Raw genomic sequence first — 57,671 nt, forward strand, 5'->3', positions numbered from 1 at the left:
GCATGATGAACACCTTCCGCAAATACCCCAAAATAGCCGGCTGGCTCTACACCGAACACCACGACGTGATCAACGAATGGAACGGCTACTGGAAATTTGACCGGACGAACAAATACACTGGCTTGGAAGAAATGGTGGAAGGCATGTCGATCAAAGACCTGCATTCGATGATCTACATTTCGACGGGCAACGAAATCAGCAAAACCGTGAAGCCGGGTGAAAGTGTCAAAATCCCGCTCTACGCTTCGTTTTATACCAACCGCAAGGACTTGGGCAGTACCCTCACCCTGCAAATCCAGCTTTATGGTTACGACGCCCTGGGCCAGAAAAAAACCTGGATGCGCACCCAGCGCAGCGTGCCTTACACGCCCTGGATGCAAAAGCAGTTGGACTCCCTGGAATTGATTTTGCCCAATGAAAAAGGAGTAGCCCATTTGTCATTGGTGTTGCAAGATGCCCTCGGCAACGACCTGCACCACAACGTAATGAGCTTTGTGATGGAAGGGCCGACGCCTGCTACCTTGACTTTGCCTAGTGGAAAAATTGCTCGGGTGCTGAGCGTTGCCCCTAAAGATTTTAGCGCTGCCAAATGGAGCAAAAAACAGTGGAATGTATTGGACGGGCTCAAGGTGAACGGCGCAGGCAGCGGCTTTTTTGAATACACCTTCAAAATGGCGGAAAGGCCCAATGGCAGCGAGTCAGCGACTTTTATTGCTGAGTTGGGGGCCAAACAATTGTTGGTCAAAGACATCGACAAAAGTACCAATGTCAATGTAGACTATATGTTGGGCGGCAAAGTAGACCCCAGCTTGAACCCGAATTCCTACCCCATGACGGACGAATACCTGGCCCCTAGCACGGTCAATGTTACGGTGAATGGTGTATTTGCGGGTAGGGTAGACCTCGCCGATGATCCTGCTGATCACCGAGGAGTACTGTCCTGGCACTATCAACCCAAAGTGCGCAAATTGCAAGAAGCGGGTTCATATGGCTACCGTGTAGCGGTCAACATCCCTCCACAAGCGCTGAACATCGCGAAGGTGAGTGGAGAATTGGTGGTGCGTTTGGAAGTACCTGAATCGATGCCGGGTGGATTGGCGGTGTACGGGGAAAAGTTTGGGAGGTACCCGCTGAATCCGACGGTGGTATTGGTGAAGGAGTAAAGTCCTGATTTCCAAAAAATCACTAAAGCGACATTTTTTTAGCACAAAGAAAACCTCAAGGCAGCACAAAGGACACAAAGTTAGACGTTGACGACGCTTCGCTTTGTGTCCTCAGTGTCCTCTTTTTTTTTTCCTTTGTGCTTAAAAAATATCGCTTTGGTGGTATGCCTAAAATCCAGGGTGACTCATGTTAAAACTCAACCCTACGATATACATCCCCCAACCTCAGCTCAATGCCCAATGATTGTAAAGGAACAACCCCTTCTATTCCAACAAACTCCTCCTCTTGCCACAAGTTGCTTTTGACCTTGTAAAAAGTAAGTACTTCAGGTTTGTCTTGCCTTACCAGCACATATTCTTTGAAAGAAGGTAAGCTCCGATACTCCAAGAACTGCTGTTTTCGGTCGTATTGTTCGGTTGTTTTGGATAAAATTTCAACCACCAGAATAGGGTTAGTGATGGCCTGAGCTTCTTCTTTGGCAACCAAAGGTGTTTCTGCGACTACTAAGGCATCTGCATATATGTAGAAGTTGAACTTGGGTAGGTAAATTTTTTGATCACTGCCAAATACCTGAAATTCGGGTTTATCCTCTAATGCATTGTCCAGTTATTTGCTCAAATTTTGGGCAATACGGTTGTGGTTGATGCTGCCTCCGGCCATCAGAATAATATTTCCGTTACGATATTCATACCTTTCTCCCTGTTGTTGCTCGTGGCTCAAATATTCGGCAACAGTCCATGTTTTTTTTGCTTCGGCAAATGCAGGCATAATACATTGAATTGTGTGGAAAGATAATAAAATAATGAGATTGTGGCAAGAGCGATGTAGCGAAATACATTTCGCCAAAATAACGCTGAAAAAGAGCCTGCCGAAATCAATTTCGGCAGGCTCTTTTTTTATTTATTGATTGTCAATTGATTGCATTTTTGGCATGCTTTTGCTCTATTTAATCCCCGAAAATTATTCTTTCACTAAAACCTAGTATGCCATGCACGATATTGATCGTACCCTACAGGAATTTGAGTTGGGCCACCAACAGGAATATGTAGGAGAAAGCAGTTTTGCCAACGAGGCTTATGAGTTCGGCCAAGAACTGATGCCTGAGTTGGGCATGGAGTCCGACCGGGAATGGGAGTCCCTTCAAGAATACGGCGAACTCAATCAGGAAGACGAACTCTTACAAGAATTACTCAGCTTGCAAAGTGAAGATGAACTCAATCACTTCATTGGAGGCTTGCTTAGCAAAGCAGCAGGAGCCGCAAGTTCATTGGTGCGTTCGCCCGTAGGGCAAGGCGTAGGGCGCTTTCTGGTCAACCTCGGCCAAAAAACCTTACCCCAGCTGGGGCGCAACCTCGGTGGAAAAGCCGGTGGCGCAGTTGGTGGCCGCCTAGGCTCAGCGCTGGGCCAGCGGGTTGGAGGAAGTGTTGGTGGTAAAGTAGGCAATTGGGCCGGAAATGCCCTGGGCACCAAAGCCGGGGGAGCCCTTGGTGGATGGGCTGGCCAAAAAGCTGGCAACTGGTTGTCTGGTGCAGCAAAGAACGTCTTCAATCTTGAATTGGGCGGTCTATCCCAGGAGCAAGCTGAATACGAACTCACCCGCGCCTACAATCGCTTTGCCTACAACACTGCCCGGAGGGCCAATGCGTACCAGCGGCGTTACCCCCGTGTGCCCGCTCGACAAATCATTCGGCGCAGCATTTATGACACCGCTCAAACCTACGCACCAGGTTTGGTTTACCGCAACAACGACTCGAATGATGGAGCTGATTTTTCGGAAGTCCCAACGGGCGGACGCTGGGAACGTAGGAACAACACCATCGTCATTTATCTTGATTAATCCTTATCACTCATCCTAAAATTTAATGCGATCATGAGCAATGTATTGAATCAAATAGGCCTGGAACTGGAAAACTTTGAACAGTACGAAGGCGAGAATTATGAGTTTGAAAACTATGAATACGAATCCTTTGGCAATGAATTCGAAGCATTGTTTGAAGGGAATTATGAAATGATGGAAATGGAAGGAGGACTCAGCGAAAATGAAGTGATGGAACTCACCCACGAGTTGCTTGCGATCTCCAACGAAATGGAATTGGATCGTTTTTTGGGCAAAATGTTTAAAAAAGTAGGTGGCGCAGTACGCACCTTTGCCCGTTCTCCAATTGGCAAAATGGTTGGTGGCGCGCTCAAGACAGTTGCTAAAAAAGCCCTCCCAATTGCCGGAAAGGCCCTGGGGACGATGGTTGGTGGCCCAATTGGAGGGATGATTGGGGGCAAACTGGCTGGAGTGGCCGGCAAAGCATTTGGCTTGGAGCTGGAGGGTTTGAGTGCCGAAGACCGCGAATTTGAAGTTGGTCAAGCCTTTGTCCGTTTTGCTGCGGATACTACCAAACGTGCTGCCAATCTGATGAGCACCAAACCCGGCATGCCCGCTGCACAAATTGCCCGCACGGCCCTGACCAATTCTGCTCGGCACTATGCCCCTGGATTGTTCCGAGCTCCCGGGGCTGTGGCTGCGGCTGCTCCTGCTGGTCGTGGTGCTTGCGCTTGCCGCAAACGTTCGGGAACCTGGCGGATGGAAGGTGGTCGCATCATTTTGATGTAAGCTTGGAGCAACAGCACCATGAAACATCCATCTGATCTTCGGTTTTTCAAAAACGAAGCGTACGCGCTCATCAGCCGCCTCAACAGCCTTAAACCGTTTTCACTCAATACTCCTATGGTACGTGCAGCAGCCATTTCAGATGCTGCTTATCTGGGAATTGAACGATTGTTGGCCAAAGTAAGTAGAGAGCTTCGGCAAAGCATCCAGGAGTTCCTGCTATGGCTGAAACAAGAAGGCGCAGAGGTCGATACTGATCAGGTTCAGCAACGTTACGCAGAATTGAAAATGAAATTCAATTTTTTGCTGGACAAGCTGGACATTTTCGGCGATGTGCTCACCCAAAGGGGCGAGCACGAAACTGGTGTTTGGTTGGCTGGTTTGGATGTTCTGGCAAGAGACGCTTTGCAGCTGAGTGCCCAACCTTTAGCGGCCCCACCCTTGATTTGTTTTGTGGAGCGGGGGCATGGCGCCGCGATTCGCCGGGCGCGTACTCGTTTGCCCGGAGGAGAAACCAATCCAGTGGCGGTCATTCAGGTACCACGGGAGCGGATGGTCGGAAGTGGCATTGGTAGTTCCTTGGTTCACGAAGTGGGACATCAAGGCGCGGCATTGCTGGATTTGGTCGAGAGTTTGCGGGCAGAAATTGCGCAGGTGCAACAATCTGCTGAACAGCCTTTACCCTGGCAATTGTTTCAACACTGGATTTCCGAGATCATCGCTGATTTTTGGGCCACAGCCCACCTTGGCATCAGTGCTACTACGGGACTGATGGGGGTGGTGAGTTTGCCCCGCTACTTCGTTTTTCGCATCGGCCTAGAAGGCCCTCATCCTTTTCCCTGGATTCGGGTCAAAACCAGTTGTGCCCTGGGTAATGCACTTTTCCCTCACCCGCAGTGGCAACACTGGGCGCAACGCTGGGAGCGCATGTACCCATTGGAAGGGCTCGATGAGCAAAAACTGCAGATCATCCAAGCCCTGGAACAAGCCCTACCCGCATTTGCTGAACTGGTGGTGAACCATCGACCAGCAGTACTCAATGGACAGGCCTTAGGCGAGATTTTTTACGCATCGGAACGAATGCCCGATCAATTGTTGGCCCTATACCGGGAATGGAACGGCCAGTTCGAAACCATCAAAAAAACTCGACCAACCCTGGCCTTCGCGGTCATCGGTCAAGCTAAAGCAGCTGGCTTGTTGTCAGCTAAAGATGAAACGGACTTGCTGCAACGATTGCTGACGCAGTGGGCCTGGGAAAGATCGGACGGGAAACATCAATTGAATCACAATTTGATCACGTTTTAAATGACCATGCTATGGCTGATATTGGAAAGTTTTTTATTGATCCTATTCAGACAAGTGACTCTTCCATAAAGTTTTTGTACCTGCTCGAAGCGTTTGAAAAGCCTTTGGATTTTGATGGTACATTGGTTTTTATGGCCGATGATAAAATCATTAAAGCCAGCAAAATCAAAGGTTATGAAAACCCGGAAACAGGTGCTTGGACTTATAGTGGTGACTTTAAACTGGATGCAGCAGTTAAGGAAGGACAAGCCATTTCCTTAGAGGTTGAATTCAACGGGGCGATCTTGTCTGCCGTTGAATTTATTCCAAAAAGAGTGCCCCCGCGTTCAGATTTCGGAAAATTTATGACTGCACCCGACGGAACCAGGAAAATCGTTCAATTTTGGTTTACCATCAGTGACGAAGAACTGACCAGGGCTGGTGTAGCTGATTTTGAGGAATTGGAATTTACGGTGCGTGACGAGATAGGGGAGGCTTTTTTTAATGAAAATAAAGAGTTAGTTGACATACCTATCCTGCTCAATTATGTGGAGGATGCTGAGGGTTATGTCGTCTATTCTGGTCAATTTTCATTTCCATTTGCTGAGCCAGCCCCTGAAAACTCCCGGGGGCTAATTGGGGCTAGTGGTGGGAAAATTCAGCTTCAAGCTCGCCTGGGATCAAGCATCATTAAAAGTTATCAATTAACCATCCCCGCCGACCAAACTCCTCTGGAACAAGGGCTATTGACCGCGCTTCCTCGCATCGAGAGTGACATTCGTCGCTTGGCCGCTCAGGATCGGGTACAACGCATTGAACTGAAGGAACCCGGCAACAAACCAACGGATGATCAGGCTTTATGGGGAGCGATCAGGAAAACGAAGATTGATTTTGAGGCGTATGCCGAGTTCATTGAAAAAATGTTTGACCCAGAATGTGGGGAAAACAAGTCTTCGAGGGATAGTCGGGCAAAAAATCAAATTAAAAACCACGTTTCTCCTTTCCAAAACGTCGCTTCGTATCAGTTTCTGAAGCAATCTACCGATTACTTTCTGCTGACCAAGTCGTTTTTCTTCGATGACACCGATGCTCGGTCTTCGACCATTTTTCTGGGAAGCAATTTTATGGGTAAATCAGCAAAACCCAGTTTGAAAAAACTGTACCGGGATGAGTTCTTTCTGGACTCTATTGCCAGAGCTGTTGAATCCAATTTCCCTTTGGATGTAGATTTCGAACAAGGGCTTCCAGGCCAAATCAAACAAGATGATCGGGGCAATTTTAAACCTGCGCTGTATCCTACTGGTGAAGACCTGGATTGTCTGATTGGTGGTCAGCGAGACCTTCCTGATTTTTCCTGGTACGCCAGTGCACAACCCATGCTTGAGTTGATCTGGTCTTATTGGATGGAAGAGGCGGGGTTGGTTCAAACCATGAATGCCATCTCTTTGCGTTTCCAAAACGTGAAAAGGCGTCAAGGTGCTGATCCATTGGCCAACCTGGCACTCGATTCTCTGCGGCCTTTGAGCAATTTGATGTGGGGCTTCATTGAAGATGAAAGGGATAGAACGTCTATCGTTCGGCGTTGCTATGAGTACGATTCTCAATATGGCATTAGTTTACGTGGCCGGGCTATTCCAACCTTATCCTCGGTAGAGAGTCGTTCCAAATTTCTGGGGGCTTTTCACCACCTGCTCAAGATGGCTTACGACTATTACCAGCAGTCAAACTTCCTGACTGTAAAGCCGGATGCGTTCCCATTGTTGAACCAACTTCGGGAAGTACACGTCATCCTGCGTGAAGGCCAACACAATCAATTCCGCGACTTAACCTGGTCTTCGCGGGTAGAAATATTGACCCAACAATGGATTCTCAATCGTGAGGAAGTTAAAGAATTCATTCGAGGCCGTTTTCTGGTGCCTTACGAAGAGGGTTGGATGGGGTCTGTTGACACCATGAAGCGACTGCAAAATTGGACCGATACTTCGGTTACCCATTTCTTCAATTTGGCTACCAATGGTGAGCAACTGCTCTTGAGTGTCCGGTATGGAGATTGGGCTAGTCCAGACATCACCTCAGACAATGCCGCAAATTGGGCTCAATTCTGGCGCAATGAGATCCAGCGCTACATTCATGCTTATCGGGCGGTTACTGGTGTAGACATGGCTGCGGATATGGTAGAAACACGCCCTGCGCCCACGGTGGAAGCAGACCGTTACTTGCCACCTGCGCACCACCTGGAACGTCGGGAAATGTACCAGCGCGATCGGCAGGATGACTTCCAGGGACAAATGAGCCCTCCGCCAGTTTTTTCCCGCAATAGCCGACGTTGATGCGTGCTCGTTGGAGATTAGGTTGTCACCCTGTTTTGGCAGGGTGACACCAAACTAAACATTGGATATCCGACTTCGAGTACCTTCTGTTCTTAAAATCCATTGAACGAGATCTTAATTTCAGGGCTATGGCCATTGACTTTCGCTCCAGCTTATATTTAGGTATGCGGCATCCAAGCGGGGAATTGCAATCGTGGCAGCGCTTGACAACCGGAGGGCCAGCTTTATTGGACGAACCTCCCATCAATCGGGAAATAGCCAGACAAGTAGCCTCATTACAGGGCTTGGAGCATGGCATCCTGGCACCTTCAACCCTACATTTGTGGTTGGATTTTTTTCAGGCTATTGACCGCAATACGGTATTGTTGATCGATGAACAAGCTTACCCTTTGATGGACTGGATCAGCCGTTTGGCCACTGGTAGAGGCATTAAGGTGTTGAATTTTCCGACGCAACAAATTGCCAAGTTGAGGCTGTTGTTACAAATGCATGTGCAGCCAGGCCAAATTCCGTTCATTCTATGCGATGGCTGGAATCCCATTAGTGGCAAAGCTTCTCCCTTGCGGCAATACCTTGAATTACTGCGGCCTTTTCGCGGATATTTGGTGGTAGATGACACCCAAGCCTTAGGTATTCTTGGGAAAAATGCCAATCCAGGCTGCCCTTTGGGATTGGGAGGTAGGGGATCCTTAGCCTGGCAGGGCATTTCCAGCCCTTACATTGTCAGCATTTGTTCTTTGGCGAAAGGATTTGGGGTCCCCGTTGCTGTGATGAGTGGGGCTAGTGCCTTTATCCAACCTTTTGAACAAAAGAGTTTAAGTAGGATTCATTGTAGTCAGGTATCCGCCCCCTTGGCAGCAGCAGCACTCAATGCCTTGCAATGCAATCGCTGGGAAGGAGACCGTAAACGGGCTTCTTTGTACGGATTGATTAATCGGTTTAAACAGGCTGTTCAGTCAGCCGGAATTGAACTAAAAGGGGGAATTTTTCCTGTTCAAACGCTCAAATTGCCCACTACTGAGCTAGCAATAAACTTGTTTGGGTTTTTGCAAAAACATGGTTTTTCTACATTGCTATTGCGTGGAGAGGGGAGTGATCAAAGGCCCTTGATCAGTTTTTGTATAACCATCGAGCAAAATCCGGGGCAATATGTACAATTGGGTCATTGTCTACAACGCTTTTGGGCAAATAACCGAATTTCATCGCATGCAAAACCTGAACCAGTATATCGCTTTCAAACATGCCATTGGTTGTAGTGCTCAATTTCTTCAACGTTAAAGCCAATTTTACCATGATCATCGATTGTCATTGTCACGCGGGTAAGGGAGATGGCTTGACCGGTCCCTGGGATACCGACGCCAGTTTGGGGCATTATTTGCGCTGGGCCAGCGAATACAACATTGAACGAAGTGTGGTATTCCCGGCTTTTCATAGCAATTATACAGAAGCCAATCGGGAAGTTGCTGGAATTGTAAAAGCCCATTCTCCTCGTTTGTTGGGTTTTGCCTTTGTTCATGCGGAACGGGATCGAGGTCATATTTTTTCCATGATCAATACTGCCGTGTTGGAATACGGATTTTGCGGCATCAAAGTACACCGGCACGATGCCCGGATTAGCCGAGAAATTTGTGAGACTGCTCGAGCTTTCAATATTCCTGTTTTATACGACGTTGTTGGTGAAGTCTCAGCCGTAGATTTATTGGCGAACGAGTACCCTGATGTAAAATTCATCATTCCACACCTGGGTAGTTTTGGGGATGATTGGCGGGCTCAAATCGCTTTAATCGACCCTTTGGTTCGCTACCCCAATGTCTTTTCCGATACTTCTGGTGTGCGCCGTTTTGATATTTTACAAAAAGCAGTTAAACGAGCGGGTCCCGCAAAGTTCTTATTTGGTTCTGACGGTCCCTGGTTGCATCCAGGGGTAGAATTAGAAAAAATCTACGCCTTACATTTGCCCGAGTCCGCTCAAAATGGGGTGTTGGGGGGTAATTTTTTGCGCTTGATTGCTGGTCGGCGCAGCAGACCAATGAGCCTGCCTACCACACTAAGCAATGGTTCTTTGAGCCAAAAAAATGCCATCCAAGCAGAAACCGGTGACCCCTGGCTTGCTGAAGGGGCTTTTCAATTCTAAGGGGCGATAAAAAAATAAGTGTTCATTTTGCCAAAGGATTAGATGAGTAAACGGTTCATTTTAAGTGTCTTATCTAATCCTTTGGCTCAACAAAAATGAACATTTATTTTTGCCCCACTACTAAAGTATTGACTAGTTGTTGAGGCGTGGTTTTTGTAAATACATTTGTAACAAACGATCGCTGCAACTTAAGCGCTCGGCTGCTTTTTGAAGGTTTCCATTTTCCAGGGATACGGCAATTTCTTTGGCGCTTTCAATCACTGAATTTTTAATGTCATTCAAATTGTACCCGTTTAATATCATTTTTTGTAAAAGACGATGCAACTCAGTTTGGATGGCTTGTTGTTCAGTGTCGGGGCTCAGTGGCCAATCTTCCATCGGCACATGGCTAAAAGACACCACCGCCTCACCGCAGTTGCGAAAGGCCATCTTGTTGACCAATTGTTGAAGTTCACGTACGTTACCAGGATATTCTTTTTGCAATAAAAAACTGTGGACTTCAGGTTCTAAAGAGGCATGTACATTGTTTAAATGAAGGAAATGTTGAGCCAATACGGGGATGTCTTCAATGCGGTCTTTTAAGGCAGGCACTTTAAATTGCCAACCTTTGATTCTAAAAAACAAATCCTGGCGGAAATTACCCCGATTGACTTCTTCTTCTAAATTGCGATTGGTAGCGCTAATCAAGCGGAACTGGGTTTTTTGCCAATGGTTGCTGCCGACCTTTCGGTAGGTTTTTTCTTGGATAACGCGCAACAACTCAGCTTGTAAATTCAGGGGTAATTCACCCAATTCATCAAGGAACAAAGAACCATTGTGCGCTTCGGCAAAAGCTCCTTCCCGGCTCTGGTAGGCATTGGTAAAGGCGCCTTTTTCGTGGCCAAAGAGTTCACTACCCGCCAGTTCTTTACTGATGCTGGTACAGTCGATCACCACCATTTTGTTTTTGTTGACGCGTTGATCAAGTTCATGAATGGCTTTGGCGATGAGCTCTTTGCCTGTTCCACTTTCGCCGTAAATTAGTACGGGCGCTTCAGAGGATGCTACTTCGACAATTTTGCGCAAACAATGTTTCCATAAAGGGCTTTTGCCCACCAGTTTTTTGCTTAAAAATTCGGCTTGTTGGGCAATGTTTTTCCAGCGCTGGATTCGGATAAGCAACATTTCGATGGAGTTGTTGGTCCAACTGGTAACTTCAGCAAGACCAGCTTGCAACAAGGGTATGGACCACCCGCTGGGAATAGGAGTGGTGCTAATGGCAAGTATGCTACTCGCCCCGCGCAATTTGAGGTGTTGAATCGATTCTATTAAGGCAGGTAGTTGGTTTTGGGCATCAAAAAAAAACAAGCCATCTCCAGCAGGAACTTCGTTGTAGTGTAAAGGGATCAATTCGATCTTTGCGTTGCCCAACGCGAATAGTACATCAGCCACTGTAGACATTAAAGTACTATGACTGAGGTACCATATCTCAACAGGAGCTTCTGTTCGCATGGTGACACTGGGTTTTAGTTTAGTTTATTACTTCCTTCTAAAAGTAGTCGATTATTCTTTTATTCAAAGAAAAAATAGACATTCGGCAGAAAAAAGCGTTATTCGTTATCATTAACAACCAGATCCACCACCATGACCTACGAAAACCTCCTCCTCACCTACGAAAACAACATCCTCCTCGTCACCTTCAACCGCGAGAAAGCCCTCAATGCCCTCAATACCCGCACCATGCAGGAATTGAATTACCTTTTTGCGGAGGATTTACCCACCCGTAAAGACCTGAAAGGCATCGTCCTAACCGGAGCAGGTGACCGCGCTTTTGTCGCAGGTGCCGACATTAAGGAGTTTTTGGATTTAGACAACAAAGGCCAAAACATGGCCCAATACGGCCAGGATACCTTCTTTTTGATCGAAAGATTTCCCAAACCCGTGATCGCCGCCGTAAATGGCTTCGCGCTAGGCGGCGGCTGTGAATTGGCGATGGCCTGCCATTTGCGGGTAGCAGGGGAGAAGGCGCGTTTTGGCCAACCCGAAGTCAACCTGGGCATCATCCCCGGCTACGGCGGCACCCAACGTTTGACCCAATTGATTGGCAAAAGTAAAGCCCTGGAGTTTTGTATGACCGCCGATATGATCGATGCCCCCGAGGCCTATCGCCTAGGCTTGGTCAATTATGTGGTGCCCGCAGGAGAAGAAGTGAACAGGGCCAAAAGCCTGATCGAAAAAATAGGCACCAAAGGCCCCATCGCCATCGCCAAAGTCATCGAATCCATCAACGCCTATTTTGAAGACGGGGTCGACGGCTTCGCTTACGAAATCAAAGCCTTCGGTGAAACCACCAATACGGCTGACTTCCGCGAGGGCGCGAGTGCTTTTGTGGAAAAGCGAGCGGCGGAGTTTAAGGGAGAGTGAAATAAAGATGAAAGATGAGAGATGAAAGATGAGAGATGAAAGATGAGAGATGAAAGATGAGAGATGAAAGATGAACATTCGCGTTACCGCTTTCATCTCTCATCTTTCATCTCTTATCTCTCACACCTCCGCTTTCTCCTTATGCTTCAACACCTGCTTCTTGATTTTTTCAGCGGCGCTAGCCAGGGCTTGCTCGAAAGTTTCCTCAGTAGATTCCGCGAAAAAAGTAGTTCCGGGCACCTCCAATTGTATTTCTACTACCCGACTGGGTTTGTGCAGAAAAGGGTTTACATCATCACGCAGAAATACTTTAGCACCAAGAATGTGCTCGTAAAAAGTACTCATTTTGTTGAGTTTGTCTTCGATCATTACTCGAATATGATCAAAAACTTGAAATGGAGCTTGGATATCAATTTTCATTTTTAGGGAATTTTATGTAAAAAAATCTGTTCTTGTCGTTAAGTAAGTGGTTGAACAGTATTAATCGACAGAATTTGACGCAGAGATTTTGGATTTCAGCGACTTATTTTTGAAGCGCAATGCAGCGCATTGTAATGAAAAAATAAGGAAGATGAAATTCAAAAGATCAAGTCAAAAATGTCGATTAATACTGTTCAACCACTTGTGTATTTAACGAGCATGTGTCAAAAATAAGTGGCGAAAATAGCCCTTACTTTGACTTTTGTTACAGCTATAACTGATTTTCATCAACCCCCAGTCTAAATACTTATGAAAAAGAATCTTACACTTTTTTTCGTCCTCGCTGTGCTAGGGCTTCAAGCACAAAATTTGAGTGGCTTTTGGGTAGGAACCGTCATGCAGAATGGCCGACCCAATGTTTTTTCCTACCAATTGGACCTCCAACAGGAAGGCACCACCCTGACCGGCAAAGCCATTTCCATCACCCAAGACGGTACTGCTTCGGCTGAATTCTCCATTGCGGGCACCTGGGAAGGCGGTGGCAAACTCGTCCTCCAAGAGCTAACACAAGTCACCCCCAAAGGCGGCGGCTGGTGCCTCAAATACGCCAGCCTGCGCCTGGGCACTACCGGCGACGGCATTTGGGTACTCCAGGGCGGCTGGCTGTCCGACAACTGCTCACCAGGCACCATGCGTTTGGTCAAAGAAGCAGACAGCAATCAATTGGACGTAGGTGCCGATACCTTTGTACCCGAAGGCATCTGGACAGGTGAGCTCTCTCAAACCGATCGTTCCTACGAGTTTTATTATGAATTGGAGTTAAAGGAAGGGGGCAAAGGTTTTGCCAAAATCATGTCGGAAGAAAATGGAGGTTTTGCCCGACAGTTGTTGAGTTGGAAACTCAACGAAAACCGCGACTCTCTGATCATCGAGGAACAAGGTGTGATTGAAAAAACCGACCCCAACTGGCGCTGGTGCATCAAAAAACTACAACTCCGCCTGGACGAAGACGTGAATCGTTTTGGCTTCCATGGCGTATGGGAGGGGCGCATGGATGCCACCGAAACCCAAAAAGCTGGTGCTTGTGCCCCTGGCAAAGTCTACCTGGAAAAACCCATTTTGGATAAAGATGTAAAGGCTAGCATTCGCAGCCTGCAAACCCAAACCGCGCTCAGCAATCAAGGCCGCAAGCTCAAGCTCCAACGCAGCATCGAAGTGAAGTCACCCGAGTTGACCATCAGCGTGTGGGACAATGGCACCGAAGACGGGGATGTGATTACGCTCTTTTTTAACGGCCATCAATTGGCCAAGCAGCACCGCATTTCCAAAAACAAGTCCAATTACCGGGTCAAATTGTCGGGCAATGAAAACTTTTTGATCCTGCAAGCAGACGACCTGGGCAGCATCAAACCCAATACCGTAGCCGTTTCGATCAATGATGGGCAACGGGAGCAAATAATAGTGATGAGCGCCGATTTGGAGGAGAATGGGGCGGTGTTGATTCGGAAGATACAGCAGTGAGGGGAATGTATCATTGCTTAGGTGATTTCTTGAGTGCCTTAGGTTTCTTAGGTGGTTAAAGAATACCCTGCTTCGCAGGCTTTTTTTCACCACCTAAGAAGCTTTAGAAACCAAAGAGTCACTTCAGGTTATCTGTTTAAGAAATTGGGCTAAAATTCGAGGTCACTTATGTTTATCCTAATCAGACTTGACAGTCCTTTTTAGCCACGTATAAACAGGGATGCCAAGTGCCAACAAAATCAATCCACTCCCAATCGTCACCCAGCCCGTCCCAATTATCGCCGCTAAAACCAAGCTAAATGTCACGATCGAGCGCAGCCCCAAAAGCCAATGCGCCCTCCAACTCAAGTTCCCTTCCCGCCACAAGCAGCCCAATTCAGCTACAGCGCTGAACAAATAAGGAATCAAATTGGCCAGTGTCGCCAGCAGGATCATTTTTTTGAATTGTTCTTGCAAGGAATCACTGTAATTCAATAACACCATCACCGACATCAACACACTTGATAGGATCAAGGCTTGAGCCGGTGCACCGCGACGATTTTCCCGACCAAAAAAAGCGGGAAACAACCCATCTTTAGCCACAGTATAAGGAATTTGGCCCTGCAATAATATCCAGCCATTCAAAGCACCCAGGCAGGCCAGGGCCGCCGCTGCCGCAATCGCATAATACCCAGGCATGCCCCACAAAGTTTTGGCGGCATCCGCAAAAGGAGCGGCGGAAGATTTCAACTCATCCTGGTTCAAAATGCCCATCACCGCAGAACAAGACGCTACAAAAACCAAGGCCGAAAAAACCGTACCCCACCAAGTAGCCCGACTGATGTTTTTCTCAGGATTGCGAATGGAGGCAGCGGGAATGGTCGCCGACTCAATACCCAAAAAAGACCAAAAGGTCAATGCTGCCCCTTGTAAGGCCATACTTCCCAGTGAAAATGGCTGGGGATCTACCGCCCAGTTGCTCCATTTAAAGTGACTAAAACCCAAAGTACCCAACAACAGAATCGGCAAAAGGCGCAAAATGGTGGTCAAAAGCTGAAACTGCGCAGCCTCGCGTACCCCCCGTAGATTGATGGCTGTAGCTACCCAAATGGAGGCCAAACAAGCCAGCAAAGAATAAAGGGAGTTGCTTCCAAGTGCCGGAAAAAATGGGGTAAGATTGGCCACAAAAGCAATGGCAATGGCCGCATTGCCCGTCCAAAGCGAAATCCAGTAGCCCCAGGCTACGGTAAATGCACTTAAATCGCCAAAAGCAACCCGGGTATAGGCATAAGGGCCGCCGTTCACCGGAATTTGACGGCTGAGCCGTGAAAAGGTGTAGGCCAACAGTAAAGCTCCTGTTCCCGACACCAACCAACCCAACAAACTAAAATAGCCAAACATGGCCAAAGTAGCTGGCAGCAAAAAAATACCCGAACCAATCATATTGCCCGCGACCAGGGCTATGGCCGACCAAAGGCCAATTTGTGGAGTTTTCAAACGTGGCCAGTTTTGAGAAAGATGGGAAAACGGATGTCTAAAACCTGCTCCTCTGGCCACCAGGCCCGCAGTTGGGGATAAAGCTGCGCTACGGGATCTTCACCCTTTTCACGGATGTATTTTTTGACACTCGACCAGGTACCCAAATACCCGCAGAACTGCTCCAGGCTCCAGCGCTTGTGGATGGAAAATTGAGCTTGTTCGACCGCTGCCAAGGGGAAAGGAATCCGGGCGTAAGCTTCATCAATGTGGTGCCGGTCTGCATCCCAGTAAGGGCCAATGGTGGCGCTGTAAAAATGTTGAATCCAAGGGTCAATTTCAGGATGGACACTCAATAGCCCATAACCCCAAACCGCTAGTAGGGCGCCAGGTTTAGCCACCCGCCTGAGCTCCTCATAAAATGCCGAAAAGTCGAACCAATGTATGGCTTGAGCTACCGTGATGAGGTCGAATTGTTGCTCGGAAAAAGGGCTTTGCTCTGCCCGACATACACTGTATTGAATGCGGGAATGTGGTACAGCTTGTTCGATTTGGGCTGCACTTAGGTCGCTGGCCTGCACTTGGTTAAATCGTTCAGCGAGGACGATTGCTACCTGTCCATTACCCGTTCCACAATCCCAGGCGCAGTCAAAATGTTTGACCCTGGCGTACAGGTAATGGTACAATTCGAGGGGATAGTCTGGCCGGAATTGGGCGTATTCCGCCGAGGCCGTGGAAAAATTATCGATGGATGCTTTCATGGCAATAGGATTAAGGGGCGATAAAAAAACGAACACTTATTTTTGCCCCACTACTAAGGGATGGAAAGTAGTACTTTTTGGGAAAAAACAGGGAAATTTCAGTACTGGGAACCATTTATCGTTCAAATTTGTACTGCCACCGTTTTTTAACCTAATATCCCTTTGATTATGAGTAAGCTGTATACCGAGTACGCCGAAGTATATCACTTGATGTACCAGGGCTTGATTGATTACGATGAAGAATTCGTGGACTACCAAAAAATCCTGGCCGATTTTAACTGTAAATCCCTGCTGGAAGTCGCCTGTGGTACCGGGCAATTGGGCCGTCGTTTAGTCGAAGCGGGGTATACTTACCAAGGGCTAGACATGAGCGCTGACATGTTGGATTTTGCCCGGGAAATGTTACCTGGAGGTCAATTCCACCAACAGGACATGCGCTACATTCAAGTCCCCGACACCTTTGATGCGGTGCTCATCACGGCGCGTAGTGTCTCTTACCTGCTGCAAAATTCCGATGCCTTGAGTACCTTCCAAAACATCAAAAAAGTGCTAAAACCCGGCGGTATTTTGACTTTTGATTTTATCGACGCCAATACCTACATCCCCCATATCCTGGCCAACCCAATGGCGATTCACGAAGTAGAAACCGCAAAAGGAAAATTCAAACGAGAGAACCATTACTACATCAATTTTACCGATGGCTGGTGCTTGACCTGGGATGCGAAGTATTTTAAACAAAAGGAAGAAGGTGGATACGAGTCCCTTGGCAATGACAAACACCAGTTACGTGCTTTCACTGAAGATGAGATGTGTTTGCTGTTGGAACTGTCCGGATTGAAAGTTCAAGCGGTGTTGCAACGGCCATCGTATGCATACAATACCAAAGTGGCGATTGCGCAAAACGTATAATTAAGCTTTCATCAAACGGATTGCCTCCCGGGCGGTCAAAGCAGGCAATTTATGGCTTTGTACAAAAGTCATTACCGCCTGAGGGTTCACTTTGGAGTATTCCCTCAAAGCCCAACCCGCACCCTTTTGTACAAAAAACTCCTTACTATCCGCCCGGCGCAATACGTTTTTGAACAAGCGCTGGGCGTCAGTTTTTTGCTTGTAGCCCAATTGAAAAATGATGGCGGCACGTTGGTACCAGAAATTTTCACTTTCGATCCAACGGTCTGTATACAACGCAATCTGCTCTGGGAAGCGTAAAAACAGCCCTCCGGCCAGTTTAGGGGCCAAAAAATCCACCGAATCCCACCAGGATTGAATGCCTATCAACTCCTCAAACACATCTAAAAAAGAAACATCCAGCGTTTTTAATCTTTTGCTCAGAGCATCGCCCACAAAGTAATGCATCTCGCGGTATTCTGACTCAAAACAAGCTCGGCACAAAGCTTTTAAGGTTTCTCCTTCCGGCAAACCTTGTTCGGCAATAAAAGCAGCAGCCAAAGCCCGTCGTTGTGGGGTTTTGATTCCGTAATAGGGGAATAGCTCCTTCATGTAACGCGACATCCCTACAGCATTAGTTGGGTTGCCATGCCGGAGATATATTTTTCCGAGCTCCCGGATGTATTGAGTTACTTCGTTCATTTTTAATGAATTATGTTTAGTTTCTGCAAATAGCAATTTCTTTTTTTGATTAAAAATACATTTTTTTAAAAAAAGACTTGACATGTTGCACAATCAATCGGTATATTGCGATGAATTTAATCGTAAAATACCGATCAATGCGTAACGAACAAGAACTAAAAGAACTGGTGCACAGCAAATACAGCGCCATTGCTCAATCCACCAACAAAGCCAGTGGCTGTTGCGACACCTCCTGTTGTGGCCCTAGTGAGGAGGTGTACACCCTGATGGCCGATGAATACACCAACCTGGAAGGCTACAACCAGGACGCCGATCTGGGTTTGGGCTGCGGCTTACCCACCCAATTTGCCAAAATTAAAGCTGGCGATACGGTACTTGACCTGGGCTCCGGAGCAGGCAATGATTGCTTTGTGGCTCGCCATGAAACCGGTGACAAAGGCCAGGTCATCGGTGTAGACTTTTCAGAAGCCATGATCGCCCGTGCTCGGGCAAATGTAGCCAAATTGGGTTTCCAAAACGTTGAGTTTCGTCATGGCGACATCGAAAACTTGCCCGTAGCCAGCAATTCCGTTGATGTGGTGGTCAGCAACTGTGTTTTGAATCTAGTGCCCAACAAAGCCAATGTCTTTACTGAAATTTACCGCGTACTCAAACCCGGCGCCCATTTCAGCATTTCCGACATCGTCATCGAAGGCGACTTACCCCCCTCCTTGCAAGAAGCAGCCGAAATGTACGCAGGCTGCGTATCCGGTGCCATCCAACGCCAAGACTACCTGCAACTGATCGAAAAGGCTGGCTTCAAAAATGTCACCTTACAAAAAGAAAAACCCATCCTGCTGCCCGAAGAGCTGCTGCAACAATACCTCTCTCCTGCCGATGTTGAATTGGCCAAGGAGAAAATGGGCGATATCATGAGCATTACGGTGTACGCGGAGAAGTGAAAAGGAGTGAAGAGTGAAGAGTGAAGAGTGAAAAGCTGTTATACCATATGGATTTCACCGTTTGGTATTTTTCATCACTCATCACTCATCACTCTTCACTCTTTACTTTATTCCTCCCATCCCATCGTCCGCTCCACCGCCTTCAACCAGCCTTTGTACAACTTTTCCCGTTGTTCAACCGACATGTTAGGGTGGAAAGCGCGATCAAGGTGCCATTTGGATTGTAGGTCGGCCATGGTCCAAAAGCCACAGGCCAGGCCTGCCAGGTAGGCCGCGCCGAGGGCCGTGGTTTCAATGATTTTGGGGCGTTCAACACTCACTCCTAAAATATCGGATTGGAATTGCATGAGCAGGTTGTTGGCGCAGGCGCCACCGTCCACGCGTAAGACAGCCAAGGGTGTGCCCGCGTCTTTCTCCATGGCCCCCAAAACGTCCTTGGTTTGGTAGGCCAAGGATTCCAGGGTTGCCCGGATCAGGTGTGATTTGGAAGTGCCCCGGGTCAATCCAAAAATGGCTCCTCGGGCATACATGTCCCAATATGGCGCGCCCAAGCCCGCAAAAGCAGGCACTACGTACACCCCTTCGGTACTGGGCGCTTTCATGGCAAAAAACTCTGAATCGGGGGACTCATCAATGATTTTTAGTCCATCGCGCAGCCATTGAATAGCAGCCCCGGCGATGAATACACTGCCTTCCAGGGCATAATGCACTTCGCCATTCAAGCCCCAGGCAATGGTCGTCAACAGCCCGGCATTGGACTCAATGCGTTCTTTGCCCGTATTCATCAGCATAAAACAGCCTGTACCGTAAGTATTTTTGGCTGCGCCAGGTTGAAAACAGCCCTGACCAAAGAGGGCAGCCTGTTGATCACCCGCAATGCCTCCGATGGGGATTTCAGCGCCGAATAAGTCCGCTGCGGTTTTGCCATAAATTTGGCTCGATGGGCAGACCTGAGGCAGCATATTAGCGGGCACATCCAACACATCCAACAAATGCTGATCCCATTCCAGCTTCTGGATGTTGTACATCAAGGTTCGGGAAGCATTAGAATAGTCGGTGATGTGCACCTTACCTGCAGTCAATTTCCAAACCAGCCAGGTATCAATCGTTCCAAAAAGCAATTCACCTTTGGCGGCTTTTTCCCTTGCGCCTTCCACATTGTCCAAAATCCATTTTACCTTGGTGCCCGAGAAGTAGGCGTCTACCACCAAACCCGTTTGGGCTTTGATGTAGGCTTCTTCACCCTGAGCTTTTAGGGCATCGCAAATGGCGGCGGTACGGCGATCTTGCCAAACAATCGCATTAAAAATGGGTTGCCCGGTCGTTTTGTCCCACACTACCGTCGTTTCACGCTGGTTGGTAATGCCGATACCAGCTATTTGGCTGGGACTCACGTTGTGTGCCCTGAGCACCTCGCGGGCCACAGCAAGCTGGGTGTTCCAGATTTCCAAGGGATTGTGCTCCACCCAACCAGGTTGTGGGTAGTATTGAGTGAACTCCTGTTGGCGTACGCCAGCCACATTGCCATCCTGGTCAAAAAGAATGGCGCGGGAACTGGTGGTACCTTGATCGAGGGCAAGAATGTATTGTTGCATGGTTGAAAAAGGAGAATTTGAATGATGGGTTAAACTAATTTGGCGTTTATCTCATTTAGGATGTTGAGTGTCTCGGCTACGCTCGACAACCGGTGCTGTGACCAGCACTTCGGCTCCGCTCAGTGACCAGTCTCAGCACCGGTTGTCGAGCGTAGCCGAGACACTCAACTTCAAATATAAAATTTTATTCGTCCAAAATGCTTTTACACCAAAAAAACGCTACACTAACCGACACACCCGACATGGACGTAACCATCCTCCCTTATGCTTCGGTGTCGCAGTTGGCACCCAAAGATGTAGCTTATGCTACGCAAAACGCGGCATTAAAGCCGTTTTTCAAGTACAGCCCTACCCCGGAATCCTTTCGGCAAGTGATCGATGACAAGGCCAAACAGCCCATTGATCGCCAATTGCTGGTGGAAGTGCTGCGCGAGCAATACGCCAAACTGGAAACCAGCCGCGAGGTAAAACTGAACATTGAATTGTTGGCCGAAGAGAATACTTATGTGGTGGTGACTGCGCATCAGCCCAGTTTGTTTACCGGGCCACTGTTCTACTGGTACAAAATTTTTACCGCCATCAATTTGGCTAAAGAATTGAGCACGGGTTATCCAGATTATAGTTTTGTTCCAGTACTGGTCAATGGCGCAGAAGACCACGATTTTGATGAAATCAACCACGCCAATATTTTTGGAAAAACCATCCGTTGGGAACACGAAGCAGTAGGAGGCTCTTGTGGCGACATGTCCACTGAAACCTTGGCGCCTGTGCTGGCTCAGTTGAAGGACGTGTTGGGTGAAAGTGAAAATGCTGTTTCCATCTATCAACACATCGAAGCGGCGTATACCAGCCACGCCAAATACGCCGATGCCACCATTGACTTGGTGAATCGACTGTTTGGGAGCTATGGATTAGTCGCCTTGAATATGAACGTTCCGGCCTTCAAGCGCCGTTTTATCCCGATCATGCGGGAGGAGTTGTTCCAACAAAGTTCTCAAGGGCTCATCGCCGCTACCCAGGATGCGCTTACTGCTGCTGGTTTTTCTGGCCAGGCGCATGCCCGTGACATCAACCTGTTTTACCTGCAAGACAATCGCCGCGACCGCATTGTACGGGAAGGGGAGGGGTTTGCGATTTTGAATACCGAACTGCGTTTTACGGCTGCCGAAATGGAAGCCGAGCTGGAAGCGCACCCGGAGCGTTTCAGCCCTAATGTGGTGCTGCGGCCTTTGTTCCAGGAGCTCATTTTGCCCAACCTCGCCTACGTAGGCGGTGGCGGCGAGATCGCGTATTGGCTGGAGCGGAAAGCCCAATTTGCGCATTTTGGCATCAATTATCCGCTGCTTTTGCGGCGGAATTCACTCTTGTGGATCGATAAAGCTACCTCTGGCCGGATTGAAAAACTGGGCTTGCGGGTACACGATTTGTTTGTGGATACTGAATTTCTGATCAAACAATACGTGGCGCTCAATTCAGAAGGTGAACTGAGCTTGCAGGCCGAAATGACCCAATTGAAGGCACTTTTTGAACAAATTCGCCTCAAAGCCCTGGAAGTTGACGCCACGCTGGAAAAAGCAGTATTGGCCGAAGGCGTAAAGCAGGAAAAAGTCATCGAGCAATTGGAAGGCCGCCTGGTGCGTGCAGAAAAACAAAAACACGAAACCGCCATCAATCAAATCCGCAGCCTCAAGGAAAAATTGTTCCCGGGTAATGGTTTGCAAGAACGTACGGATAACTTCCTGAATTTCTACATGAAGTACGGCCCTCAGTTCGGCGAAGTACTGAAGGAAGTTGTGGACCCATTTGCAGAAGGGTTTTTGGTGGTGCGGGATGAGGGGTAATGTTTTCTACCCACATTTTTGCCATACAAATCCTATCTTTGCGGAACTCAAATCGCCAAAAATTGTTTCTTTGGCAAACACCCATTGAACTACAGGATTTATGAGATTGGAACCGAAAGATCTTTTTGAAAAGCTCGAGTTTGACAAAGTGATTGAGCTGTTGGTTAGGGAATGCCTGGGCGAACAAGGCATCGAGCGCATCAAGGAGTTGCGGCCCCAAACCAATCGCGAACAGATTGAGGAGCGGCTCAAGGAGGTCATGGAAATGAAAAGATCGATCGAGCACAACGATCGGATTCCCCTGGTAGCTTACCAAAACATCGATAGCGATTTGCAATTGTTGGCCATCATCGATTCGGTATTGCCCGAAGATGGCTTACGGCGCATCAATACCATTCTGGTGACGGTTGGCGCGATTTACAAGTTTTTTAGCCCCTCGCGTCGCGATGTGTACAAGACCCTTTACGAAGTCATCCGTCCAGTCAATTTTGACCCAGCTTTGGTCAAGGAAATTGAACGGGTAATCGATGCCGAAGGCAACATTCGCCCGGATGCCTCCCCTGAATTGGCCCGCATTTACAAGGCCATCCAATCCAAAATGAAGGAATTGGATCGGGTTTTCCGCGACGTCATCAATGATTACCGGGCCAAAGGTTGGTTGAGTGATTCGGTGGAAAGTTTTCGCAACGGTCGGCGGGTACTCAGTGTCCCTGCTGAGCACAAGCGTAAAATCCGTGGCATCATCCACGACGAATCCGCAACGGGTAGAACGTCTTTTATCGAACCCGAACCCGTCATCGACATCAACAACGATATCTTTGACCTCGAGCAACAGGAGCGCCGCGAAATTTACCGCATCCTCAAAGAATTGAGCACCGTCCTGCGCCCCTACGTACCCCAAATGCACCAATATCAGGAGATCATGGTGTATTTTGATGTGGTACAAGCCAAAGCGCGCCTGGCGGTACGGATGAAAGCGGAATTGCCACAAATGTTGGATCAGCCGAGTTTCGAAATTTACGAAGGCTACCACCCCTTGCTTTTGCTGAAAAATAGCCAGTCGGGTAAAAAAACGATCCCTTTTGATTTGCGTCTGGACAATAACAACCGCATTTTGGTGCTCAGTGGGCCCAACGCCGGGGGGAAATCCATCACCATGAAATCGATGGGTTTATTGCAGTTGATGGCACAATCCGGTCTGTTGATCCCGGTCAATAAACGCACCCAACTGGGGATTTTCAACAATTTTTTTGCGGACATCGGCGACCAGCAATCCATCGAAGATGACTTGAGTACCTATAGCTCTCGTTTGGCCAACATGCGCATGTTCCTGGAGCACGCCGACGAGCGGACCTTGGTGGTCATCGACGAATTTGGTTCAGGTACCGACCCCCAAATTGGTGGAGCCATTGCCGAGGCCATTTTGTGGGAGCTGAATTACCGCAAGGTTTTTGGGGTCATCACTACGCACTACTCCAACCTCAAGATATTTGCATTTAAAAGCAAGGGCATCCTCAACGGTTCGATGGTTTTTGACAAAGAAAATCTGGCCCCAACTTATGAATTGAAGGTAGGTCGCCCGGGTAGTTCCTATGCTTTTGAAATTGCAGAAAAAAGTGGTCTGGGTGGAAAAGTCCTTGACTATGCCAAAAACCGCGTAGGCAAAAACGAAAAGGCCGTTGACCAACTATTGATCGACTTGCAACGCGAAAAACAGGAAGTAGAAGAAGAACTCAAAGGACTCAAGGATCGCCAGGAAAAACTGGACAAACTCATGAAGTCCTACGAAAGTATGCAACGCGACCTGGATTTCCGCCGCAAACGTATGAAGTTGGAAGCCAAGGAACAAGACCTGCAAAAAACTTCACAGGACAACAAAGACCTGGAAAAGCTGGTCCGAGAACTGCGCGAAGCCCGCAACCTGGAACAGGCCATGGAGGCTGCCGCTAAAGCCCGGGAATCCAAAAAACAACTGGCCGAACAGGTTACCCAGCTTCGCGAGGAAGTATATTATTCCCCGGAAAGCCGCCCTAAAAACGAGCGCCCCGTCAAAAAAGGTGATTTCGTTAAATTGGTGGCGGGTGGTGCAAACGGAAAAGTGGAATCCATCAAAGGGGATAAAGTCATCGTGGAAGTTGGCCTCATGCGCATGACGCTCAATATTCGCGACGTCATCTTTTCCAATCCCACCATCGACCTGCGCCAAAGCAAAAGTGTACAGTCGGATGTAGTGCAAAGAAGCGCTGCATTCTACCCGCGCATCGATATCCGTGGCGTGCGTTACGAAGAAGCCCTGAAAATGGTGGAGGATTTTATGGATCAGGCCCTCATCACCAGTTCAAACCATTTGCAAATTGTACATGGTAAGGGCAATGGAACGCTGCGTAACGCAGTGCGCTCCAAACTCAGGGAATATCAGAATGTAGAGATGGAAATTCGTCACCCAGAACCGGAAGGTGGGGGAGATGGGGTGACGCTGATCGAATTTAAATAGACTTCTGACTAATTATCGGGTGTTTGACAAAATGTCTAATCATTTTGTTAAAAGGTTCTTTTGAGTTTCGAGTTAAGAATACATGACTTAAGAGTTTAGAAGTGGCTACCACAGCGACTTAGACATGCAACGCTGAACAAGTCGCTGCGGTAGCTCACTTCTAAACTCAAAAGTCATGTACTCGTAACTCGTCACTCAAAAAAGCAATAAAACTATCAATTGCTTGATAATCAACTTGCCATTAAACATGTTTTAGAACTGCTCCGTTCCAGCAAAATGGAACGCCCCCTCAATGGCGGCATTCTCATCAGAATCAGAACCGTGTACCGCGTTTTCGCCAATACTTTTGGCAAATCTGGCGCGGATGGTACCTGGCTCAGCCTTGGAAGGATCAGTTGCACCAATCAAGGTACGGAAATCCGCTACTGCGTTCTCTTTTTCCAGAATCGCCGCAACGATGACCCCTGAAGACATAAAGTCTACCAGCTCACCGTAAAAAGGGCGTTCCTTGTGCACAGCGTAAAACTCGCCTGCTTTTTCCTGAGAAAGTTTAGTCAATTTCATGGCAACGATGCGAAATCCTGCTTCGTTGATTTGCGCCAAAATGGCACCGATGTGGCCTGAAGCTACTGCGTCGGGCTTAATCATCGTAAAAGTTCTATTTCCAGCCATATGCTCGGTTTTGCAAAATTTGGCGCAAAAGTAAGGAAAAAGCGGAAAGAGAAGGGGCGAAGCACAATTTTTTTTTGTTAAATCCATAATTTTTGGCACCTTCGCACTCTGAATTTTGAATGAACAGGAATGGGTGGACTAAGCCCGTGCACAGCCTCCTTCAAAGTCTTTGTTTCCCCTTGATTTGATGATAGCATGGAAAATAGCCAATCGTTAAAAAATTATCTTGCGGAACCCCGTAAAGCAGTGATTCTAACCCACCGAAACCCTGATGGGGATGCAATCGGTTCCTCGCTGGCTTTGTACCATCTGCTCAGAAAGATGGGGCATCAGCCCGTAGTGGTTTGTCCTTCCGAATATCCTAGTTTTTTGGAATGGATGGACGGGGTACACGAAATGGTGATTTACGACGCCGATATAGATCGTGCCAAAGAGGAAGTGGAATCTGGTGATATTTTTTTCTGCCTGGATTTCAATGCCTTGGATCGTATTGACAAAGTAGGGGAGATGATCCTGCCCTTGGACAAACCCAAGGTGATGATTGATCACCACCTGGAGCCGGAAGCTTTCCCCAATTATTTGTTGTCCGATACGACGGCCAGTTCAACTTGTGAACTCATTTACGATTTCATCGGGCTGATGGATTGGCATGCCCATCTCGACATCAAAATTGGAGAATGTATTTTCACAGGCATTGTGACCGATACAGGTTCTTTCAAATACAGCACTTCACCCAAGTTGTACCGCACGGTGGCAGAATTGGTTGAACTGGGGGTAAATGATTATTTGCTCCAAGACCTGATCACCAATAGCCAGGAAGAAAAACACTTGCGGCTCTTGGGGCACTGCTTGTACAACCGCATGGAGATTCTGGAAGAATACCGCACCGGGATCATCACCTTGACCAAAGAAGACTACGCCCGTTTCGACATCCAGCGGGGTGATACCGAAGGCATCGTGAACTATGTTCTGCGCATTCGGGGCATCATCATGGCTGTTTTTATCACGGAGCAACCTACAATTGTCAAAATATCTTTGCGTTCTAAAGGTGATTTTTCGGTACAAGAAATTGCCCAAAAACACTTCAAAGGAGGTGGGCATAAAAATGCCTCGGGCGGTGCGTCTTTTATCGGCTTAAAAGCAACGATTAAAAAGTTTCGGGAGTTATTACCAGAGTATCGGGAATCCCTGAATCGTGTGAATGAATTTACTGTGTAACCAAATTTGGGTTTTCCGTTTTGGGTTCTGACCTAAAGCCAGGAGCCTCTCAACATCAATAACAAACATGAGAATTTTGTCATGCTTATTCCTGGCGCTGGTTTTGCTGTCAGGATGCAAAAAGGAGCAGAAGTTGCCGAGTGGGTACACGTACGTACAACACACCAAATCTACTGGCAGTGCACTCAAAGCCGGTGATTTTGCATATTACCGCTTTCAATTGCGGAATGGAGACAGTGTAGTTGCCTCCAATTTTCAATTGATTCAAGTACCCGATTCAGCTCAGCTGAAGCAAATGCCCCAAAACCCAATTTTTGAGGCACTCTTGCGCATGAAGGAAAAAGACAGCATCACGATCTTTGTTCCCTTGGATACCCTCAAAGAAGAGCAAAAGCCGGAAGGGTTCAAAGGTGCAAAAATGATGTACTACGATATGGTAGTAAAGGATGTACTGACTAGTGCCGAAATGCAGAAGGTGTTCACCGATTTCCAGAAAGACGCCGAATCCAAAGGCAAGAAGCGGACACCAGAACAAATGAAGTCTGAACTGGCTCGTGCTAAAGCTTTTACCGAAAATATCGCCAAAGAATACAAAGCAGGCAATTTGAAAGGCATCAAAACCACCAAGTCTGGTTTGAAGTACCTCGTACATGAGCCAGGTAGTGGTCCAGTTTTCAAAAACGACGACATCGTTTACCTGGATTACTACGGTGCACTGACCGATGGAACCATGTTTGACAACTCTTTCGAGCGCGATGCCGATTTCTCTTTCCCACTGGGCCGTCAGCCTCTGATCCCTGGTTGGATGGAAGGTTTGCAACTGGTGAAAAAAGGCATGAAAGTATCTTTCTTCATTCCTAGCAATTTGGGTTATGGTGAGCAAGGTTCTCCGCCCAAAATTCCTGGCAATGCAGAATTGGTTTTCTACATCGAAGGTAACAACTTCTTTACACCATCACCTTATGTCCTTGCTGGACAGCCGGGGATGTAATCTTGTAGAGACGCACAACCGTGCGTCTCTACTTATTTGTTTCACAGTTTAAAAAGGAGCATCATGACGACAGAACAACTCCGCGATTTGCGCGAGCGTCTGATGAGTTTGGGGAGGTATCTTTGACGTCGATAACCGATTGATTCAAATTGAAGAAAAAGAGCAGTTATCGCTCGATCCTACCTTTTGGAACGACCCTAAACGGGCCGAGACCATTCTCAAAGAACTCAAAACCCACAAAAACTGGGTAGAACAATACCGCAATGCTGAAGCTCAGGTAGATGATGCCGAAGTACTCCTCGAATTCCAAAAAGAAGGGGAGGCTACGGAAGAAGAAGTGGATCAAAAGTACGCCGAAGCACTGGCTGTATTGGAGGACATGGAATTCCACAACACCCTGAATCAGCCCGAGGATGAACTCAACGTTGTACTCGAAATCAACGCTGGAGCAGGCGGTACCGAAGCTTGTGATTGGGCCGAAATGTTGTACCGCATGTACATGATGTGGGCACAGCGCAAGGGCTTTAAATTCAGTGAGCTCAACCGCCAGGATGGTGATGTAGCCGGCCTCAAATCGGCCTCCATTGAAATCCAGGGCGAATATGTCTACGGTTTGCTCAAAGGCGAAAACGGGGTGCACCGTCTGGTACGGGTCAGCCCTTACAACTCCCAAGGCAAACGGATGACCTCATTCTCGTCGGTATTTGTACACCCTATGATCGACGATACCATCGAAATCGACATCAATCCAGCCGATCTGGAATGGGATACTTTCCGGGCAAGTGGAGCGGGTGGACAGCACGTCAACAAAACCGAATCCGCCGTACGGGTGCGCCATTTACCCTCAGGCATCGTGGCCGAATGCCAGCAAGAGCGCTCTCAGCACATGAACCGCGACAAAGCCATCCAGCTGCTCAAATCAAGATTGTACGAACGAGAACTTGAAAAGCAAAGAGCTGAAAAACAGGCGATCGAATCGGGCAAAATGAAAAACGAGTGGGGCTCTCAAATCCGCAGTTACGTTTTGGACGACCGCCGGGTGAAAGATCACCGCACCGGGCACCAAACCAGCCAAACGGATGCCGTACTCGATGGCGATCTCGATGAATTTTTGAAAGCGTATTTAATGCACCACGAAAACTAAAGGGTTGAGAGAGTTTAGGGAGGTTGAGAAAGGTTGAGGCTACCGCGGGCGATTTTGACAAAGTCCTTGTCCAATTCGCTCGCGGTAGCCTCAACCTCCCTCAACTTTCTCAACCTCCCTCAATCCTCTCAATTCCTCAACCATATGTCTCTCTCTCCTTCTTCCCGCGTATGGATTTACGCTAGTGATAAACCCTTTGCCGATGCCGACGTGTCAGCTATCCGCACCAAGCTACAGTATTTTGCCCAGCTGTGGGTGAGTCACAATCGTCAACTGATGGCCGATGCCGATGTGTTGCACAACCGCTTTGTCGTGCTCATGGTCGACGAATCACAAGCAGATGCCAGTGGCTGTTCAATAGACAAATCAGTGGCATTTCTTAAAGGCCTCCAAGCCGAATATGGAGTTGACTTGTTCAATCGGATGATTTTTTCTTATCAGGATGCCAATGGAGTGGTAAATTCAGTAGATCGGGAGACTTTTGCCCGCTTGTACGCTACCGAACAAATCAACGAAAACACCTTGGTTTTTGACCCTCTAGTGGCGACTAAGGCGGATTTAGATCAGAGTTTTGTGAAAAAATTGGGCCAAAGCTGGCACAAGCGTATGATATAATTTTGCAAATTGAGGCACTGAAATGTAGATTTTTATCCCATCAAACTTCATTTTTATCCAATATCCCAGATTGGCTTATGAAAAAATTGCAAATTGTAGTGTAAAATTTATAGACAATGATCGGAACAGTAAAAAAGTGGCTGGGTATTGAAGGCGTGAAATTGGAACTCATTTTGGATGAAGATGCCACCATTCAACCCGGTATGGTGAGTGGCCTGATTCGGTTTACCAGCATGCATTCACAGGTAGTGACCAAAGTTAAAGTGGTATTGATCGAAAAATATTCCCGAGGCCGAGGTAAAGAAAAGAGAGTGGATGAATACGAACTGGGTAATCTCGAATTGCAGGAAGATATTCAAGTAATTGCAGGGGAAGAAGTGGATGTTGAATTTACCCTCAAATACAAACTGGTGCGCTCGGAAATGGATGATCTGGAAAAATCCAATTTCCTGTTGTCGCCCTTTGTTAAAGCGGCCAAAAAATTGAGTGCCGTAAAATCAGATTACCGCATCGAAGCCGAGGCCAAAGTAAAAGGTACTGCCTTGAATCCTTTCGACAGGAAAGAGGTCATCATCAAATGAACCATTCCCAGATCAGCCTGTTTCTTCACCAGTGTATCAACTTACGAGTTAATGCACTAGTTAAACAGGCTTTATTTTATGCAAGCACTTACCCTATTTTGGTTTCGGCGCGACCTGCGACTCCAGGACAACGCAGGATTGTACCATGCCTTAAAAAGTAAATTCCCTGTCCTTCCCCTTTTCATTTTTGATACCGATATCCTGGATGAACTGGATGACCCACAGGATGCCAGGGTGAGTTTTTTGCATCAAAGTATACTGGACTTGCAGGAACAACTTCAAGCGCTCGGCAGCAGCATCCTGGTGCGTTATGGCAAACCCAACGAGGTATGGGCACAAGTCCTGGAGGAATTTGCCATTACTGAGGTCTACACCAACCACGATTACGAGCCCAGGGCCATCCAACGCGACGAACAAGTCAAGGCAATGCTCGCTGAGCGTCAGATTCCCTTTCATGGGTTTAAGGATCAGGTGATTTTTGAAAAACTGGAGGTGACCAAGGCCGATGGCAAGCCTTATACGGTATTCACCCCCTATAGCCGAATGTGGAAAAACAAGTTGAATTCCCGGATGGAGATGCCGGATGGGGCAGGAGAGGAGGAACCCATTTCCTTTTACCTCAAGCCCTATCCTTGCGAAAAATACTATGCCAATTTTCACCAAATAGAACCCCTACCTATCCCTGCGCTCAGCGCCATGGGTTTCCATCCTTCCGCAGTTGAAATTCCTCCAACCAGTGTCAGCAGAGGGCTGATCAAACAATACGACAAAACCCGCGATTTCCCTTATCTAAACGGTACCTCCCGCCTGGGCATCCATTTTCGTTTTGGTACCATTAGCATCCGGGAAAAGGCGCGCCGAGCCCTGGAACTGAACGAAACGTTCCTCAATGAGTTGATCTGGCGCGATTTTTACGCCCAAATTCTTGCCAATTTCCCCCACGTAGCCAAGGGATCATTTCGCCCCGAATACGACCGCATCGAATGGCGCAACGATGAGCAAGAGTTTGAAAAATGGTGTGAGGGTAAAACGGGCTATCCCATTGTGGATGCGGGTATGCGCGAGTTGAACCACACGGGTTTTATGCACAACCGGGTGCGCATGATCACTGCGAGTTTTTTGACCAAACATTTGTTGATTGACTGGCGTTGGGGTGAGGCCTATTTTGCCAAAAAACTCCTCGACTACGATTTGGCGAGCAACAATGGGGGCTGGCAATGGGCTGCTGGCTCAGGTACGGATGCAGCGCCTTATTTTCGGGTGTTTAGCCCAGCCGCACAGCAAGAAAAATTTGATCCGGAGTACAAATATGTACGCAAGTGGGTGCCTGAATACGGCAGTGCGGCTTATCCGAAGCCGATCGTCGACCACAAATTTGCACGGGAGCGCTGTTTGGAGGTGTACAAAATTGCGCTAAAAAAATGAGCAAGAGTAATACCGAGGAGTACAGGCGGCATCGTGTAATTTCTAAGGTGGTTCTTAGGTGTCTATGGTTTCTTAGGTGGTGAAAAAATGTCACTTTCGAATGTACTTCTTTATTCACCACCTAAGAAACCACAGACGCCCAAGTATTCACCTAAGGGCGATAAAAAAATAAGTGCTCATTTTGCCAAAGGATCAGATAAGTAAACGGTTCATTTCAAGGGTCTTATCTGATCCTTTGGCTCAAGAAAAATGAGCACTTATTTTTGCCCCACTACTAAGTAAAAAACGCCAACCAGGATTGCTCCCGATTGGCGTCTTTTATTCATAGAGACACGATCAATCGTTCTCTACCCTTATACACAATCCGGCTTAGTAGCCAGGGTTCTGCTTCAGGATATCAGCACCGATGATGTCGATCTGATCTTGTGGAATTGGCAGCAATTCATGCTTGCCAGCAGAGAAGGTAGAACCACCCAAAGTACCAGCCAAAAACTTGGACTCATAAGTCAGGTAAGCATTGATGGCAGATGCCGCAGTGCCCCAACGTACGAGGTCGTAGAAGCGGTGGCCTTCACCAGACAATTCGATTTTGCGTTCGAACTGTACTGCAGTGCGGGCAACAGCTTTGTCTGTCCAAGCAGTGTTGTACAAGCCAATCACGTAGTTGGCAGCGTTGGAACCATCGCCACGTTTCACCCAGCTGGCAGGGTTAGCTGCACGAGCACGGATCAAGTTGGTGTATGATCTTGCTGTTTCCAGGCTACCAATTTCAACTTCGCACTCAGCAGCCATCAGTAGTACATCTGCAAAACGGATGACGGTGAAGTTTTGAGCGGTATAACCAGGAGTCCAGGAGGTGTTGTCCTGCAAGGAACCAACATCAGACTTGTAATAAGTATACTTCTTTGGAGAGTAAGGACCACCGTTGGGCTGGTTGCGAATCCAGGCTACACCGGGGTGATCTTGCCAATCCAGGAATGGAATACCGCGACGGCCTACAGACCAATCGAGACGTGGATCCAAAGAACCAGCATCTGGCGTAAAGGCATCGCCAGAACCAACACCCATGTCCGTTTTCACCTGGTTTGCACCAGTATTGTAGCTACCATCCAACAATGGAAGACCATTGGCGTCTACACGGAAGGAGTTCACCAATTCGAAGCTAGGCTGGAAGAATCCACAGCAGTTACCAGGACCGTTAGGCCCCGTGTTGTATGGATAGTTCAAGTCAAATTCAGCGTTGGCGTTGTTTACACTACCGGTGTTGGCAGCAGCCTGCCAGGCCCAGATTGATTCCGCATTGTTGTCATTAGAACCTTTGTACAGGTCACCATACTTGGCTTCCAGCGCATATTTCTTGCCGTTGCTGGTTACTCCACTGGCGATACAAGCGTCGAACTGTGCTTTTGCTTCAGCATACTTCTTCTGATACAAGTAAGTTTTGCCGAGGTAAGCTGCAGCCGCCCACTTGTTTACCCGACCAACCTGGCCCTGAGTTTCAGGCAGGTTGTCCAGGGCATATTTGAAGTCTGCTTCAATTTTAGGCCACAAATCCTGGTTGTTTGGCACTTTTTCAATACCACCGCCATAGTCCAACGATTCGTCTACATAAGGCGTGTTGTTGAAGTTGCGCTTCAGCGAGAAGTAGAAGTGAGCACGCAAGAAACGAGCTTGTGCAGTAACACTGGTTTTGGTCGCTTCAGTTACATCTGGCTGAGCATCAGCGATGAGGCGCAACACGAGGTTGGCGCGAGCAATGCCTTCATACAGACCAACAAAGTTGTCGCGGATAACCCCTTGCGTTGATTGGTACTCAAAACGCTGGATTGGGTTGATGTCAGAAAAGTCACCGGGGTCGGTGCCTTTGTTGGCATCACCACCGCGAACACTACCCCAAACCCAGTTGATGGGGTGAACCATCCGGCGGCCACGGCCACTGACTTGGGAGTACACAGAAATAAGGGCAGCTTCGATACCCTTAGAAGTGGTCAATTGGGCGTTTGCCAACTGACCGGTTGGAGCAACCTCCAAAAAGCTATCCTTACAGGCAAAGCCAATCAGAGCCAGCAGGGCCAAGGCAAAACCAGTAATGAGCAATCTATTTTTCATGTTAGATCATTTATTTAGCTTAACAACTTAAGCAGTTAAGTGTTTTTAGAAACCAACGTTTACACCAAAGTTGAAACTCTTGGTAATTGGGTAGTTACCTACGTCGATACCGAATTGAGTATCGGCGTTGCCACCTACTGATGGATCCAAACCTTCGTATTTGGTGATGGTTATTAAGTTATTGGCAGAAGCAAACACCCGCAGACGGGTGATTTTCAACTTAGCCAACATGGCGCTAGGCAGTGTATAACCGATACCCAGGTTCTGCAAACGTACATAAGCACCATCTTCAACATAGAAAGAGTTCGCTTGAGTGTTGGTACTGAAGTTCGAAGCCGTTTCGAAGATTGGAATGGTTGCACCACGATTGGTTGGAGACCAGGAATCCTTCACCCGTTCTGCAATTGCTGCTCCCTGGAAGGAGGGGAAGAAATCGGTAAACCACTTCGAAGCATTGAAAATCTTGTTGCCGAATACACCGTTGGCGTAAGCAGTGAAGTCAAAGCTTTTGTAAGTCAAGGTCAAGCCGATACCACCCGAAAACTTAGGCACTGGGCTACCCAGGTAAGTACGGTCGTTAACGTCGATTTTGTTGTCGCCATTCAGGTCAGCGTAACGGAAACGGCCAATGCCTTTACCGTCCTGTGCTGGTGCAGAAGCAACTTCTTCAGCAGTCTGGAACAAACCAGTTACTTCGTAACCAAAGAAGGCAGAAATAGACTGACCCAACTGGTTGCGGATTGGCGTAAGACCACGGTAACCAGGGTTAACAGTAGTCAGGTAAGTCAAACCTGGCGCCAGGGAAGAAATTTCGTTCTTCAAAATACCTGCTGTCACGTTCAGTTCGTACTTCAAGTCGCCTACCAGGTTACCACGAGTAATCACCTGGATGTCAACCCCAGCGTTCAACATTTCAGCAATGTTAACGGCAGGAGGAGATGCGTCAACACCGTTGGTAGCAGCAATAGGTACTTGCAACAACAAATCACGGGTTTTCTTGTTCCAAATGTCCAAAATCACGTCCAATTTGCCATTGAAGAAGGTACCATCGAAACCGATGTTCTGGGTAACCGAAGTTTCCCACTTGGCATCAGGGTTACCGATACGCGTCCGGTAGAAACCACCAACTGCACTGGAGTTGGTACCATTGATGTCGTAAGAAGACGCACCGATGCTACCGCCGTACAAACTGAACTGGTTGTTAGGATCTACGTTATTGGAGTTACCCATGATCCCGTAACCACCGCGGATTTTCAAATCGTCGATCCATTTCAGGTTTTCCATGAACTTTTCGGAAGAAATCCGCCAAGCCGCAGAGAAGGCTGGGAACACCCCGTAACGGCTGTTTTCACCAAAACGAGAAGAACCGTCGCGACGCACCAGACCAGTCAGGATGTACTTGTCGTTGAAATTGTAGGCAACGCGACCGAAGTAAGAAGCAAAGTTCACCCCTTTGCCGTAGTTGCTACCTGGAGGGTTGGTCGTTGTGTTAGGCAGGGTAATGAAGTCTGGGTCATTGGAGAATGGGTTCAGACCACTACCGTTGATGCTCCGGAAACGACCGGTATTCAGGGCTTCCTGACCAACCAAGATGTCGATGCCGTGGATCCCAAACTTTTTCTTATAGTTGGCCGTATTGGTAACTACCCATCCAAAGTTGAAACCGCCCCCTTCGTTATAGGAAAAGGCAGAGTTGTTTTCAGAGTTCTCGTATTGGATACCAAAATAGCCAACGTTGTAGAAACTTCCGTAGTTACCACCTAAGCTCGTGCGCAACACCAAACCTGGGATCAGGTCGTACTCGGCATAAATGTTGCCAAAGAAGCTGGTGTTGAAGCCGCGGTTGTCGCGGCCACGGTCGCGGTTGGCAACTGGGTTACGTGGGTTGTTGAAACCTTTGGACGCAGTACCAGCATAACCACCAAACTCATCATACACAGGAATGATAGTTGGCATCCGGAAGGCTTGCAGTACGTCGTTTTCGTCGTCACCAACGCCCAAACCACCGTTATCTCCTTGTTGACCCAAGATCTGACGGTAAGTAAATTGCAGGTTTTCACCAATGCGCAATTTGTTGGTCAGGTTGAACTCAGAGTTGGCACGGAAAGCGTGACGTTTGAATTCGTTGTAAAGCATGATACCCGATTGATCTTGGGTGCTCAAACCAAAGTAGAAGCGGCTGTTTTCACCACCACCGGAGAAACCCAAAGAATGGCGAGTGATCGGTGCAGTACGCGTAACCGCATCGTACCAGTCGGTACCTGCTTTATTGGCTTTTGTAACCTGATAAATACCACCACGAGTTGGGTCAACGTTGTACTTGGCCTTCTCGGCTTCCAGGTTTACGCTACCAATCACCCCGGCATTGCCACCAACGCTGAGGTAGTCAGGAACAACCGGAGCGCTACCGCCCAAACCAATTGTACCAAACTGAGGGTGAGCAAACTTGATACCAGAGTTGGTATACCCTTTTGCAGTCCATTCAGCAAAATCGGTAGGGTTCATCATTGCCAGTCCTTTGCCTGGATCGGTGAAACCGTACAGACCATCATAAGTTACACTCAATTTGCGTGCGCTTTTTGAGCCTTTCTTGGTGGTGTAAACGATTACCCCACTCGCTGCACGAGCACCATAGATTGAAGCCGCCGCAGCGTCTTTCAATACGGTGGTAGACTCGATGTCGCCAGGGTTGAGGAAGTCGGTAGAACCAACTGGAACCCCATCCACGATGTACAACGGCTCGTTGCCGCCGAAGGAACCGAAGCCCCGTACGCGGATTTGACTGGCTGTACCTGGCTGACCGTTGGTCACTACAGTTACCCCAGATACGCGACCAGCCAACTGCTGCTCTACGTTACCAGAAGGAACCAAAACCAGGTCTTTGGCTTTTACTGTGGATACTGCTCCGGTAGCTTCCCGGCGGCTATCCACGGTATAACCCGTTACAATCAATTCTTTAAGTGTAGATACATCTTCTTGCAATGTGATTGCATAGTTGCTCTGAGCATCCAATGCGATTTCAATGGTACGGTAGCCGATGTAGCTGACCACAAGTGCACCTCCGGTGCTTGGGACCTCCATAGAGAAGGATCCGTCTAAATCAGTAACTGCACCAGCGGCAGTACCTTTTAGCAGAACGTTAACTCCAGGTAGGCTTTCGCGATTGGCGTCAGTGATTTTACCACTGATCGTCCGTTGTCCGATTGCTGCGACGGCCGGCAAGCACAGTAGCAAAAACACGACAAGCCTCTGAAGTAGAGCTGAATAGCTGTTTTTCATGAACTAGCAGAATTTAAGATTGGTTAAATAAGAATGTAATTCAAACCAGATTACCCCAGTGTTACTAAGCGTTAATTTCAGAATTATCCATCAAAAATAGTATTTTGGTATAAAATTTGGTGATTTGTTAAAAATATTTATTTAAAGTGCAACAAAACACCGTTTTTCCAAAAACTTGATGGAATCTCCAAAACCCTATCAGATCAACGTTTTAGTACAATCCATCGCGGCTTGGAGATCGGAAAAAATGTAAAAAAAAGTCTTTTCAGAATAATCGATATTTTTTTAGAGTGGACTCAGAATAAAGTAAAAGCCATTTATCTTACGGCGGTAAAAATGGGTAATTCCCAATTTTGGTATTACACACAAGACCTTGCTTAGGCTTAAGAACCCCCGACCCCTAAAGGGGAGTACATTTTACGTTGGCTTAATATTGATTTTAACTTACCTAGAATGTACTCCCCTTTAGGGGTCGGGGGTTCTTAAGCTCAGGTGAAATTTTGCGCGCAATGCCTTACAATAAACTAACAGGCAATGAAATTTTCAGGCATACTTCTTATTCTATTCCTTTTAATCTGGGGCTGCAACAACAACAAAGCAACCCTTTTTGAACAACTATCACCTCAAAAAACCGGGGTGACCTTCACCAATACCATCTCCGACAATGATTCCTTCAACATCCTGACTTACGAGTACATTTATAACGGTGGTGGGGTCGCCATCGCGGATTTTAACCAGGATGGTTTGCAGGACTTGTTTTTTTCGGGCAACCAGGTTGAAAACAAACTCTACTTGAACAAAGGAGACTGGAAGTTTGAAGACATTACCGCCCAGGCGGGGGTAGGAGGGAAGGAGCGTTGGAAATCCGGCGTAGCCATCACCGACCTCAATTACGATGGCCGCATGGATATTTACGTGGCCTGTATGACTTACACCCCGGGCGCACGTCGGGCCAATTTATTTTACGTTAACCAGGGCAATGACACAAACGGTCTTCCCACCTTTAAAGAAATGGCCGCAGAATATGGCATTGCCGATACTGCTTACACGACGGCCTGCGCTTTTTTGGATTACGACAATGATGGCGATCAGGATCTCTACCTAGCAGTCAATCACCAGCGCAAAAAAGGAAACAATAACTTGTCGGCCAATTCATTCCATACCAGAAACGCTGATTCCATCTCCTTCAACCACGATAAATTGTACCGCAACGATTGGGATCCAGTGCGCGAACATGCAGTGTTCACCGATGTGTCTCTAGCTGCAGGCATCAAAGGTGAAGGCTTTGGCCTAGCCATCAACATCACCGACCTCAACCGCGACGGCTGGAAAGACATCTATGTGAGCAATGATTACCTCACCAACGATCACCTCTACATCAACAACCAGGACGGTACCTTCACGGATCGATTGGGAGAATACCTTAAACATACCTCTTACTCCGCCATGGGCAATGAAGTGGTTGACCTTAACAACGATGGGTTGGTCGATATTCTCGCTGTCGACATGATGCCAGAGGATAACTACCGGCGCAAAACCATGTTGCCAGCCAACAATTACAACACCTTCCAGAATTTCGAAGAGTTCAAATATGTGCACCAATATGTGCGCAATACCTTACAACTTAACCAAGGAAATGCTCCGGGAACCAACACACCCGTGTTCAGTGAAATAGCCATGTTCTCCGGAATCAGTTCAACGGATTGGAGCTGGACACCCCTTGCCGCTGATTTTGATCAGGACGGCTATCGCGATTTGATCGTTACCAATGGTTTCCCGAAAGACGTAACCGACCTGGATTTTGGCGAATACAACTCCAATGCCAATACCTATGCCTCACCTGGTTTTTTGAACGACAATATTCCCTCCGTAAAGCTCAAAAACTACGCCTTCCGCAATCGCGGGGATTTGACTTTTGAAAACATGGGTGAAAAATGGGGGATTACGGAAACCTCCTTTTCCAATGGAGCCGCGTATGGAGATTTGGACAATGATGGTGATTTGGATTATGTGGTGAATAACATTAATGATCCGGCGTCGATTTTTCGGAATAATGCCGCCCGCCCCAACGGGTGGTTATCCATACAATTACACGGCGATTCCCTGAACCCCATGGGACTGGGCACCTGGATTGAAATCCAATACGGCGACAAGCAAAAACAGGTTTGGGAACACAGCATTTACCGGGGTTACCTTTCTTCTATGCAAGCTTTGGCCCATTTTGGACTGGGCAAAAATGAGGTAGTGGATAAAGTAATCATTACCTGGCCCAATCAAAAGCAACAAGTACTGACCCAAGTCAAAGCCAATCAGGTACTGGACATCAAGTATCGGGATGCCAAAGTGAATCAATCACCGCCTCCGCCACCGATCCAACCCTGGTTCAACAACGTAACGGCTGCGACCGGAGTGAACTACATGCACACCGAAACGGATTTTATTGATTTTAACCTGCAACCCCTTTTGCCGCATAAACTATCCCAATACGGCCCCGGTCTGGCAGTAGCCGACGTCAATGGCGATCAACTCGATGATTTCTTCGTATCGGCTGGGCACTTCCGCAAAGGGCGCTTCTTTATCCAAAAAACAGATGGCACCTTTCAGGAGCGCGACTTAATGGAAGGGCCGGATGGTCGTGACAAACGGGGCGAAGACTTGGGCGTGTTGTTTTTTGACGCGGACGGGGACGGTGATCAAGATTTGTACTCCGTACGCGGTGGGGTAGAGTTTCCTGCAGATGAACCTTCCTATCAGGATATTTTATACCTTAATAACAATGGTCAATTTAGTCCAGCAAAAGGTGCCTTGCCTGCCTTCCTCAAAAGTGGCTCCTGCGTCAGAGCTGCCGATTATGATCGGGACGGCGACTTGGACCTATTTATCGGTGGGCGTACCCGACACAAAGAATACCCCAAGCCTGTGAGCAGCTACTTGCTGCGCAATGAAAGTAAAGCGGGCAAGCCCAAATTTGTACTGGCGAACGATCAAATCGCTCCTGAATTGAATGACTTAGGCCTGGTTTGTGATGCCTTGTGGACGGATTATGACCAAGATGGTTGGGTGGATCTGATGTTGGCTGGCGAGTGGATGCCGCTTACTTTGTTTAAAAACAAACAGGGCAAATTGAGCAATGCGACCAAGGGTAGTGGTCTGGAAAATTTCCCAGGTTGGTGGAATAGTTTGGTCGGTGCTGATTTTGATGCGGATGGCGACATCGATTACCTAGCTGGTAATCTGGGGTTGAATACCTTGTTCAAAGCCTCTCCCAAGCAGCCGCTAGGAGTGTATGCTGCCGACTTCGATGGCAACCAAGGGTATGATGTAATTCCTTCCGCTTTTTTTTCCAATCAAAAAGGGGCACTGGAAGAATTCCCCTACCACAACCGATTGGACATGGACAAGCAGTTGATTTTGAGCAAGCGAAGCTACCTCATGCACGCTGAGTTTGCCAAAATCAACATGACCCAATATTTGAGCAACTTTCCGACCATCAAACCCTTGCACCTAACCGCTACCAACCTGCAAAGTAGCTTTATCCGCAATATGGGTAAAGGTAAATTTGTAGTGGAAGCCCTACCTGACGCGGCTCAATTGGCCCCGATTTATGGCATGATGACTGGAGATTGGAATGCTGATGGTCATTTGGACGCACTTTGTGTGGGCAACGATTATGGCATGGAAGTAACTACCGGACATTGTGATGCCTTGAACGGATTGTTATTATTGGGTGATGGCAAAGGTGGATTTAGTAAATGTTCCTTGCAACAATCTGGGTTTTATGTGCCTGGAGATGCTAAAAGTTTGGTGCAGTTGAGCAACGCCAAAGGTGAGTTGTACCTGGTAACTGGTCAAAACCGTGGCCCATTACAAGTGTTTACTTCTTTTGCATCAGGTACAAAATTGTTGAACTATACCCAGAACGATGCGCAGGCTGAGGTAAAACTCAATGGCGGAAAAATTTTGTTTTATGAGTTGTACCACGGCGCCGGGTTTTTATCTCAATCTGCTCGGAAAATTGCCATCCCTAAAATCGCAAAGGAAATAACCTATACTGATTTTAGGGGAAAAAAGCGGGTAGTCAAATTTTAATTCAACAGTTAAATCTAAAAGCGTTGACTAAGCTCAATACCTTTTCAATTGTAGTATTTGTTGGTTTTCTTTTGTTGGTTTGGACAAATACGGCCTGTGATCAAAAAGAACAGGACCAAAAACTGGCAGAACTGTACTGTGGTGCCTGTCATATTTTCCCCAAACCGAATTTACTGGACAAAAAAGGCTGGGAAAAAGGTGTTTTGCCACAAATGGCGATCCGAATGGGGATAGCTGATCCAGATTTCAATGAGCTAAACCAAGAAGAATACCAAACCATTCTTGAAAAAGGCGGCTTACCGCTAAAGCCGATGATCAGTAAAAAAGATTGGGGCAAGATAGTGGCCTATTACCTCAAAAATGCTCCTGAAAACATACCCGCTCAGCAGGGCGCTTTGCCGATCTCAGTCGATACTCAACTGTTTAAGCCGCAGATCATATGGCAATCCCCGGGGGAAAGACCCAATTTTTCCTTGTTAAAATACTTGCCTGAGCAAAAAACCTTGGTTGCTGGGCAGCGGGAAGGGAAAGTGTATTTGTTTAAAGGTCCTAAGCAGGTGCTTCAGGATTCTTTGTTCACGCCATCCGCTGCCAGCGATGTCCACACCGCTCAAAATGGCCAGCTCCAATTGTTGCTGATGGGGAAAATGGATCCCAATGATGCTTACTCCGGGGCTTTACTCGAAATTGGGAAAAAAGCAGGGCGTTGGGAAGTCATGCGAAGTATAGTAAATTCACTGAATCGCCCTGTACAGTTTGCTCCGTTTGATCAAAGTAAGAATGGCGAAGAAGCCTTTGCAATCAGTGAATTTGGGCATTATACGGGAGGTTTGAGTTGGCACGAAAGAACAGCTGATGGGAAAAGTAAAGTCTACCAACTTTTTAATGGACCGGGTGCTCGGATTGCCCATGTGGTTGATTTAGACCAGGATGGCAAACAGGATATTGTGGCACTGCTCAGCCAGGGAGATGAAAAGATTATTTGGTTTAAAAACCTGGGAAAAGGGGTATTCGATCCACGGCTACTTGCCCGTTTTTCACCCATTTATGGATCTAGTTATTTGGACATCAAAGACATCAATCAGGATGGAAAACTAGACCTCATCCATTCGGCGGGAGACAATTATGATTACAGTTATGCCTTGAAAAAATACCACGGTATTCGCATTTTGCTGAACCAGGGGAACCAATATTTTGTAGAAAAGAAATTTTTGCCGCTTCATGGAGCAGGTAAAGTATTGGTTGAGGACTTTGATCAGGATGGCAAACCTGATTTGGCTTGTACCGCTTATTTTCCCGACTATACACAAAAGCCTTTGGCTGGTTTTGTGTTGTACAAAAATAAGGGAAACCTGAATTTTAGTGCCCACTCTTTCCCCATGGCTGATGCCGCTAATTGGTTGCTGATGGACAAAGGAGATGTGGACCAAGATGGCGACTGCGACATTCTGCTGGGGGCTTGCAGCATCAATAATACGGTGCCCAAACCACTGCGCCAAACCTGGAATCAACAAGGGATCGGCGTCTTACTCTTCAGAAACCAGCTCAAGTAACCAAAATCGCGCAGCTTTTCCTGTTTTTTCCCAACACGTTCCTTATCTTTGGCCCATTCTTTTTAATAAACAAACAATTAACACACAAACTGCTATCAATTTAAGTTATGGCAAATAACCTTTCCCTGCGGGCTGCCGACAACATTCGTATCCTGTCGGCGGCGATGGTAGAAAAAGCACAATCTGGTCACCCTGGTGGCCCCATGGGTGGTGCTGATTTTACCCATGTGCTTTATTCCGAGTTTTTGGAATACGATCCAAGTGACATGCATTGGCCGCTGCGCGACCGATTTTTTCTCGACCCAGGCCACATGTCAGCCATGTTGTACGGGCAACAAGCCTTATTGGGCAATTATACCTTGGAAGAAATCAGCAATTTTCGCCAATGGGGCAGCCCAACTCCAGGACACCCCGAAGTCGACGTTGAACGGGGTATTGAAAACACTTCCGGTCCGCTGGGCTTAGGCCACACTTTTGGCATTGGCGCGGCTATTGCCGAGCGCTTTTTGGCTCAACGTTTTGGCGAAGAAGTTGCGCACAAAACTTACATCTACATCTCCGACGGCGGGGTGCAAGAGGAAATTTCGCAAGGTGCTGGCCGGATTGCCGGTTTTTTGGGCCTGGGCAATATTGTGATGTTTTACGACGCCAACGACATTCAGCTTTCTACGGAGGTTGATGCGGTGACCAATGAAGATACCGCTAAAAAATACGAAGCCTGGCATTGGCATGTACAAACTGTAGTTGGCAATGACCACGATGCGATTCGAGCTGCCATCAAAGCAGCCCTTGCCGAAACCGATCGCCCTTCCTTGATCATCGGCAAAACCATCATGGGCAAAGGGGTAAAAAAAGAAGATGGTTCGGCTTTTGAAGGCGAAGTGGAATTGCATGGTAAACCACTGGGGCAATCCAAAGCTTCTTATACCAAAACCATCGAAGGTTTGGGCGGCGACCCCAGCAATCCTTTCCAGATTTTCCCCGATGTAGTAGAATACTATGCGGGTATTTTGGACCAAAAACGCAAGGCTGCCGCAGCGCGCAAAGCCAATTTTGCGAGCTGGGAACAAGCCAACCCGGTACAAGCAGCTAAATTTTCTACGTGGTTGAGTGGCAAACTGCCCGAAATCAACTGGGGTGAAATTGTCCAAAAAGAAAACGATGCCACCCGCAATGCTTCCGGCAATGTATTGGCTTACCTGGCTGGAAAAGTAGAAAACCTCATTGTGGCTTCAGCCGACTTGAGCAATTCGGACAAAACGGATAGTTTTTTGAAAAAGACCCATGCCTTCACCAAAGGTGATTTTTCGGGCTCCTTCCTGCAAGCGGGGGTGGCTGAGTTGACCATGTCCGCTTTGTCGATTGGGATGTCACTTCACGGTGGAGTAATTCCGGTATGTGCTACATTTTTTGCCTTTTCCGATTACATGAAGCCCGCCATACGGGTAGCAGCCTTGATGGAAAAGCAGGTGATTTTTGTATGGACCCACGATGCTTTCCGGGTAGGGGAGGATGGCCCTACGCACCAGCCAGTCGAGCAGGAAGCGCAGTTGCGTTTGTTGGAGCAGTTGAAGAACCACTCGGGCAAAAATGGCATTTTGGCGCTGCGCCCAGCCGATAGCCACGAAACCACCATTTGCTGGAAATTGGCCTTGGAAAATCAGCATTCACCTTCCGGCTTGATCCTGTCTCGTCAAAACATCAACGATTTGCCCGCAGCATCCAGCCGATTCGCGGAGGCTAGTCAGGCTGAACGGGGTGCGTACATCGTGCAAAATTGTGTGGGTACACCGGATGTGATTTTAGTTGCCAATGGCTCCGAAGTAGCTACTTTGGTTGCCGGGGCTAAAAAATTGAGCGAAGAGAAAGGTTTGAAGATACGGATTGTGTCCGCGCCGTCCGAAGGCTTATTCCGTACCCAATCGGTAGATTATCAAGAAACAGTATTGCCATCAAATGTGCCTACTTTTGGTCTTACTGCTGGACTACCCGTTACCATGCGTGGCTTGGTCGGAAGCCGCGGCAAGGTTTGGGGTTTGAACCATTTTGGGTATTCGGCGCCTTACAAGGTGTTGGATGAAAAATTTGGCTTTACTCCAGATAACGTCTTCCAACAGGTAGTAGAAATGTTGTAATTACAACTTACCAGAATAAAAAAGAGGCTTCTCCACGATCATGCGGAGAAGCCTCTTCTTGTTTTATGCGTTCTTTTGCTTAGGTTTTACCGCTTACCTCCTCCAGCAATTGCCGCTTCAATATTTTTAATGGTCGTCTTGATGTCCTCATTCACAGGATCCAGGACTTCCATCTTTTTGAAGTATTCGAGGGCCTTGGTTAGGTCCGGCGTTTCGATGTGGTTCACGTAGTACTCACCCAAGTAAGCATAAGCAGCAATGACGTTTGTTTTGGTCCGCTGGTCTGCTTTATCGAGGGTAGGTTCGGTCAACTCAAGGAATTTTTCGTAGAATGGCTTGGCCATTGATTTTTTGTCAGCAGTATCCAAGGCAGTATTGATCCGCGCACGCGTATACCAACCAGCAGCATAAGTTGGGTTCATCTCGTTCACCTTGCGGTAAGCAGAGTCAGCCAATGCGTAGTTCTTCATTACCATGTGGCTGTTGCCAATGAAGAAGTAATCTTGATTGGTTGGTGCTACTTTCTGAATCTTTTGATTGTAGTACTCCAATGCCTTATCATAGTCCTTACCATCGTAGTACATTCTACCGACCATATCGTAAACCTCGGTACGGGCACTATCCATCTCTACTACTTTCATGTAGTTCATGGCGGCAACATCTTTTTCGCCCAATTTGGCCGCTGCCTTGGCGTAGTACTCGTAGTCAGAAGCATACTTCTTACGGTTCACTTCTTTTTCAAAGAACATTTTTGAAGCATCAAAAGACTCCTGGAAACTGCCTTTTTCGTAATGCGCCCAAGCCAAATAGCGGTACATTTCACCACGAGCCTGGTCTTGTTGCATTACCATTTTTGCCTCAGGAATGGCCCGATCGTAGTCTTTTGCCAATACAGTCAAGAAACGCACCAAACGGGCTCGTGCGTCAATATCCGTGCCCACCAATTCTACATACTTGGACAACAGTGGGGTACCTTTGGTATACAATCCATTGTTGAAGTAGATCTCATACAAATCCTTGTAGGCAGGTGGATAACTGGGGAATTTCGCAACGATTTCTTCCAGGTTCTTCTGCGCTACATCCGGAATCCCGCTTTTTAAGTAGGTACGCGCGATTTTCATCAGGATTTCTGGATTCTGCTTGTCCTTTTCCGATGCAAAAGTATAGTTGGTTTGTGCTTCGCCAATTTTATCAGCAGCAACCTGAGCATCACCCAACAACATGAAATAACGTGGATTTTTGGTATCGTTGTCACGAGCCAAAGTGAAATTTTCCAACGCTTTATTGATGTTTGGTTTTTGACTGGTCAAATAGGCACTACCGATTAGCGCGTAAGCTTCGGCAGGTTTTTTCTTGACAACGCGCAAAGCACGACCAAAGGATTTTTCAGCATCCTGGCCCAGGCCTTTGTCCAAGGCGATTTTACCAACACCGATGTGGGGTGCTGGAGCGTCTGGTGCTAAAGCTAAACCTTTACTGTACCAAAAAGCAGCGGAGTCCAGTGCTTCATCGTAGTAAAAGGTTTCGCCCAGATAGTAGTAGCCATCACCATTGGTTGGCTCATTTTTGATCAATTCTCTGGCCATTTTGCGGGCACCGGAGATGTTTTCATCAGACATCATCTTTTGGATTTCCGCTACGGTTTGCGCAAATGCTCCTTGCGAAACCAAAATGAATACAGACCACAACACAAGTTTCTTCATTGCCGATGAATTTTGAATGGTTAGCACTTACTTGTCTATTTTTCAAGTTTAAAAGGTTCCGAAGTCAGTTGGATGTTGTACTCCAGTTTGTAGTAAGGAGGAACACCCGCCTTTTGAATGATGCGTTGTCCCACGTCACTCGCTATGAATGATGCAAAACCTGTGCCTAAACCTGAACGACCTTCCCGCGTGATGATGAAAATGTCCCGACGAAAGGGATACAATTTGTCAATCATGTTCGCAGCGTAAGGTTTGTAGGGCTTAGTGGCATTTTCTCCTTCACAAACGGATACAGCCATCAACTTCGCCTCCGACCGTAGTTTTTTACCCAATGGATCGTCGTAATCGCTGATCCAACTGTAGCCAATGATTCCCAATGCTCCGGGATGTTGTGCTACGTATTCTACTACAGAAGGATTATCTTTTAGGGCATAGGCGTTAGCGGGTAGTTTTTTGAGTTTGATCATATCCATAACGAATTGAACCGTACTGGAATTTTGATTGTCAAACACCAAGGTGATTTTCCCACTCTTATTATTGAGACTCAATTGATCCCAGGATGTAACGTCCCCTTTCAGGACTTTAAGAATACTTTCACACGTTAGTGCCGTATCCGGGTTATTGAGGTTCACCATAAAAGCTACCGCATCGGTAGCAATTTGGGTGGTAATAGGTCTAGAATCGACTTTTTTCAAATAAGCTATCTCTTCAGGGCTCAGCGGTCGGGCACTGATCACAGTGCGCGCAGTGTCTTTGAGGAATTCGTTCATGGCCTGGATTCCAGGCAGGTATTTTATGTCGAGAGAAGCACGGTTGTAGGTATGCTCAAACATGTCTTCTTCGGCAATAACCAGGGGATAGAGGGTTTCGTCGGCCAGCATGCGGAGTTTACCAAAAGTGGCACCATCCTCTGGCGTACTGTCCTTGTTGCTACATCCCGTAGAAACAAATAAAGCAAGTATAACAATAACGAACCAACGCATAGGTAATGATTTCACGATGACCATGATTTAAAGGCTGAAAAATCAATCATCATCTTTTTCCTCTGATTGTTTGGATGCAAAAAATTGCCTTGCAATGCGAAAAACGCCATACGCCAGGAAGAGAACCCCAAGTAGGGTGTTCACAGCAATAGGACTAATAGGTTTTATTTTGAGGACAAACACGCCGGCGAGAATATAGGCTAGTCCAAACAATGATAAAAAAGCAATACGAAGGAGATTCATTTTAGTTGAAGGGTTGAAAAGTTGAAGGGTTGAAAAGTTAGAGTTGAAGAGTTGTTTTACTCTTCAACTCTTCAACCTTAAACTTTTCAACTCCTTAGACTTACTCGAGTTTGAAGCGGATTGGCAAGTTAAACTGAACCCGAACTGGTTGTCCGCGTTGTTTACCTGGTTGCCACTTAGGCATGCTGCGTACTACGCGCAATGCTTCTTCGTCGCAACCTGCACCAATACCTTTGACTACGTTCGCAGCAGCAATAGAACCATCTCGTTCTACTACGAATTGCACAACGACCATCCCCTCTACACCGTTTTCCTTCGCAATGGTTGGATATTCGATGTTTTGAGCAAGGTAACGGAGCAATGCAGCTTGACCATCAGGAAAAGAAGGCATTTGTTCAACCACCTTGAATACCTCTTGGGTAGGTTTGGGTGGTTCTACCTCTTTTATAATTTCTGGTGGCGCTTCTTCGATAGGTTCATCACCAAGGCCAGCTACAACACCGTCGTCGCTACCTTCTTGCGTTTTGGTGCTGATCTCCACGTCCTTCATTTCTTCGACGGTTGGTGGTGGAACTTCTTCAACCACTTCTTCATCTTTTTTAACCACCGGGATGGTAAAAGCGATGGTTGGGCGTGCAGGCGGCGGCTCCACCGGTGGTGGTGGTGGTGGCGGTTCCTGCTTCGGATCGACAGATGGCGGCTCCGACAGGGTTACCTCGACGTTCAAAGTCTCGTCTTCGGCTACTTTGTCGCGAATGAACGATACAATACCAGGAAGAGCAGCTGCAAAAGCTAGCAAGAGAATGGCTAGGATCGTACCGCGGGTCATACGTTTGTAGTATGCTTTGCGCAGTTGATAGGCACCATATTCTTTGTTCCGATACTGAAAAATCAGATCATCCAAGTCCGCCTTCATGAAGTCTCCGACAAACCCGGTTTTGGATACATCGTTCGTATTCATGAGGAATCATTTTAAATGGTTATTTAAGCTTCAGGGAGTTGAATCCCTTGATTGGGCGCAAACGGTTGCCAGAACCTAACGCAATCAATGAATCAATAGAATTGAAATCATCAATGATTGCATAACGTTTAACACCCGTGATTGCCATTTCATCCAGTACATCTACCATGTTCCGGTATTTGGATTCTGGTAGTGGTTTGATCATGACAAACAGTTCGTCTTTGTTGCCCCACTGTTCTTGTACTGCTTTTTGACGATCTTTGATCATCGAGCGCAACCCAGTGCGAGAGAACGTAACACTGTCAACTTTTACCCCAGTAGCGTCATCGGCACCAACATAGCAGTACACCATGTCGCGTTTGCCAAGAACGATTGCGTAAGTTTTTGATTGCTTGATCGGCGCTTCTTCAACCTCTTGATCGTCTTCCTTTGCTGGTTTGTTTACTTCCATCGCCTTAGGCTTACTGAAAGTAGTTGCCAACATGAAAAACGTAATCAGAAGAAACCCCAAGTCAACCATCGCAGTCAAATCCACACGGGTTGACTGCTTTTTAGATCGCGATTTTTTGCCTTTCCCCCCCTTATCGGGGATGTTCATTTCTGCCATGGCTGTAGCGCTTTTATGGACTTAGAATAGGGTTACCTTCGATTATTCCTTTGCAGTGCTGGCTTCACCAGAACCACGTGCAGAGGTAATCAAGTTAAATTTGTTGACCTTTTTTTGCTGAAGCTGTGCGATTACTTCATTCACAGCCTCATAGTCAGCTTCTTTGTCTGCCTTGATGGCAATCTTCATTATTTCACTGGGTGGACGACCCTCGGCAACGCGAATTTCTTCATTGGACAGGCGAATCAATTGCACCAAATCCATAAATTCACTTTGTTTGGGTGGAATCACTTCCAGTGAAATTCCCGCTTGTTTCGATCGGGAACGATCATCATTCGACATTGAAAGCAACTTTGGCAACTGCGACATGGGTACACCAAAAGCGTCAAGCAAACGGAACGCATTGGTTTGCGCTGGGGTCAAATTTAAGGAATAACGTTCCTTAAGTTTTTCCAGTAGGCGCAACCGGGTATTTTGGTCGTCAACCCCCATAAATACCTGCCCATCTTTATTGACTTGGATGAGCAAGATATTTCTTTCCGGCAACTTCGTTTGGGCAGTTGATGCAGGGATGTTGATTTCAGCAACCTCATTGGGACGGAACTTCGTAGTCAAAATGAAGAACGTCAACAAGAGGAATGCTACGTCGCACATCGCCGTCATGTCAATTGTCGTGCTTTTCCGAGCAACTTTGATTTTGGCCATAATACTTCTTTTTAAAAGAGCACTACCTACCTAGATGCAGGCTTTCTGCAAAGTGGTGTGTGGCAGTGCAATTTTTTTAAAAAAAATTACTTGTGCTTAGCAGCAAAAGTTTGAGCAATGCTGAAGCCGGCCTCATCGATCGCGTAGGTCATACCATCGATACGGGTAGTAAAGAAGTTGTAGAAAATAATCGCAAAGGCTGAAGTACCGATACCCAAGGCAGTGTTGATCAAGGCTTCAGAGATACCTGAAGACAATGCAACTGCATCAGGAGCACCGGCAGTCGCCAAAGCGGAGAAGGCCTTGATCATACCAATAACCGTACCCAACAGACCCAACAGCGTTGCGATCGAAGAGATGGTTGCCAGGATTACCAGGTTTCTTTCCAACATGGGCAATTCCAAAGAAGTCGCTTCTTCAATTTCTTTGGTGATGGCCAAAACTTTTTGGTCGCGGTCTAAAGCTTCAGTTGTAATCGCCATTTCCTGGTATTTCTCCAAGCCGGCTTTAACAACATTGGCTACTGAGCCTCTTTGCTTGTCACATTCAGCGATAGCACTTGAAACATTGTCGCCAGAAAGGAAAGACTGTACCTTTTTAACAAAGTTAGGAATAGAGCCTTTGCCACTAGCAGCAGTGATGGTCAGGATGCGCTCCACGAACACAGCCATTACCAGCAAAAAGTTGGCCATCAGAATGGGTACCATGGTTCCCCCTTTGTACATCATACCGAAGTAGTTGTTTGGCTTTGGGTGACCTTTTGGGTTTCCATTCTCAAAGTTGTCAGGATTACCCAACACAAATTGAAACAACAAGTAGGCTACAACCAACAAGATCGGGATAAGCAGATAAGCGAAAATGCGGCTGAATTGTCCAGACTCAGCTTTTTTAGCTGTACTAACAGCTGGTTTTGTCAATTTACTCATGGCTAATCAGGATTTTAGAAAAAAATTATTTTTTAGTTAACAAATGTTTTACCAAAAGGAAACGTGGGAAGGAAGTGTTCGCAGCCGTGAAGATAAACAAAAGATAATTCTTTGCAAGTATAAAATTTCCCGGAAAATATGGCTTTGCACAGCTTATGACAATAATAAAGAGGTGACAACGTAGACTAAAACACAACAAGTGGTATAATTTGATGGGTAATATTTTGATAGTGTTGAAAATACAATAAGAAAGGGGCAAAATGCGATCATTTTGCCCCTTTTTCAATAGATTTTATTATTTGTAAAAAGTACAAGATTTTTTATTTGGCCAGCAATCTTGCTCTTTTTGTGCACCTACCAGCCGTTTAATACGACATTGGGAAAAATGCCCAGCACCAACAGTACCAAGGTACAGATCACTAAGACTGCTGAATAGCCGAGCACATATGGTACTGTAACCGGCCCCTCCGCAGCACTTTGGAAGGCAGTACGCATGACTCTGAAGTAGTAAAAAATGCCTATTGCGGAATTTAATGCGGCCAGCACCACCAACCAGGCATAACCATTGTGCAGTGCATCTACAAAAACGGCATATTTGCCAATGAACCCAGCAAGTGGAGGGATTCCCGCCAATGAAAGCATCGCTAGCACCAGACAAAAGGTAAGCAGGGGTTTGCTTTGATACAATCCCTTGAGCCCATCAATGGATCCAGAGCCCAAACTTTCTTTAACAGTCAGGTATACTGCGATGGCAATTACGTTGGCAATGGAATAAACCAACATATAATACAGTACGGTAGAGGAGGAGTTGGCCCCTAAACCAACCAGTGCCAGCATCACATAACCCGCATTGGCGATACTCGAGAATGCCAACAAACGTTTCAGATTATTTTGGTTCAAAGCCATTAAGTTGCCTATAGTCATCGTTAAAGCAGACAATACTGCAAGCAATGGAGTAAAACTGTCTCCAATGGGTGCAATAGCCTGGGTCAAAAAGCGCAAGAAACCTCCAAACGCAGCGGTTTTTGCTACAGTTGCCATAAACACCATGATTACGGCTGGAGAACCTTGATATACATCCGGTGCCCAAAAGTGAAAAGGCGCAGCCGAAATTTTGAAAATGAAAGCAATCATGATCAGCATAACCCCCAGTTTCACCAAAGCAGGAGTTTCTGGTGTGCTGCTCAGGTAGGCACTAATGGCGCCGAAATCAAAACTGCCGCTCATCCCGTACATCAACACCATGCCCAAAAGCAGGAAAACGGTAATGAAAGAGCCCATCAGGAAGTACTTCAAACCCGCTTCGTTGGAAAGCAGGTTGTTTCGTTCGCTGGTTGCCAATATATATAATGGTATAGACAAGATTTCCAGACCAACAAAAAACATCACCAGATTATAACTGCCAACCATAATCATGCCCCCAACGACCGAAAACAGGAACAAGGCATAAATGTCGCCCAGGTGCTCGTGATTGTCGCGGTAATATCGACGGCTCAGGATCAGAATGACCAAAGTTACGCCCATTAGTACAGCTGAAAAATTGACCGCAAAACTGTCAAATTTCAACATACCGGAATAAACGGGAGCATCTTGCAAGTTCTGAGGTAGCAAATTGGCCACAAAGGCCGCCAGGGTAGCCACTAAAACCGCGGGCAGGGCCAGCTTTTTTAGCTTATATGCCCCAATAAACATGGACAAGATGCCCGCAAGTGAAAGTATAATGATCGGATACATACTTTATGATTAATGGGTCGTTCTTCAAAGGGATTGCAACAATTGTTCGATAGAAGGCTGCGCAATGCGCGTAATTGCGCTTGGCAACAAACCCATCAAAATGATCGCGATGACAATGGGAACCAGCACTGCTTTGTCCCAGATATCCAGATCTGGAAAAGTACTGACTTTGGTTTCCCCCAGCATGACACCTTGATAAGATTTGAACATGTATACTGCACCCAGGATAACCCCCGAACCAGCTACCAAACTCCATACCCAGTTTTGTTTGAACAAGGAGGAAAGTAGCATAAATTCACCAGGGAAACCATTGGTCAAAGGCAAGGCTACACTACCAAGTAATACTACAAAATAAGTAGTTGCAAACCAGGGCGCAATGTTTCGAATCCCACCCAGCATAGCAATCTCATTGGTTTGGGTACGTTCCATCAAGATAGCACAGATGTAAAATAAACCAATGGCGTTCACACCGTGGGCAAACATCTGTAGCATCGATCCCATCAAACCTTCCATACTTACCGTCAAAATCCCCGCGGCGATTAAACCAACGTGGGCAATGGAAGCGTAAGCAAACAAACGTTTGAGGTCCTTTTGTTGAATGGCGATCACACTGGCATAAGCAATACCGATGACGATCAGCCAAATCATCCACTGACTGTGTTGTTGCAGTGCATTGGGTGCAATGGGCAATACCCAGCGAATGATGCTGTACAAACCCATTTTGAGCATGATGCCCGAAAGCAACATCGTACCCGCCGTTGGAGCTTGTGTATAAGTATCTGGCTGCCAGGTATGGAATGGGAAAACCGGTATTTTAATGGCGTAAGCGAGCATAAAAGACAGTAACACAAAAGTTTCCGCTTCAGGGCTCAAGTTTACCTTATAAACATTGCTGATGTCGAAGGAGGCTGGGCTCCATTGTTGGCTCAGAAAAATGATGGCCACCAACATTAACAAACTACCGACTAGCGTATAGATGAAGAACTTCATGGCTGTTTTGCGGTGTTGGCCTGAGCCCCACAACAAAACCAGAAAGTAAGCCGGAATGAGTGCCAATTCCCAAAATATATAGTACAAGAACAAGTCCTGAGCGACAAATACCCCGGTCATTGCACCTTGCATGATCAGCATCAGGCCATAAAATAGCCCCTGATGGTCATGGTTTTCTTTGAAAGTAGCAAGGAAAATCAGCGGTGACAACAAGTTGGTCAACAAAAGCATGACCATACTGATGCCGTCGGCGCCTATGTGGTAACCAATCCCCAAAGTGGGCAACCATTCGCTTTTGGCTTCAAATTGAACACCTCCAGTTGGTACAAAACTCGAAGCCATGTAAACGCTCAGGGCCGCAGCAACCAGGGAAAGCAACAGTGCCTGCCAGCGGGTAGTGCTGGTTCCTGGAATCAAAGTGAGGAGCAATCCTCCCAAAATGGGTATAAAGAGTAACAGAGTAGTCAGCATGAGCGTTTTCGTTAAAACAGGATTTGTAATGCCAACAAGAGTATAATGCCCAGGGCAAAGACGAAGAGGTACAAACCTACCGCGCCTTGTTGGATGTTTTTTAATAAGGCACCTGCATTCGTGACGGATTGACCTACACCATTGATGATCCCGTCAAGAATTTTAGGGTCTACAACGCGGCCAAACCACTCCGATAAAAGTTGAGTGGGTTTTACAAAAAGGGCCTGGTACAATTCGTCTACAAAATATTTATGGCTGAGTACCCGACCAAAACCTTGTTCAGCTTCATCTTCGACTGGGACGGTATTTTTACCCACATAAATGGAATAGGCGAAGGCGATTACGGCTACAACCAGCGCCACCACGATCCCCATCAAAATCCACTCGGTACTGGCCGAAATGGCATGCTGATGTTCATGGCCTTCCTCCATCCCCAGCACTCCCGCCAGAGTGTGTTGCAACCAGTCGCCGCCACCCATCAGGGCGGGCCAGTTGAGAAAACCACCGATCACCGAAAGAACAGCCAGTACGCCCAACGGAGCCGTCATCGAAATCGGCGATTCATGGGCATGGTGCAAAGTATCATGCTCCACACGACTTTGGCCGAAAAAGACCAAAAAGAACATGCGGAACATATAAAATACCGTCAGCAAGGAGGCGATTACACCTGCTGCAAACAGCAATGGACTTTTTTCGTAAGCAGCCAGCAGGATTTGGTCTTTGGAAACGAAACCCGCGAAAGGAGGAATACCCGCAATGGCCAGGGTACCGACCAAAAATACGATGAAGGTAATGGGCAGTACCTTGCGCAAGGCCCCCATTTTACGGATGTCTTGCTCGCCGCCCAGGCCGTGGATCACACTACCCGCACCGAGGAACAACAAGGCTTTGAAAAAAGCGTGTGTCACCAGGTGAAAAAGAGCAGCGACATAGGCACCCAGTCCCAATGCAAAAAACATCAAACCCAACTGTGATACGGTAGAGTAGGCGAGGACCTTCTTAATGTCGTTTTGTTTCAAACCAATCGTAGCTGCAAAAATCGAGGTAGCCAATCCCACCACCGTCAGCACTTGCATGCTAATGGGGCTCAAGTCGAACAACACGTGGCTACGGATGGTCAAGTAAATCCCCGCAGTAACCATTGTTGCTGCATGGATCAGGGCAGATACTGGAGTCGGGCCAGCCATCGCGTCGGGCAACCAAGTGTAAAGTGGAATTTGAGCACTTTTGCCCGCTGCCCCAACTATGAATAATAAGGTAATGGCAGTCAGGGTGCTTACAGGTACTTGGCTCAAGGTTTCGGTATTAAAAACGCCAGAGTAGTTCAGCGTACCAAAATTGACCAAGATCAGGAACAAACCCAGCAAAAAGCCAAGGTCTCCAATCCGGTTCATCACGAAGGCTTTTTTAGCTGCTTCGTTGTACTCATCTACTTTGAACCAGAAGCCAATCAACAAGTAAGAGCAGAGCCCTACACCTTCCCAACCTGCAAAAAGCAGGAGGTAGTTGTTGCTCATGACCAAAATGAGCATAAAAAACACGAACAAGTTGAGGTAGGCAAAAAAGTAATTGTGCCGCTCATCATCGTGCATGTAGCCCGTAGAATAAATATGAATCAAAGATCCTACCCCGCTGATCACCAGAACCATGATCAAGGAAAGGGGATCGACCAAAAAGCCAAAATCAACCGACCAGGTACCGCTAGATACCCAGGTGAATAAGTTTTGTTCCAAAGCGCCGTTGCTAAAAACTGCTCCCATCAATCCAAGGGATAGAACAAAGGAGGCTAAAACACTTGCGCAACCGATCATTCCAGCCACTCCTTTGGGGAGCTGTTTTGCTCCTAAGCCCAGGACGAAAAAGCCGAGGAGCGGAAGCACGGGAATGAGCCAAATTAGGTTTTCCATAAACAAATATTGAGGAAAGTTGAGAAGGTTGAGAAAGTTGAAAAGGTTGAGTTGGTTAAAGTGAACAGTCTAAACCTTCCTCAACTTTCCTAAACCTTCTCAACCTACTTTACCATTTTAACTGCTTCAAAGCATTGACATCCACCGACTTGACATTTCGATAGATCATCACCAAGATCGCCAGACCCAGTGCAACTTCCGCTGCGGCAACGACCATCACGAAAAAGACAAACACTTGTCCGCTGGGATCACCCCGGTGAGCAGAGAAGGCTACAGCCAGTAAATTGACCGCATTGAGCATCAATTCAATGGACATGAACACCACAATCATGTTGCGGCGCCGCAATACTCCCACCATCCCAATGCAAAAAAGAACTAGGCTCAGGATCACAAACTGTTCGAGTGGAACCGTATCGAATATACTTTTTTCCATAACTATTCTTCTTTTTTGGTCAGTACAATTACCCCGACCATTGTAGCGATGAGCAGCACTGAGGTCAGTTCAAAGGGCAGCAAGTATTCGTTGAAGAGCATTTTGCCCAGTACTTTGACCGTACCATTTTCAGCAGGATTGTTACCTCTGGCTGGGAGTGTGGTCACATAAGTGCCATAGCCCAAAATGCCAGCCATGGCCAAGCCAAACAGACCGGCCAGCCACTTGACACTGGCATTGTTGCTGACTATCGAACTCACCGAGTTCAAATTGAGCATCATCACCACAAAAAGGAAAAGAACCATAATGGCCCCTGCATAAACAATGATGTGTACGAACGCTACAAATTCAGCATTGAGTTGTAAATAAAGGCCCGCCATAGCAAAAAAAGTAACCACCAATGCCAAGACACTGTACATGGCATTGCGGGCGAAAATGGTGACAAGGGCACCAACGATTGCGATAAGGGCGAGTCCGTAAAAAATGACCTGTTCCATGTGCTTTATTTGTCCTTCTTGCGTTTGCTAATGTCGATGCGGCCTTCCAGGGCTACCTTTTCTACCAGGTCTTCTTTGTGGAAGATGAAATCGGCGCGCTCGTAATTCGAGGGCAGAATCCGATCGGTGAGGTAAATGGCATCTTTGGGGCAGGCTTCTTCGCACATACCACAAAAGATACAGCGCAGCATATTGATGTCGTACTCCACCGCGTATTTTTCCTCACGGTAGAGGTGTTCTTCTCCTTTTTGGCGCTCACCAGCAACCATCGTGATGGCTTCGGCTGGGCAGGCTACTGCACAAAGCCCACAGGCGGTGCAGTTTTCACGCCCTTCGGCATCCCGTTTGAGTACGTGTAGGCCCCGGAAAACGGCGCTGTGTTCGCGCACTTGTTCGGGATATTGAACCGTGGCACCTTTTTTCAACATATGCGAAAACGTAACCCGTAAACCACCGACGATGGCTGGCAGGTACATGCGTTCGCTGAAGGTCATTTCCTTGTTCGAAACTTGTTTGGAGCGATTGGTCAATTGCATGTTTACCCGTTTTGCTTAGATGAAACTAAAAATAGCGCCATAAACGACCACCAATAAGATAGCCAGAGGCATCAGTACTTGCCAACCCAAATGCATGAGTTGATCGTAACGGAAACGTGGAATCGTCCAACGAATCCACATAAAAAAGAAAATGAAGAAGATGATTTTGGCAAAAAGTACACCCACACCAACCAGGACTGCAATGCCTGCGGGCAGTAAACTCATACCCGGGAAGTGGTAACCGCCAAAAAACAGGGTTGAAATCACTGCGGAAGACGCAAACATGTTGACGTATTCTGAAAACAGGAAGAAACCCAATTTCATACTGGTGTATTCGGTGTGGTAACCACCCACCAATTCGGTTTCACATTCTGGAAGATCGAAGGGCGTCCGGTTGGTTTCAGCAAAAGCGCAAATCAGGAAAATCAAAAAACCAATAGGGTATTTGAACACGTTCCAAACTTCATGTTGCGATTCAACAATGGCGCTCATTTGCAAAGATTCACTGCCCAGGATGATCGGGATGATCGACAAACCCATCGCCAATTCATAACTGATCATTTGGGAAGAAGCACGTACTGCCCCCAACAGGGAATACTTGTTATTGGAAGACCAACCACCGATCAAAA

General features: G+C 47.2%; 45 protein-coding genes and 1 pseudogene (2 of these 46 cut by a window edge). 22 read left to right on the plus strand and 24 right to left on the minus strand.

The features are described from left to right. A protein-coding gene (locus ACEW9O_RS18625) for a glycoside hydrolase family 2 protein (RefSeq protein ID WP_373551697.1) crosses the window boundary here: on the plus strand, positions 1-1,163 show its 3' end. Its footprint begins 1,645 nt before the window's first position; 1,163 of the gene's 2,808 nt are visible here — the last part of the coding sequence; its start codon lies off the left edge, out of view; its stop codon occupies positions 1,161-1,163. 190 nt (positions 1,164-1,353) lie between these two features. Here the strand turns inward: ACEW9O_RS18625 and ACEW9O_RS18630 are convergent. Next, a pseudogene (locus ACEW9O_RS18630) lies at positions 1,354-1,932 on the minus strand (Uma2 family endonuclease). A gap of 220 nt (positions 1,933-2,152) precedes the next feature. On the opposite strand from ACEW9O_RS18630, the gene ACEW9O_RS18635 reads away from it, so the two are divergent. The 6 genes from ACEW9O_RS18635 (at position 2,153) to ACEW9O_RS18660 (ending at position 9,514) form a co-directional block, all read left to right on the plus strand. After that, the gene (locus ACEW9O_RS18635) at positions 2,153-3,001 is read left to right on the plus strand and encodes a hypothetical protein (RefSeq protein ID WP_373551698.1); all 849 of its coding nucleotides are present in this window, start codon (positions 2,153-2,155) and stop codon (positions 2,999-3,001) included. A gap of 33 nt (positions 3,002-3,034) precedes the next feature. Further along, on the plus strand, positions 3,035-3,769 hold the full coding sequence (locus ACEW9O_RS18640) for a hypothetical protein (RefSeq protein ID WP_373551699.1): 735 nt from the start codon (positions 3,035-3,037) through the stop codon (positions 3,767-3,769). An 18-nt stretch (positions 3,770-3,787) separates the two neighbouring features. Further along, a complete protein-coding gene (locus ACEW9O_RS18645; protein ID WP_373551700.1) occupies positions 3,788-5,071 on the plus strand; it encodes a hypothetical protein in 1,284 nt (427 codons plus the stop codon). Positions 5,072-5,082: 11 nt separating this feature from the next. Further along, positions 5,083-7,380: a hypothetical protein gene (locus ACEW9O_RS18650; protein ID WP_373551701.1), complete on the plus strand. Its 2,298-nt coding sequence runs from the start codon at positions 5,083-5,085 to the stop codon at positions 7,378-7,380. Positions 7,381-7,508: 128 nt separating this feature from the next. Then, positions 7,509-8,636 (plus strand): aminotransferase class I/II-fold pyridoxal phosphate-dependent enzyme, encoded by a 1,128-nt coding sequence (locus tag ACEW9O_RS18655; RefSeq protein WP_373551702.1) that lies wholly within the window; start codon positions 7,509-7,511, stop codon positions 8,634-8,636. After that, positions 8,621-9,514, plus strand: a complete 894-nt coding sequence (locus ACEW9O_RS18660; protein WP_373551703.1) for an amidohydrolase family protein — start codon at positions 8,621-8,623, stop codon at positions 9,512-9,514. The genes ACEW9O_RS18655 and ACEW9O_RS18660 overlap by 16 nt, the downstream gene beginning before the upstream one ends. Before the next feature lie 132 nt (positions 9,515-9,646). On the opposite strand, the gene ACEW9O_RS18665 is transcribed toward ACEW9O_RS18660, so the two are convergent. Further along, the gene (locus ACEW9O_RS18665; protein WP_373551704.1) at positions 9,647-11,005 is read right to left on the minus strand and encodes a sigma 54-interacting transcriptional regulator; all 1,359 of its coding nucleotides are present in this window, start codon (positions 11,003-11,005) and stop codon (positions 9,647-9,649) included. 132 nt (positions 11,006-11,137) lie between these two features. On the opposite strand from ACEW9O_RS18665, the gene ACEW9O_RS18670 reads away from it, so the two are divergent. Then, a complete protein-coding gene (locus ACEW9O_RS18670; RefSeq protein ID WP_373551705.1) occupies positions 11,138-11,917 on the plus strand; it encodes an enoyl-CoA hydratase/isomerase family protein in 780 nt (259 codons plus the stop codon). A gap of 120 nt (positions 11,918-12,037) precedes the next feature. On the opposite strand, the gene hpf is transcribed toward ACEW9O_RS18670, so the two are convergent. Next, positions 12,038-12,337: a ribosome hibernation-promoting factor, HPF/YfiA family gene (gene hpf, locus ACEW9O_RS18675; protein WP_373551706.1), complete on the minus strand. Its 300-nt coding sequence runs from the start codon at positions 12,335-12,337 to the stop codon at positions 12,038-12,040. 309 nt (positions 12,338-12,646) lie between these two features. On the opposite strand from hpf, the gene ACEW9O_RS18680 reads away from it, so the two are divergent. After that, positions 12,647-13,858: a hypothetical protein gene (locus ACEW9O_RS18680; protein WP_373551707.1), complete on the plus strand. Its 1,212-nt coding sequence runs from the start codon at positions 12,647-12,649 to the stop codon at positions 13,856-13,858. A gap of 177 nt (positions 13,859-14,035) precedes the next feature. On the opposite strand, the gene ACEW9O_RS18685 is transcribed toward ACEW9O_RS18680, so the two are convergent. Both ACEW9O_RS18685 and ACEW9O_RS18690 read right to left on the minus strand, forming a co-directional pair. After that, entirely contained in the window at positions 14,036-15,334 is a 1,299-nt protein-coding gene (locus ACEW9O_RS18685; protein WP_373551708.1) for an amino acid permease, read from the minus strand. Next, positions 15,331-16,074, minus strand: a complete 744-nt coding sequence (locus ACEW9O_RS18690) for a class I SAM-dependent methyltransferase (protein WP_373551709.1) — start codon at positions 16,072-16,074, stop codon at positions 15,331-15,333. The genes ACEW9O_RS18685 and ACEW9O_RS18690 overlap by 4 nt, the downstream gene beginning before the upstream one ends. A gap of 168 nt (positions 16,075-16,242) precedes the next feature. Between ACEW9O_RS18690 and ACEW9O_RS18695 the strand changes: the two genes are divergently transcribed. Beyond that, positions 16,243-16,983: a class I SAM-dependent methyltransferase gene (locus ACEW9O_RS18695; RefSeq protein ID WP_373551710.1), complete on the plus strand. Its 741-nt coding sequence runs from the start codon at positions 16,243-16,245 to the stop codon at positions 16,981-16,983. Here ACEW9O_RS18695 and ACEW9O_RS18700 read toward each other — a convergent pair whose 3' ends face one another. Further along, positions 16,984-17,664, minus strand: a complete 681-nt coding sequence (locus tag ACEW9O_RS18700; RefSeq protein ID WP_373551711.1) for a DNA alkylation repair protein — start codon at positions 17,662-17,664, stop codon at positions 16,984-16,986. 137 nt (positions 17,665-17,801) lie between these two features. On the opposite strand from ACEW9O_RS18700, the gene ACEW9O_RS18705 reads away from it, so the two are divergent. Continuing rightward, a complete protein-coding gene (locus tag ACEW9O_RS18705; RefSeq protein ID WP_373551712.1) occupies positions 17,802-18,605 on the plus strand; it encodes an arsenite methyltransferase in 804 nt (267 codons plus the stop codon). Positions 18,606-18,712: 107 nt separating this feature from the next. Here the strand turns inward: ACEW9O_RS18705 and glpK are convergent, their stop codons facing one another. Then, positions 18,713-20,200: a glycerol kinase GlpK gene (gene glpK, locus ACEW9O_RS18710; protein WP_373551713.1), complete on the minus strand. Its 1,488-nt coding sequence runs from the start codon at positions 20,198-20,200 to the stop codon at positions 18,713-18,715. 197 nt (positions 20,201-20,397) lie between these two features. Between glpK and bshC the strand changes: the two genes are divergently transcribed. Beyond that, positions 20,398-22,041, plus strand: a complete 1,644-nt coding sequence (gene bshC, locus ACEW9O_RS18715; protein ID WP_373551714.1) for a bacillithiol biosynthesis cysteine-adding enzyme BshC — start codon at positions 20,398-20,400, stop codon at positions 22,039-22,041. A 100-nt stretch (positions 22,042-22,141) separates the two neighbouring features. Continuing rightward, entirely contained in the window at positions 22,142-24,535 is a 2,394-nt protein-coding gene (locus ACEW9O_RS18720; protein WP_373551715.1) for an endonuclease MutS2, read from the plus strand. Between the two features lie 252 nt (positions 24,536-24,787). On the opposite strand, the gene ACEW9O_RS18725 is transcribed toward ACEW9O_RS18720, so the two are convergent. Further along, the gene (locus ACEW9O_RS18725; protein WP_373551716.1) at positions 24,788-25,207 is read right to left on the minus strand and encodes a nucleoside-diphosphate kinase; all 420 of its coding nucleotides are present in this window, start codon (positions 25,205-25,207) and stop codon (positions 24,788-24,790) included. Positions 25,208-25,453: 246 nt separating this feature from the next. On the opposite strand from ACEW9O_RS18725, the gene ACEW9O_RS18730 reads away from it, so the two are divergent. The 6 genes from ACEW9O_RS18730 to ACEW9O_RS18755 all read left to right on the plus strand — a co-directional run bounded on the left by ACEW9O_RS18730 (position 25,454) and on the right by ACEW9O_RS18755 (position 31,181). Next, positions 25,454-26,425: a bifunctional oligoribonuclease/PAP phosphatase NrnA gene (locus ACEW9O_RS18730; protein WP_373551717.1), complete on the plus strand. Its 972-nt coding sequence runs from the start codon at positions 25,454-25,456 to the stop codon at positions 26,423-26,425. A 67-nt stretch (positions 26,426-26,492) separates the two neighbouring features. Continuing rightward, positions 26,493-27,416: an FKBP-type peptidyl-prolyl cis-trans isomerase gene (locus tag ACEW9O_RS18735; protein WP_373551718.1), complete on the plus strand. Its 924-nt coding sequence runs from the start codon at positions 26,493-26,495 to the stop codon at positions 27,414-27,416. A 63-nt stretch (positions 27,417-27,479) separates the two neighbouring features. Further along, positions 27,480-28,560, plus strand: a protein-coding gene (gene prfB / locus ACEW9O_RS18740) for a peptide chain release factor 2 (protein WP_373551719.1) whose coding sequence is annotated in 2 segments (ribosomal slippage) — positions 27,480-27,539 and positions 27,541-28,560 — 1,080 coding nt in all. Because the reading frame shifts where the segments join, the coding sequence is not laid out codon by codon here. A gap of 144 nt (positions 28,561-28,704) precedes the next feature. Further along, positions 28,705-29,175, plus strand: coding sequence for a hypothetical protein (locus ACEW9O_RS18745; protein WP_373551720.1), 471 nt, complete (start codon positions 28,705-28,707; stop codon positions 29,173-29,175). 116 nt (positions 29,176-29,291) lie between these two features. After that, the gene (locus ACEW9O_RS18750) at positions 29,292-29,756 is read left to right on the plus strand and encodes a sporulation protein (RefSeq protein WP_373551721.1); all 465 of its coding nucleotides are present in this window, start codon (positions 29,292-29,294) and stop codon (positions 29,754-29,756) included. A gap of 78 nt (positions 29,757-29,834) precedes the next feature. After that, positions 29,835-31,181 (plus strand): deoxyribodipyrimidine photo-lyase, encoded by a 1,347-nt coding sequence (locus ACEW9O_RS18755; RefSeq protein ID WP_373551722.1) that lies wholly within the window; start codon positions 29,835-29,837, stop codon positions 31,179-31,181. Between the two features lie 369 nt (positions 31,182-31,550). On the opposite strand, the gene ACEW9O_RS18760 is transcribed toward ACEW9O_RS18755, so the two are convergent. Together ACEW9O_RS18760 and ACEW9O_RS18765 are read right to left on the minus strand one after the other, a co-directional pair. Beyond that, on the minus strand, positions 31,551-33,290 hold the full coding sequence (locus ACEW9O_RS18760; protein ID WP_373551723.1) for a RagB/SusD family nutrient uptake outer membrane protein: 1,740 nt from the start codon (positions 33,288-33,290) through the stop codon (positions 31,551-31,553). Positions 33,291-33,335: 45 nt separating this feature from the next. Then, a complete protein-coding gene (locus tag ACEW9O_RS18765) occupies positions 33,336-36,569 on the minus strand; it encodes a SusC/RagA family TonB-linked outer membrane protein (RefSeq protein ID WP_373551724.1) in 3,234 nt (1,077 codons plus the stop codon). A gap of 534 nt (positions 36,570-37,103) precedes the next feature. Here ACEW9O_RS18765 and ACEW9O_RS18770 point away from each other — a divergent pair. From ACEW9O_RS18770 to ACEW9O_RS18780, 3 genes are all read left to right on the plus strand, one after another. Continuing rightward, positions 37,104-40,658, plus strand: coding sequence for a VCBS repeat-containing protein (locus ACEW9O_RS18770; RefSeq protein ID WP_373551725.1), 3,555 nt, complete (start codon positions 37,104-37,106; stop codon positions 40,656-40,658). A 23-nt stretch (positions 40,659-40,681) separates the two neighbouring features. After that, positions 40,682-42,211 (plus strand): FG-GAP repeat domain-containing protein, encoded by a 1,530-nt coding sequence (locus ACEW9O_RS18775; protein ID WP_373551726.1) that lies wholly within the window; start codon positions 40,682-40,684, stop codon positions 42,209-42,211. Between the two features lie 107 nt (positions 42,212-42,318). Continuing rightward, positions 42,319-44,346, plus strand: coding sequence for a transketolase family protein (locus tag ACEW9O_RS18780; protein WP_373551727.1), 2,028 nt, complete (start codon positions 42,319-42,321; stop codon positions 44,344-44,346). 86 nt (positions 44,347-44,432) lie between these two features. Here ACEW9O_RS18780 and ACEW9O_RS18785 read toward each other — a convergent pair whose 3' ends face one another. From ACEW9O_RS18785 to nuoH, 14 genes are all read right to left on the minus strand, one after another. Further along, a complete protein-coding gene (locus tag ACEW9O_RS18785) occupies positions 44,433-46,049 on the minus strand; it encodes a tetratricopeptide repeat protein (protein WP_373551728.1) in 1,617 nt (538 codons plus the stop codon). 35 nt (positions 46,050-46,084) lie between these two features. Further along, positions 46,085-47,047, minus strand: a complete 963-nt coding sequence (locus tag ACEW9O_RS18790; RefSeq protein WP_373551729.1) for a PstS family phosphate ABC transporter substrate-binding protein — start codon at positions 47,045-47,047, stop codon at positions 46,085-46,087. 27 nt (positions 47,048-47,074) lie between these two features. After that, positions 47,075-47,275, minus strand: a complete 201-nt coding sequence (locus tag ACEW9O_RS18795) for a DUF308 domain-containing protein (RefSeq protein ID WP_373551730.1) — start codon at positions 47,273-47,275, stop codon at positions 47,075-47,077. 100 nt (positions 47,276-47,375) lie between these two features. Beyond that, complete coding sequence (locus tag ACEW9O_RS18800) at positions 47,376-48,236, minus strand: energy transducer TonB (RefSeq protein ID WP_373551731.1); 861 nt, start codon at positions 48,234-48,236, stop codon at positions 47,376-47,378. 19 nt (positions 48,237-48,255) lie between these two features. Further along, a complete protein-coding gene (locus ACEW9O_RS18805) occupies positions 48,256-48,843 on the minus strand; it encodes an ExbD/TolR family protein (protein ID WP_373551732.1) in 588 nt (195 codons plus the stop codon). Positions 48,844-48,885: 42 nt separating this feature from the next. Further along, the gene (locus ACEW9O_RS18810; protein WP_373551733.1) at positions 48,886-49,548 is read right to left on the minus strand and encodes an ExbD/TolR family protein; all 663 of its coding nucleotides are present in this window, start codon (positions 49,546-49,548) and stop codon (positions 48,886-48,888) included. A gap of 86 nt (positions 49,549-49,634) precedes the next feature. Beyond that, positions 49,635-50,474, minus strand: a complete 840-nt coding sequence (locus ACEW9O_RS18815) for a MotA/TolQ/ExbB proton channel family protein (protein WP_373551734.1) — start codon at positions 50,472-50,474, stop codon at positions 49,635-49,637. 354 nt (positions 50,475-50,828) lie between these two features. After that, positions 50,829-52,208 (minus strand): NADH-quinone oxidoreductase subunit N, encoded by a 1,380-nt coding sequence (locus tag ACEW9O_RS18820; protein ID WP_373551735.1) that lies wholly within the window; start codon positions 52,206-52,208, stop codon positions 50,829-50,831. Between the two features lie 24 nt (positions 52,209-52,232). After that, positions 52,233-53,669, minus strand: coding sequence for a NuoM family protein (locus tag ACEW9O_RS18825; protein WP_373551736.1), 1,437 nt, complete (start codon positions 53,667-53,669; stop codon positions 52,233-52,235). A gap of 11 nt (positions 53,670-53,680) precedes the next feature. Then, positions 53,681-55,576 carry an NADH-quinone oxidoreductase subunit L gene (gene nuoL / locus ACEW9O_RS18830; RefSeq protein WP_373551737.1) on the minus strand — a complete coding sequence of 632 codons (1,896 nt, stop codon included), beginning with the start codon at positions 55,574-55,576 and terminating at the stop codon, positions 53,681-53,683. 109 nt (positions 55,577-55,685) lie between these two features. Beyond that, positions 55,686-56,009 (minus strand): NADH-quinone oxidoreductase subunit NuoK, encoded by a 324-nt coding sequence (gene nuoK, locus ACEW9O_RS18835; protein ID WP_373551738.1) that lies wholly within the window; start codon positions 56,007-56,009, stop codon positions 55,686-55,688. Positions 56,010-56,011: 2 nt separating this feature from the next. Further along, positions 56,012-56,506, minus strand: coding sequence for an NADH-quinone oxidoreductase subunit J (locus ACEW9O_RS18840; RefSeq protein WP_373551739.1), 495 nt, complete (start codon positions 56,504-56,506; stop codon positions 56,012-56,014). A gap of 5 nt (positions 56,507-56,511) precedes the next feature. Next, entirely contained in the window at positions 56,512-57,042 is a 531-nt protein-coding gene (locus ACEW9O_RS18845; protein WP_373551740.1) for an NADH-quinone oxidoreductase subunit I, read from the minus strand. A gap of 15 nt (positions 57,043-57,057) precedes the next feature. Next, positions 57,058-57,671, minus strand: partial view of an NADH-quinone oxidoreductase subunit NuoH gene (nuoH, locus tag ACEW9O_RS18850; protein ID WP_373551741.1) — the 3' portion only. Its footprint extends 406 nt past the window's final position; the window shows 614 of its 1,020 coding nt (coding positions 407-1,020); its start codon lies beyond the right edge, outside the window — the gene reads right to left on this strand; it ends in the stop codon at positions 57,058-57,060.

This window comes from Haliscomenobacter sp., assembly GCF_041740695.1.
GTDB lineage: Bacteria > Bacteroidota > Bacteroidia > Chitinophagales > Saprospiraceae > Haliscomenobacter.

Excerpts from the sequence above, each read along its gene's own strand:
- ACEW9O_RS18840 (WP_373551739.1), bottom strand. The coding sequence starts at position 56,506 with ATGGAACAGGTCATTTTTTACGGACTCGCCCTTATCGCAATCGTTGGT.
- ACEW9O_RS18750 (WP_373551721.1), top strand. The coding sequence starts at position 29,292 with ATGATCGGAACAGTAAAAAAGTGGCTGGGTATTGAAGGCGTGAAATTG.
- ACEW9O_RS18690 (WP_373551709.1), bottom strand. The coding sequence starts at position 16,074 with ATGAAAGCATCCATCGATAATTTTTCCACGGCCTCGGCGGAATACGCC.
- ACEW9O_RS18705 (WP_373551712.1), top strand. The coding sequence starts at position 17,802 with ATGCGTAACGAACAAGAACTAAAAGAACTGGTGCACAGCAAATACAGC.
- ACEW9O_RS18745 (WP_373551720.1), top strand. The coding sequence starts at position 28,705 with ATGTCTCTCTCTCCTTCTTCCCGCGTATGGATTTACGCTAGTGATAAA.
- glpK (WP_373551713.1), bottom strand. The coding sequence starts at position 20,200 with ATGCAACAATACATTCTTGCCCTCGATCAAGGTACCACCAGTTCCCGC.
- ACEW9O_RS18765 (WP_373551724.1), bottom strand. The coding sequence starts at position 36,569 with ATGAAAAACAGCTATTCAGCTCTACTTCAGAGGCTTGTCGTGTTTTTG.
- ACEW9O_RS18815 (WP_373551734.1), bottom strand. The coding sequence starts at position 50,474 with ATGAGTAAATTGACAAAACCAGCTGTTAGTACAGCTAAAAAAGCTGAG.
- ACEW9O_RS18635 (WP_373551698.1), top strand. The coding sequence starts at position 2,153 with ATGCACGATATTGATCGTACCCTACAGGAATTTGAGTTGGGCCACCAA.
- bshC (WP_373551714.1), top strand. The coding sequence starts at position 20,398 with ATGCTTTTACACCAAAAAAACGCTACACTAACCGACACACCCGACATG.
- ACEW9O_RS18780 (WP_373551727.1), top strand. The coding sequence starts at position 42,319 with ATGGCAAATAACCTTTCCCTGCGGGCTGCCGACAACATTCGTATCCTG.
- ACEW9O_RS18800 (WP_373551731.1), bottom strand. The coding sequence starts at position 48,236 with ATGAATACGAACGATGTATCCAAAACCGGGTTTGTCGGAGACTTCATG.
- nuoK (WP_373551738.1), bottom strand. The coding sequence starts at position 56,009 with ATGGAAAAAAGTATATTCGATACGGTTCCACTCGAACAGTTTGTGATC.
- ACEW9O_RS18720 (WP_373551715.1), top strand. The coding sequence starts at position 22,142 with ATGAGATTGGAACCGAAAGATCTTTTTGAAAAGCTCGAGTTTGACAAA.
- ACEW9O_RS18695 (WP_373551710.1), top strand. The coding sequence starts at position 16,243 with ATGAGTAAGCTGTATACCGAGTACGCCGAAGTATATCACTTGATGTAC.
- ACEW9O_RS18825 (WP_373551736.1), bottom strand. The coding sequence starts at position 53,669 with ATGCTGACTACTCTGTTACTCTTTATACCCATTTTGGGAGGATTGCTC.
- ACEW9O_RS18770 (WP_373551725.1), top strand. The coding sequence starts at position 37,104 with ATGAAATTTTCAGGCATACTTCTTATTCTATTCCTTTTAATCTGGGGC.
- ACEW9O_RS18760 (WP_373551723.1), bottom strand. The coding sequence starts at position 33,290 with ATGAAAAATAGATTGCTCATTACTGGTTTTGCCTTGGCCCTGCTGGCT.
- ACEW9O_RS18680 (WP_373551707.1), top strand. The coding sequence starts at position 12,647 with ATGAAAAAGAATCTTACACTTTTTTTCGTCCTCGCTGTGCTAGGGCTT.
- ACEW9O_RS18700 (WP_373551711.1), bottom strand. The coding sequence starts at position 17,664 with ATGAACGAAGTAACTCAATACATCCGGGAGCTCGGAAAAATATATCTC.
- ACEW9O_RS18785 (WP_373551728.1), bottom strand. The coding sequence starts at position 46,049 with ATGAAGAAACTTGTGTTGTGGTCTGTATTCATTTTGGTTTCGCAAGGA.
- ACEW9O_RS18735 (WP_373551718.1), top strand. The coding sequence starts at position 26,493 with ATGAGAATTTTGTCATGCTTATTCCTGGCGCTGGTTTTGCTGTCAGGA.
- ACEW9O_RS18810 (WP_373551733.1), bottom strand. The coding sequence starts at position 49,548 with ATGGCCAAAATCAAAGTTGCTCGGAAAAGCACGACAATTGACATGACG.
- hpf (WP_373551706.1), bottom strand. The coding sequence starts at position 12,337 with ATGAAAATTGATATCCAAGCTCCATTTCAAGTTTTTGATCATATTCGA.
- ACEW9O_RS18660 (WP_373551703.1), top strand. The coding sequence starts at position 8,621 with ATGCCATTGGTTGTAGTGCTCAATTTCTTCAACGTTAAAGCCAATTTT.
- ACEW9O_RS18670 (WP_373551705.1), top strand. The coding sequence starts at position 11,138 with ATGACCTACGAAAACCTCCTCCTCACCTACGAAAACAACATCCTCCTC.
- nuoL (WP_373551737.1), bottom strand. The coding sequence starts at position 55,576 with ATGGAAAACCTAATTTGGCTCATTCCCGTGCTTCCGCTCCTCGGCTTT.
- ACEW9O_RS18805 (WP_373551732.1), bottom strand. The coding sequence starts at position 48,843 with ATGGCAGAAATGAACATCCCCGATAAGGGGGGGAAAGGCAAAAAATCG.
- ACEW9O_RS18820 (WP_373551735.1), bottom strand. The coding sequence starts at position 52,208 with ATGTATCCGATCATTATACTTTCACTTGCGGGCATCTTGTCCATGTTT.
- ACEW9O_RS18655 (WP_373551702.1), top strand. The coding sequence starts at position 7,509 with ATGGCCATTGACTTTCGCTCCAGCTTATATTTAGGTATGCGGCATCCA.
- ACEW9O_RS18725 (WP_373551716.1), bottom strand. The coding sequence starts at position 25,207 with ATGGCTGGAAATAGAACTTTTACGATGATTAAGCCCGACGCAGTAGCT.
- ACEW9O_RS18650 (WP_373551701.1), top strand. The coding sequence starts at position 5,083 with ATGGCTGATATTGGAAAGTTTTTTATTGATCCTATTCAGACAAGTGAC.
- ACEW9O_RS18795 (WP_373551730.1), bottom strand. The coding sequence starts at position 47,275 with ATGAATCTCCTTCGTATTGCTTTTTTATCATTGTTTGGACTAGCCTAT.
- ACEW9O_RS18755 (WP_373551722.1), top strand. The coding sequence starts at position 29,835 with ATGCAAGCACTTACCCTATTTTGGTTTCGGCGCGACCTGCGACTCCAG.
- ACEW9O_RS18645 (WP_373551700.1), top strand. The coding sequence starts at position 3,788 with ATGAAACATCCATCTGATCTTCGGTTTTTCAAAAACGAAGCGTACGCG.
- ACEW9O_RS18640 (WP_373551699.1), top strand. The coding sequence starts at position 3,035 with ATGAGCAATGTATTGAATCAAATAGGCCTGGAACTGGAAAACTTTGAA.
- ACEW9O_RS18845 (WP_373551740.1), bottom strand. The coding sequence starts at position 57,042 with ATGCAATTGACCAATCGCTCCAAACAAGTTTCGAACAAGGAAATGACC.
- ACEW9O_RS18665 (WP_373551704.1), bottom strand. The coding sequence starts at position 11,005 with ATGCGAACAGAAGCTCCTGTTGAGATATGGTACCTCAGTCATAGTACT.